The organism is Arenibaculum pallidiluteum, assembly GCF_017355985.1.
Taxonomy (GTDB): Bacteria; Pseudomonadota; Alphaproteobacteria; order Azospirillales; family Azospirillaceae; genus Arenibaculum; species Arenibaculum pallidiluteum.
In genome coordinates this window covers 1-53598 of record NZ_JAFIQU010000028.1, presented here as the reverse complement: position 1 = coordinate 53598, position 53598 = coordinate 1, and the positions used below count along the sequence as shown (strand labels likewise).

At 69.3% G+C, this 53598-nt stretch carries 57 protein-coding genes and 1 pseudogene (1 of these 58 only partly in view); 29 read left to right on the top strand and 29 right to left on the bottom strand.

Annotated elements, in window-relative coordinates; genetic code table 11:
- The 5 genes in view from soxX to JUB13_RS31705 are tightly spaced (at most 22 nt apart) and all read right to left on the bottom strand, a layout consistent with a single transcriptional unit that may run on beyond the window.
- On the bottom strand, nt 1–90 hold the 5' end (the start) of the coding sequence (gene soxX / locus JUB13_RS30085; RefSeq protein ID WP_207485952.1) for a sulfur oxidation c-type cytochrome SoxX. It extends 378 nt beyond the left edge of the window; 90 of the gene's 468 nt are visible here — the first part of the coding sequence; its start codon is at nt 88–90; its stop codon lies off the left edge, out of view.
- 7 nt (nt 91–97) lie between these two features.
- On the bottom strand, nt 98–1393 hold the full coding sequence (locus JUB13_RS30080) for an NAD(P)/FAD-dependent oxidoreductase (protein ID WP_207485951.1): 1296 nt from the start codon (nt 1391–1393) through the stop codon (nt 98–100).
- The gene (locus tag JUB13_RS30075) at nt 1390–1680 is read right to left on the bottom strand and encodes a c-type cytochrome (RefSeq protein WP_236025336.1); all 291 of its coding nucleotides are present in this window, start codon (nt 1678–1680) and stop codon (nt 1390–1392) included. Before JUB13_RS30075 ends, JUB13_RS30080 begins: the two co-directional genes overlap by 4 nt.
- A gap of 10 nt (nt 1681–1690) precedes the next feature.
- Nucleotides 1691–3895, bottom strand: a complete 2205-nt coding sequence (locus JUB13_RS30070) for a xanthine dehydrogenase family protein molybdopterin-binding subunit (protein ID WP_207485950.1) — start codon at nt 3893–3895, stop codon at nt 1691–1693.
- Nucleotides 3896–3917: 22 nt separating this feature from the next.
- Nucleotides 3918–4385 (bottom strand): (2Fe-2S)-binding protein, encoded by a 468-nt coding sequence (locus JUB13_RS31705; protein WP_207485949.1) that lies wholly within the window; start codon nt 4383–4385, stop codon nt 3918–3920.
- A gap of 248 nt (nt 4386–4633) precedes the next feature.
- Here JUB13_RS31705 and JUB13_RS30060 point away from each other — a divergent pair, with 248 nt between their 5' ends.
- The 3 genes from JUB13_RS30060 to JUB13_RS30050 all read left to right on the top strand — a co-directional run bounded on the left by JUB13_RS30060 (nt 4634) and on the right by JUB13_RS30050 (nt 6209).
- Entirely contained in the window at nt 4634–5437 is an 804-nt protein-coding gene (locus JUB13_RS30060) for a TSUP family transporter (RefSeq protein WP_207485948.1), read from the top strand.
- 198 nt (nt 5438–5635) lie between these two features.
- Nucleotides 5636–5962, top strand: a complete 327-nt coding sequence (locus tag JUB13_RS30055; protein ID WP_207485947.1) for a hypothetical protein — start codon at nt 5636–5638, stop codon at nt 5960–5962.
- 49 nt (nt 5963–6011) lie between these two features.
- On the top strand, nt 6012–6209 hold the full coding sequence (locus tag JUB13_RS30050; protein WP_207485946.1) for a hypothetical protein: 198 nt from the start codon (nt 6012–6014) through the stop codon (nt 6207–6209).
- Nucleotides 6210–6262: 53 nt separating this feature from the next.
- Here JUB13_RS30050 and JUB13_RS30045 read toward each other — a convergent pair whose 3' ends face one another.
- From JUB13_RS30045 to JUB13_RS30035, 3 genes are all read right to left on the bottom strand, one after another.
- The gene (locus JUB13_RS30045) at nt 6263–6889 is read right to left on the bottom strand and encodes an outer membrane protein (protein ID WP_207485945.1); all 627 of its coding nucleotides are present in this window, start codon (nt 6887–6889) and stop codon (nt 6263–6265) included.
- Nucleotides 6890–6970: 81 nt separating this feature from the next.
- Nucleotides 6971–7429, bottom strand: a complete 459-nt coding sequence (gene cueR / locus JUB13_RS30040; RefSeq protein ID WP_207485944.1) for a Cu(I)-responsive transcriptional regulator — start codon at nt 7427–7429, stop codon at nt 6971–6973.
- Complete coding sequence (locus JUB13_RS30035; RefSeq protein ID WP_211115684.1) at nt 7426–9924, bottom strand: heavy metal translocating P-type ATPase; 2499 nt, start codon at nt 9922–9924, stop codon at nt 7426–7428. The genes cueR and JUB13_RS30035 overlap by 4 nt, the downstream gene beginning before the upstream one ends.
- A gap of 575 nt (nt 9925–10499) precedes the next feature.
- Here JUB13_RS30035 and JUB13_RS30030 point away from each other — a divergent pair.
- The 3 genes from JUB13_RS30030 to JUB13_RS30020 all read left to right on the top strand — a co-directional run bounded on the left by JUB13_RS30030 (nt 10500) and on the right by JUB13_RS30020 (nt 15371).
- Nucleotides 10500–11477 (top strand): SDR family oxidoreductase, encoded by a 978-nt coding sequence (locus JUB13_RS30030; RefSeq protein WP_207485943.1) that lies wholly within the window; start codon nt 10500–10502, stop codon nt 11475–11477.
- 196 nt (nt 11478–11673) lie between these two features.
- Nucleotides 11674–14460, top strand: a complete 2787-nt coding sequence (cphA, locus tag JUB13_RS30025; RefSeq protein WP_207485942.1) for a cyanophycin synthetase — start codon at nt 11674–11676, stop codon at nt 14458–14460.
- On the top strand, nt 14457–15371 hold the full coding sequence (locus tag JUB13_RS30020; RefSeq protein WP_207485941.1) for a cyanophycinase: 915 nt from the start codon (nt 14457–14459) through the stop codon (nt 15369–15371). Before cphA ends, JUB13_RS30020 begins: the two co-directional genes overlap by 4 nt.
- 28 nt (nt 15372–15399) lie before the next feature.
- On the opposite strand, the gene JUB13_RS30015 is transcribed toward JUB13_RS30020, so the two are convergent.
- From JUB13_RS30015 to JUB13_RS30005, 3 genes are read right to left on the bottom strand one after another with little or no spacing between them, the layout of a single operon-like run.
- Nucleotides 15400–16521 (bottom strand): osmoprotectant NAGGN system M42 family peptidase, encoded by a 1122-nt coding sequence (locus JUB13_RS30015; protein ID WP_207485940.1) that lies wholly within the window; start codon nt 16519–16521, stop codon nt 15400–15402.
- 28 nt (nt 16522–16549) lie between these two features.
- Complete coding sequence (gene ngg, locus JUB13_RS30010) at nt 16550–18289, bottom strand: N-acetylglutaminylglutamine synthetase (RefSeq protein ID WP_207485939.1); 1740 nt, start codon at nt 18287–18289, stop codon at nt 16550–16552.
- Nucleotides 18290–18296: 7 nt separating this feature from the next.
- Nucleotides 18297–20072, bottom strand: coding sequence for an N-acetylglutaminylglutamine amidotransferase (locus JUB13_RS30005; protein ID WP_207485938.1), 1776 nt, complete (start codon nt 20070–20072; stop codon nt 18297–18299).
- Between the two features lie 251 nt (nt 20073–20323).
- Here JUB13_RS30005 and JUB13_RS30000 point away from each other — a divergent pair, with 251 nt between their 5' ends.
- The 5 genes from JUB13_RS30000 to JUB13_RS29980 all read left to right on the top strand — a co-directional run bounded on the left by JUB13_RS30000 (nt 20324) and on the right by JUB13_RS29980 (nt 27967).
- Nucleotides 20324–21088, top strand: coding sequence for a hypothetical protein (locus JUB13_RS30000; RefSeq protein WP_207485937.1), 765 nt, complete (start codon nt 20324–20326; stop codon nt 21086–21088).
- 157 nt (nt 21089–21245) lie between these two features.
- On the top strand, nt 21246–22643 hold the full coding sequence (locus JUB13_RS29995; RefSeq protein WP_207485936.1) for a lipopolysaccharide biosynthesis protein: 1398 nt from the start codon (nt 21246–21248) through the stop codon (nt 22641–22643).
- Nucleotides 22640–23872, top strand: coding sequence for an acyltransferase family protein (locus JUB13_RS29990; protein WP_207485935.1), 1233 nt, complete (start codon nt 22640–22642; stop codon nt 23870–23872). The genes JUB13_RS29995 and JUB13_RS29990 overlap by 4 nt, the downstream gene beginning before the upstream one ends.
- A 202-nt stretch (nt 23873–24074) precedes the next feature.
- On the top strand, nt 24075–25829 hold the full coding sequence (locus tag JUB13_RS29985) for a right-handed parallel beta-helix repeat-containing protein (protein ID WP_207485934.1): 1755 nt from the start codon (nt 24075–24077) through the stop codon (nt 25827–25829).
- A 416-nt stretch (nt 25830–26245) separates the two neighbouring features.
- On the top strand, nt 26246–27967 hold the full coding sequence (locus JUB13_RS29980) for a right-handed parallel beta-helix repeat-containing protein (RefSeq protein ID WP_207485933.1): 1722 nt from the start codon (nt 26246–26248) through the stop codon (nt 27965–27967).
- Between the two features lie 97 nt (nt 27968–28064).
- Here the strand turns inward: JUB13_RS29980 and JUB13_RS29975 are convergent, their stop codons facing one another.
- Nucleotides 28065–28361, bottom strand: coding sequence for a hypothetical protein (locus JUB13_RS29975; RefSeq protein WP_207485932.1), 297 nt, complete (start codon nt 28359–28361; stop codon nt 28065–28067).
- Nucleotides 28362–28594: 233 nt separating this feature from the next.
- Here JUB13_RS29975 and JUB13_RS29970 point away from each other — a divergent pair, with 233 nt between their 5' ends.
- Entirely contained in the window at nt 28595–28843 is a 249-nt protein-coding gene (locus JUB13_RS29970) for a cold-shock protein (RefSeq protein WP_236025339.1), read from the top strand.
- A gap of 90 nt (nt 28844–28933) precedes the next feature.
- On the opposite strand, the gene JUB13_RS29965 is transcribed toward JUB13_RS29970, so the two are convergent.
- Genes JUB13_RS29965 through JUB13_RS29950 form a run of 4 tightly spaced genes read right to left on the bottom strand, consistent with a single transcriptional unit; the run spans nt 28934 to nt 30104 of the window.
- Complete coding sequence (locus tag JUB13_RS29965; protein WP_207485930.1) at nt 28934–29152, bottom strand: hypothetical protein; 219 nt, start codon at nt 29150–29152, stop codon at nt 28934–28936.
- 33 nt (nt 29153–29185) lie between these two features.
- Complete coding sequence (locus JUB13_RS29960; RefSeq protein WP_207485929.1) at nt 29186–29461, bottom strand: DUF5985 family protein; 276 nt, start codon at nt 29459–29461, stop codon at nt 29186–29188.
- Nucleotides 29461–29730, bottom strand: coding sequence for a DUF5985 family protein (locus tag JUB13_RS29955; RefSeq protein ID WP_207485928.1), 270 nt, complete (start codon nt 29728–29730; stop codon nt 29461–29463). Before JUB13_RS29955 ends, JUB13_RS29960 begins: the two co-directional genes overlap by 1 nt.
- A gap of 2 nt (nt 29731–29732) precedes the next feature.
- Nucleotides 29733–30104 (bottom strand): hypothetical protein, encoded by a 372-nt coding sequence (locus JUB13_RS29950; RefSeq protein ID WP_207485927.1) that lies wholly within the window; start codon nt 30102–30104, stop codon nt 29733–29735.
- A gap of 371 nt (nt 30105–30475) precedes the next feature.
- On the opposite strand from JUB13_RS29950, the gene JUB13_RS29945 reads away from it, so the two are divergent.
- The 4 genes from JUB13_RS29945 to JUB13_RS29930 all read left to right on the top strand — a co-directional run bounded on the left by JUB13_RS29945 (nt 30476) and on the right by JUB13_RS29930 (nt 32405).
- Nucleotides 30476–30682, top strand: a complete 207-nt coding sequence (locus JUB13_RS29945) for a DUF3126 family protein (protein WP_207485926.1) — start codon at nt 30476–30478, stop codon at nt 30680–30682.
- Between the two features lie 230 nt (nt 30683–30912).
- A complete protein-coding gene (locus tag JUB13_RS29940; protein ID WP_207485925.1) occupies nt 30913–31392 on the top strand; it encodes a hypothetical protein in 480 nt (159 codons plus the stop codon).
- Nucleotides 31393–31535: 143 nt separating this feature from the next.
- The gene (locus tag JUB13_RS29935; protein WP_207485924.1) at nt 31536–31847 is read left to right on the top strand and encodes a hypothetical protein; all 312 of its coding nucleotides are present in this window, start codon (nt 31536–31538) and stop codon (nt 31845–31847) included.
- 108 nt (nt 31848–31955) lie between these two features.
- Nucleotides 31956–32405 (top strand): BLUF domain-containing protein, encoded by a 450-nt coding sequence (locus JUB13_RS29930; protein WP_207485923.1) that lies wholly within the window; start codon nt 31956–31958, stop codon nt 32403–32405.
- Here JUB13_RS29930 and JUB13_RS29925 read toward each other — a convergent pair.
- On the bottom strand, nt 32388–32597 hold the full coding sequence (locus JUB13_RS29925; RefSeq protein WP_207485922.1) for a hypothetical protein: 210 nt from the start codon (nt 32595–32597) through the stop codon (nt 32388–32390). The genes JUB13_RS29930 and JUB13_RS29925 overlap by 18 nt on opposite strands.
- 63 nt (nt 32598–32660) lie before the next feature.
- The gene (locus JUB13_RS29920; protein WP_207485921.1) at nt 32661–32948 is read right to left on the bottom strand and encodes a YciI family protein; all 288 of its coding nucleotides are present in this window, start codon (nt 32946–32948) and stop codon (nt 32661–32663) included.
- 355 nt (nt 32949–33303) lie between these two features.
- On the opposite strand from JUB13_RS29920, the gene JUB13_RS29915 reads away from it, so the two are divergent.
- From JUB13_RS29915 to JUB13_RS29905, 3 genes are all read left to right on the top strand, one after another.
- Complete coding sequence (locus JUB13_RS29915; protein WP_207485920.1) at nt 33304–33651, top strand: hypothetical protein; 348 nt, start codon at nt 33304–33306, stop codon at nt 33649–33651.
- Nucleotides 33652–33739: 88 nt separating this feature from the next.
- Nucleotides 33740–34081: a hypothetical protein gene (locus tag JUB13_RS29910; protein WP_207485919.1), complete on the top strand. Its 342-nt coding sequence runs from the start codon at nt 33740–33742 to the stop codon at nt 34079–34081.
- Nucleotides 34082–34339: 258 nt separating this feature from the next.
- The gene (locus JUB13_RS29905) at nt 34340–35242 is read left to right on the top strand and encodes a DMT family transporter (RefSeq protein WP_207485918.1); all 903 of its coding nucleotides are present in this window, start codon (nt 34340–34342) and stop codon (nt 35240–35242) included.
- A gap of 23 nt (nt 35243–35265) precedes the next feature.
- Here JUB13_RS29905 and JUB13_RS29900 read toward each other — a convergent pair whose 3' ends face one another.
- Nucleotides 35266–35676: a YkvA family protein gene (locus tag JUB13_RS29900; RefSeq protein ID WP_236025335.1), complete on the bottom strand. Its 411-nt coding sequence runs from the start codon at nt 35674–35676 to the stop codon at nt 35266–35268.
- 86 nt (nt 35677–35762) lie between these two features.
- Nucleotides 35763–36608, bottom strand: a complete 846-nt coding sequence (locus tag JUB13_RS29895) for an alpha/beta fold hydrolase (RefSeq protein WP_207485916.1) — start codon at nt 36606–36608, stop codon at nt 35763–35765.
- A gap of 215 nt (nt 36609–36823) precedes the next feature.
- On the opposite strand from JUB13_RS29895, the gene JUB13_RS29890 reads away from it, so the two are divergent.
- Entirely contained in the window at nt 36824–37585 is a 762-nt protein-coding gene (locus JUB13_RS29890) for an SDR family NAD(P)-dependent oxidoreductase (protein WP_207485915.1), read from the top strand.
- Nucleotides 37586–37665: 80 nt separating this feature from the next.
- Here the strand turns inward: JUB13_RS29890 and JUB13_RS29885 are convergent, their stop codons facing one another.
- Nucleotides 37666–37968: a 4a-hydroxytetrahydrobiopterin dehydratase gene (locus JUB13_RS29885; RefSeq protein WP_207485914.1), complete on the bottom strand. Its 303-nt coding sequence runs from the start codon at nt 37966–37968 to the stop codon at nt 37666–37668.
- An 81-nt stretch (nt 37969–38049) separates the two neighbouring features.
- Here JUB13_RS29885 and JUB13_RS29880 point away from each other — a divergent pair, with 81 nt between their 5' ends.
- The gene (locus JUB13_RS29880) at nt 38050–38457 is read left to right on the top strand and encodes a metallopeptidase family protein (RefSeq protein ID WP_207485913.1); all 408 of its coding nucleotides are present in this window, start codon (nt 38050–38052) and stop codon (nt 38455–38457) included.
- 72 nt (nt 38458–38529) lie between these two features.
- Here the strand turns inward: JUB13_RS29880 and aqpZ are convergent, their stop codons facing one another.
- Entirely contained in the window at nt 38530–39270 is a 741-nt protein-coding gene (gene aqpZ / locus JUB13_RS29875; protein ID WP_207485912.1) for an aquaporin Z, read from the bottom strand.
- 310 nt (nt 39271–39580) lie between these two features.
- The gene (locus JUB13_RS29870) at nt 39581–40627 is read right to left on the bottom strand and encodes an acyltransferase family protein (RefSeq protein ID WP_207485911.1); all 1047 of its coding nucleotides are present in this window, start codon (nt 40625–40627) and stop codon (nt 39581–39583) included.
- Nucleotides 40628–41318: 691 nt separating this feature from the next.
- Here JUB13_RS29870 and JUB13_RS29865 point away from each other — a divergent pair.
- Both JUB13_RS29865 and JUB13_RS29860 read left to right on the top strand, forming a co-directional pair.
- The gene (locus JUB13_RS29865) at nt 41319–42344 is read left to right on the top strand and encodes a LysR substrate-binding domain-containing protein (protein WP_207485910.1); all 1026 of its coding nucleotides are present in this window, start codon (nt 41319–41321) and stop codon (nt 42342–42344) included.
- A gap of 22 nt (nt 42345–42366) precedes the next feature.
- Nucleotides 42367–42921: an MOSC domain-containing protein gene (locus tag JUB13_RS29860; protein ID WP_207485909.1), complete on the top strand. Its 555-nt coding sequence runs from the start codon at nt 42367–42369 to the stop codon at nt 42919–42921.
- Between the two features lie 51 nt (nt 42922–42972).
- Here the strand turns inward: JUB13_RS29860 and cobB are convergent.
- Nucleotides 42973–43746, bottom strand: a pseudogene (cobB, locus tag JUB13_RS29855) (Sir2 family NAD+-dependent deacetylase); the annotation flags it as partial.
- A 41-nt stretch (nt 43747–43787) separates the two neighbouring features.
- Between cobB and JUB13_RS29850 the strand changes: the two are divergent.
- Entirely contained in the window at nt 43788–44207 is a 420-nt protein-coding gene (locus JUB13_RS29850) for a DUF6314 family protein (RefSeq protein WP_207485908.1), read from the top strand.
- Nucleotides 44208–44238: 31 nt separating this feature from the next.
- On the opposite strand, the gene JUB13_RS29845 is transcribed toward JUB13_RS29850, so the two are convergent.
- Nucleotides 44239–44712 carry an Lrp/AsnC family transcriptional regulator gene (locus JUB13_RS29845; protein WP_207485907.1) on the bottom strand — a complete coding sequence of 158 codons (474 nt, stop codon included), beginning with the start codon at nt 44710–44712 and terminating at the stop codon, nt 44239–44241.
- Nucleotides 44713–44854: 142 nt separating this feature from the next.
- Here JUB13_RS29845 and JUB13_RS29840 point away from each other — a divergent pair, with 142 nt between their 5' ends.
- Nucleotides 44855–45832, top strand: coding sequence for a DMT family transporter (locus tag JUB13_RS29840; protein WP_207485906.1), 978 nt, complete (start codon nt 44855–44857; stop codon nt 45830–45832).
- Here the strand turns inward: JUB13_RS29840 and JUB13_RS29835 are convergent.
- Both JUB13_RS29835 and JUB13_RS29830 read right to left on the bottom strand, forming a co-directional pair.
- Nucleotides 45768–46679, bottom strand: coding sequence for an EamA family transporter (locus JUB13_RS29835; RefSeq protein ID WP_207485905.1), 912 nt, complete (start codon nt 46677–46679; stop codon nt 45768–45770). The two genes, JUB13_RS29840 and JUB13_RS29835, sit on opposite strands and share 65 nt — an antisense overlap.
- Nucleotides 46680–46711: 32 nt before the next feature.
- Nucleotides 46712–47206, bottom strand: coding sequence for a cupin domain-containing protein (locus tag JUB13_RS29830; RefSeq protein ID WP_236025333.1), 495 nt, complete (start codon nt 47204–47206; stop codon nt 46712–46714).
- A gap of 285 nt (nt 47207–47491) precedes the next feature.
- Between JUB13_RS29830 and JUB13_RS29825 the strand changes: the two genes are divergently transcribed.
- Together JUB13_RS29825 and JUB13_RS29820 are read left to right on the top strand one after the other, a co-directional pair.
- The gene (locus JUB13_RS29825; protein ID WP_207485904.1) at nt 47492–47767 is read left to right on the top strand and encodes a hypothetical protein; all 276 of its coding nucleotides are present in this window, start codon (nt 47492–47494) and stop codon (nt 47765–47767) included.
- Between the two features lie 295 nt (nt 47768–48062).
- Nucleotides 48063–50576 carry a hypothetical protein gene (locus tag JUB13_RS29820; RefSeq protein WP_207485903.1) on the top strand — a complete coding sequence of 838 codons (2514 nt, stop codon included), beginning with the start codon at nt 48063–48065 and terminating at the stop codon, nt 50574–50576.
- Between the two features lie 138 nt (nt 50577–50714).
- Here JUB13_RS29820 and JUB13_RS29815 read toward each other — a convergent pair whose 3' ends face one another.
- Entirely contained in the window at nt 50715–51572 is an 858-nt protein-coding gene (locus JUB13_RS29815) for an alpha/beta fold hydrolase (RefSeq protein WP_207485902.1), read from the bottom strand.
- 169 nt (nt 51573–51741) lie between these two features.
- Between JUB13_RS29815 and JUB13_RS29810 the strand changes: the two genes are divergently transcribed.
- Complete coding sequence (locus JUB13_RS29810; protein WP_207485901.1) at nt 51742–52341, top strand: TetR/AcrR family transcriptional regulator; 600 nt, start codon at nt 51742–51744, stop codon at nt 52339–52341.
- A gap of 221 nt (nt 52342–52562) precedes the next feature.
- On the top strand, nt 52563–53231 hold the full coding sequence (locus tag JUB13_RS29805) for a regulator of G-protein signaling domain-containing protein (RefSeq protein ID WP_207485900.1): 669 nt from the start codon (nt 52563–52565) through the stop codon (nt 53229–53231).
- 175 nt (nt 53232–53406) lie between these two features.
- Here the strand turns inward: JUB13_RS29805 and JUB13_RS29800 are convergent.
- A partial coding sequence (locus JUB13_RS29800) for a methionine adenosyltransferase domain-containing protein (protein ID WP_207485899.1) occupies nt 53407–53598 on the bottom strand: 192 nt, incomplete at its 5' end.

Here is a 53598-nt window from a genome sequence, read left to right as displayed (position 1 = left end):
GCCCGCCGGGGCAGGCCCAGCCGCCCGCACCTGGGCCGGCATGGCGGACAGCGCCAGAGCGAGGACCAGCCCTGCGGCGGCGCCCGTCATGGCGCCCTCAGCCGAAGGTCTCGGCGGTGACGGTGTCGAACCAGGCCTGGGCATGGGCGGCCTCGCGGGTGCGGAAGGACGCCGGCGCCTCGGCAGGGCTGACACCGCCCGCCCCTTCCACGTCGGCCAGCAGCCCCTTGGCCGGGGCATAGACCCCGGCAACCGAGATCCCGTAGTCCGGCGCCACCAGGCTGTAGCACGTGTTGATCAGCTTCGGCGGGGCCGGCGCCTCGCCGCGCAGCAGCGTCTCCACGGCGGCGGCGCAGGCCTTCGCCTGGGCGTTGGCGGCGAAGGCCGACTTCGGCATGCCGCCGGCGATCGCCGCGTCGCCGATCACATGGATGTTCGGCTGCAGGCGCGATTCGAACGTCACGGGATCGATGGGGCACCAGCCGGTGCGGTCGGCGACGCCCGCCGCAATGGCGATGGACCCCGCGCGCTGCGGCGGGATCACGTTGGCAACGTCGGCACGGTGCTCGCCGAACTCGGTGACCAGCGTGCCGGTGCCCGGGTCCACCTCGGTCACCTTGCCGCCCTCGGAGAGCGGGATCCATTCGATCAGCCCGGGATAGAGGGCCTGCCAGGCGGCCTGGAACAGCCTCTGCTTCGAGAAGGCGTCCTTGGCGTCGAGAACCAGCAGCTTCGAGCGCGGCTTGCGGGTCTTCAGGTAGTGCGCGATCAGGCTCGCACGCTCGTAGGGGCCGGGCGGGCAGCGGTAGGGGTTGGCAGGGACCGCCATCACAAAGACGCCGCCATCCTCCATCGCCTCGAGCTTTCGGCGCAGCAGCAGCGTCTGCTCGCCGGCCTTCCAGGCATGGGGCATGGCCTCCGCCGCCGCGGCGTCGTAACCCGGCAGCGCATCGAAGCGCATGTCAATGCCGGGCGCCATGACGAGCCGGTCGTATTCCAGCGCCGAGCCGTCGTCCAGGATCACCCGCCGGTTCTCGGCGTCGACGCGGCTGGCGGCACGGTACGCCACGGCCACGCCGTCGCGCCGCACGCCATCGTAGCCGAACCGCTGGCCCTCGATCCCGCGCAGCCCGGCGATCACCGCATTGCTGAAGGGGCATGCGGTGAAGACGGGGCTAGGCTCGACCAGCGTCACCGCGACGCCGGACCGCGCCAGGGCGCGCGCGCAGGCGGTGCCGGCGAAGCCGCCGCCGACCACCACCACGCGGGCCGGACCCGCGGGGCCGCCCCGGGCCAGGGCCGGCCGCGCAAGCGCCGCTGCCGCGGCGCCCAGCGCAAGGGTCCTCAGAACGGTCCTGCGGCCGGGGACCGGCCTGCCCGTCTTGCCTTTCATCGTTGGCCGGCGATCCAGTCGGCGATGGCGCGGATCTCGGCTTCGTCGAAGCCCTTGGCGATCCGGTCCATCACCGTGGGGTCACCCTTTCCCGTGCGGAAGGCAAGCATGGCGGAGGTGATGTCGCCGGCGCTGCGGCCCGCCAGCGACGGGATGCTGCCCGCCGAGTTCTGGCCGGGCCGCACGGCATGGCAGCCGGTACAGGCCTCCGCCCCGGCGGGCGCGGGAGCGCCGGCGGCCGGCGCCCCCGCGAGCAGCACGAGGCCCATCGCGATCGCAGTCCGCATCCGTCCCGTCTCAGGCCCTGCGGAGGTCGGCCGTGGTCAGCGGAACCTTCCGGATCCGCTTGCCGGTCGCCGCGAAGATCGCGTTCAGCACCGCCGGGGCAGCCACGAAGATCGTGGGCTCGCCGACGCCGCCCCAGAACCCACCCGAGGGCATCACGATGGACTCCACCTTCGGCATCTCGTCCATCAGCATCACGGGATAGCTGTCGAAGTTCTCCTGCTCGACCCGCCCACCCTTCAGCGTGATCTCGCCATGGAGCAGCGCCGACAGCCCATAGGCGAAGGATCCCTCGATCTGGGCGGCGATCTGCTGCGGGTTCACGGCATGGCCGCAATCCGTCGCCGCCACGATCCGGTGGATCCTGAGCTTCCCCTCGTCGCTGACCGAGACCTCGGCGCAGGCCGCCACGTAGCTGCCATAGCCCATATGCTGCGCCAGGCCGCGGAAGACGCCCTCCGGAGCCGGCTTGCCCCAGCCCGCGCGCTCGGCGACGGCGTTCAGCACGGCCAGGTGCTTCGGGTGGTTCACCAGCAGCCTGCGCCGGAACTCCAGCGGATCCTGGCCGGCCGCATGGGCCATCTCGTCGATGAAGGATTCGAGGTAGAGGGCGTTCTGGTTGTTGTTCACCCCGCGCCAGAAGCCCGGCGGCACCGGCGGGTTCCGCATGGCGTGGTCGATCAGCAGGTTGGGGATGGAATAGCCGAGCACCCCCTCGGTTCCGCCGGGGTTCAGCCCCTGGAAGGTCGCGGGATCGCGTCCGCCCTGCAGCGCCTGCGGGTTCACCGCGGCGAGGATCGACTGGCCCGAGATGCGCATGTGCAGGCCGGTCACGTTGCCCTGGGCATCCAGCGCGCCCACCATCCGGCACTGGGTCACGGGGTGGTAGCGCCCGTGCAGCATGTCCTCCTCGCGCGACCAGATCAGCTTCACCGGCGTGCCAGGCATCTGCCTGGCGATCAGGACTGCCTGGCGCACGTAGTCGTGGCTGGTGGCGCGCCGGCCGAAGCCGCCGCCCAGGATCGTGCGGTGGACCTCGCATTGGGGGATCGGTAGCCCGGCGGCGTCCGCAGTGGTCGCGAGCGCGGCCTCGGCGTTCTGCGTCGAGGTCCAGACCTCGCACCGGTCGCCCGTGAACAGCGCCGTGGCGTTCATAGGCTCCATGGTCGCGTGGTGCTGGTAGGGATAGCCGTACTCGGCCTCCACCAGCTTCGCGGCCCCGGCGATGGCGGCGCGCACGTCGCCGGCTTGGTTGCCGACGAAGGCCTCCTTCGCGTCCAGCCCCTCGCGCAGCATCTCGGCGATGCTGGCGCTGGAGATGCCGGCGTTCGGCCCCTCGTCCCACTCGACGGATAGCGCGTCGAGCGCGCTCTTGGCGCGCCACCAGGTGTCCGCGACGACCGCGACCCCGGTCTCGCCCACCGCGACCACGCGCTGGACGCCCGGCATGCCCTGAACCTGGGCGGCATCGAAGCTCTTCACCTTGCCGCCGAAGACCGGGCAGTCCCGGATCGCCGCGTGGACCATGCCCGGCAGCTTCACGTCCATGGAGTAGACCTGCCTGCCGGTGGTCTTGTCCGCCGTGTCGAGCCGGGGCAGCGGCTTGCCGGCGATCTTCCAGTCCCTGGGGTCCTTGAGCTGGACCTCGGCTGGCGGCTGGAGCGTTGCCGCAGCGGCCGCGACCTTCCCGTAGGTCGTCGTGCGGCCGGACGGGCCGTGGGTTATCACGCCGGCCGAGGTCGAGCATTCCGCGGCTGGCACGCCCCATCCGTCCGCCGCCGCCTGGATCAGCATCTGGCGCGCGGCGCCGCCGCCCTTGCGCATGTAGTCCTGGGAGTCGCGGATGCCGCGGCTGCCCGCGGTCTGGAAATTCCCCCAGACGCGGTTGCGCGCGACGTTCTGGCCAGGCGTCGGGTATTCGGTGGTGACCCTGGCCCAGTCGCAGTCGAGCTCCTCGGCGACGAGCTGGGCGAGGCCGGTCAGCGTGCCCTGGCCCATCTCGACCCGGCCGATGCGGACCACCACCGTCTCGTCCGGGCGCACCACCACCCAGGCGTTGATCTCGGGGGCGCTGGCGGCTGACTGCGACGTGCCCGGCGCCGTCTGCGCCGCGGCGGATGCCGGGAACGGCACGTGGAAGCCCAGCGCCAAGCCGCCGGCCGCGGCGGCCGCGCCCGCAAGGAACCCGCGCCGCGATGGACCGTGTGCGATCTCCATCCCGTCCTCCCTCGATGCTGGCTCAGCCACGGCTGGTCTCCCCGCCCTCGGCGACGAGCCGGATGGCGGCCCGGATCCGGTTGTAGGTGCCGCACCGACAGATGTTCGCCATGCCGGCGTTGATGTCCTCGTCGCTGGGGCGCGGGTTGTCCTGGAGCAGGGCGACGGCGGCCATGATCTGGCCGGACTGGCAGTAGCCGCATTGCGGCACGTCGAGCGCCACCCACGCCTTCTGCACGGGGTGGCTGCCATCCGGGGACAGCCCCTCGATGGTGACGATCTTCTGGCCGGGCTCGACCGCGCTGACCGGCAGGGTGCAGGACCGCACGGCGGCGCCGTCCACATGGACCGTGCAGGCTCCGCACTGCCCGACGCCGCAGCCGTACTTGGTGCCGGTCAGGCCTGCTTGCTCGCGGATCGCCCAGAGCAGCGGCGTGTCGGGCTCCACGTCGAAGTCGTGGGCGGTTCCGTTGATTATGAGACTGACCACGGGATGCCTCCTGTCTCGACGGGGAGCGGGGTCCCAATCCCCCTTGTGATCGGGGGTGGGACTGATTGTTACTTTTTCAATGATAGACCCTATCCCCGTCGAGGCCGGATGGGCAATCCCACCTTCGGTCGAGCGCTCGGACCGGTCGGGTGCAAACCCGCTATTCCATGCGTGCCACAGGACCGTGCTGGCGCAGGCGTGCGCGGCGGGCTACATCCACGCCCGAGATTCGGTGGGGCGGGGACGGCATGGCGGGGGGCGTGGAGTTCGAGGTCATCGCGGCGCTCTTCGCCGTCGCCGCGGTGGCCGGATGCTTCGACGCCATTGCGGGGGGCGGCGGGCTGCTGACGGTTCCGGCGCTGCTGATCGCGGGACTCGACCCTGTGGCGGCGATCGCGACCAACAAGTTGCAGGGTTCGGCCGGGACGCTCTCGGCGACCGTGGCCTTCGCCCGGCGGGGGCTGATCGGCTGGCGCTCGGCCCTGCCCTTCGCGGCGGTCGCGGCGCTCGCCTCGGTCGCGGGGGCCCTTTCGGCGAGCTCGCTGCCCGCGCCGGTGCTCGCCGCCATGGTGCCGGTCCTGCTGATCGGGATCGCGGTCTATTTCGCGACCGCGCGGCGCATGGGCGATGCCGATGCCCATGCCCGGATCCCGGCCCTGGCCTTCGGCGCGACCGTCGTGCCGGCGGTCGGCTTCTACGACGGCATCTTCGGGCCCGGGGCGGGGTCCTTCTACATGGTTGGCTTCGTGACCCTGCTGGGCTACGGCGTGGTGCGCGCGACCGCCCATACCAAGCTCGCGAATGCAGCCAGCAATGTGGGGAGCCTCGCCCTGTTCGCGGCGACCGGCGCCGTGGTCTGGCCCGTCGGGCTTACCATGGCGGCGGGGGCCGTGCTGGGCGCCCAGATCGGCTCCCGCCTCGCGATCCGGCTGGGCGCCCGGCTGATCCGGCCGCTGCTGGTCGTCATCTCCTGCCTGATGGCCGTGCGGCTCCTGGCGGATCCCGCCAATCCGCTGCGCCAGGCCGCAGCGGCGCTGCTCTCCGCCGGCTGATCATCCCGGGGCATTGGCGGGATGGCTAGGTCGGCACAGCCCTTCGGACGATCGGAACCTGCGGCTTCAGGGCGTATGCTCGCTGCGCGCCGGGCTGTGCCCCGGCCCCTGCCGTCCCGGCACGGGTTTTCGCGCGGCCGGCATTTGAACTCGCCGGCAAGCGCATCATGTAGTGTACGAACCTCCGAGAGGATTCCAGTGAGCAAGTACGAGGAACGGGTCTACATCTCCTCCGGCAACGCGAAGAAGAGCATCGCGGCCATGCGCAACCAGCTCGCGATGCTGAAGCGGGACGTGGAGCAGTACTCCGCGCGCAAGCCGGGCGGCCCCATGGTGATGGCCCTCAAGGAGCAGATCCGCAAGCTCGAGGGCGAGATCGCGGATGCCGAGGCCAACAAGAAGCGCGAGCGCGAGGCCCGCGCGGCGCAGGATTCCGAGATTGGCGGAACGGGCGAGGACGGGCAGTCCCGGGGCGGCCTCCGCTCGACCTCCAGCCGCTTCCCGCCGCGCCGCCGCGGCCCCTGACACGGTCCCGGGCAGCGTGTCGGCCGGGGGAAAGCCGAGGGAACGCCCGATGGACGAGGATCCGCGGGACCGCCGCATCCGCCGCCTTTCCGAGGCGTTGCGGGCCGCCGGGCAAGAGGCGGCGGCGGCGCGTGCGGCCCTGTGCGAGAACGAGCTGGTGATCCGGCTGGATACCATCCAGGACCTTGCGCGCAAGGCGCTGGACGAGGAGGACGGCCAAGCCGGCCGAGCGGGCGTCATGGAGTGACGCGGATCCCCCGCCGTTGCAGGTGGGAGATCCGCCTCGCGAGCGCAGCCGGCTCAGAAGCCGACGCGGACGCCGATCTTGAAGAGGTGGGCGGTGTCGTCGTCGATACCGTTCCCGCCATTGTTGATCCAGACGAAGCGATACGCGGGGACCACCGAGACGTTGGGGGCCACGGCGTAGCTGAGGCCGGCCTCGGCCTGGAGCAGCAGGTCGGTCGAGCTGTCGCCGTCGAAGGTCTCGCTCTGGCCGCCGAAGCTCACCGTGACGTCGTCGATGCTGGAGTGGGCGAGCCCGATGCCGGCGCCGAGATAGGGCGTGAACGCCGTGCCCGTCTGGATGTCGTAGTAGCCGTTGACCGACGCGGTGAAGATGTCGATGTCGGCATCGGCGCCTAACTCGAGGCCGCCGCCCGTGACCGTGTCCACGCCCGAGCGGGCGTATCCGAGCTCCAGCTCGCCGCGGAAGGGGCCGGACTTGTAGCCGACGGCGCCGGTGATGGCGTATCCGGCGTCATATTCGAGCTCGCCCGAGACGCCCTCGGCGGTGCCCTCGCGGTCGCGGAGCTGGAGATAGCCCGCGCTCAGGCTGCCGTAGAAGCCGTCCTTCTGCACGACTTGGGCGAAAGCCGGGGCGGACGACAGCAGGGAGGCCGCAAAGGCGAAACATAAAGTCTTTTTCATGATTGTTTTTGATCCCAAGAGCGGCACGTTTATGTGCCGGCCGGGAAGCTATGCAGCGGCCGCGCCCGGTGCAACGAGACGTTACGGACGGATGGCATGTTCGCCAGCCGCGGTGGCGTCCGTGCAACACGCAGCTGCGGCGCTGCCGGAACCGGGGCTTTCAAGGTCCCGCAGGATCGGGCAGTCAGGCCGGTCGTCGCCGTGGCAGGCGTTGGCGAGGTCCTGCAGCGTGTCGCTCATGGCGCGCAGCTCGGCGATCTTGGCCTCCAGCTCACGGACATGCTCCAGCGCGATGCGCTTGACCTCGGCGCTGGCCCGGTTCCGGTCGCGCCAGAGACCGACCAGATGCCTGATGCGCTCGATCCCGAAGCCCAGCGTCCTGGCCCTTCTCACGAAGCGCAGGATGTTCACGTCCTGGGGCGTGTAGACCCGGTAGCCCGAGGCGGTCCGCCCCGCCTCGGGGATCAGGCCGATACCCTCGTAGTAGCGGATCAGCTTGGCGCTGACCCCGCTCGCCTTCGACGCCTGGCCGATGTTCATGCCGTCCTCCCTTCGCCCCGCACGTCCTGCGTGCCGGAACGCGTGTCGGGGCGCCAGCCCCGGAGCGTCAGCGCGTTCAGCACGACGCTGACCGAGCTCAGCGCCATGGCCGCGCCGGCCAGTACCGGGCTCAGATACCCCGCAGCGGCCAGCGGGATACCGACCACGTTGTAGGCGAAGGCCCAGAACAGGCCTTGCCGGATCTTGGCGTAGGTGCGGCGGGACACGTCGATGGCGGCGCCCACCAGCGCGGGATCCCCGCGCATCAGGGTGATGCCCGCCGTGTGCATCGCGACGTCCGTCCCCGTCGCCATGGCGATGCCGACATCGGCGGCGGCCAGGGCCGGGGCATCGTTGATGCCGTCGCCCACCATGGCGACGACCTTGCCGTCGTCCCGCAGGATCTCGACGATACCGGCCTTGTCGCCGGGCAGCACCTCCGCGAAGACGCGGTGGATGCCGAGCGCCGCCGCCACCATCCCAGCTGCGCCGCGGTTGTCGCCGGTCACCAGCGCCGTCGCGACTCCGCGGGCATGCAGGGTGCGCACCGCCTCGGCGGCGCCGGGCTTGACCCGGTCCCCGAACGAGACGAGGCCCAGGACACGCCCGGCCGGCGCCGTCTCGGCGAGCCAGGACACGGTGCGCCCCTCCGCCTCGATCGCGGCCGCTCGCAGCGCCAGGTCCGCATCGGCGAGGCCGGCTTCGGCGATCAGCCGCGCCGCGCCCAGCGCGAGCGCGCGGCCCTCCACCGTGCCGGACACGCCATGGCCCGCCAGCGCCCTGAATTCGGCCAGCCCCGCCGCCCCGAGGCCCTCTGCCGCCGCGCGGCTCCGGACGGCCCGGGCCAGCGGATGCTCGCTGCCCTGCTGGAGGGACGCGGCCAGGCGCAGCACCTCCGCCGCGTCCGTGCCGGGGGCCGGAACGACGTCCACGACCTCGGGCCGGCCTTCGGTCAGCGTCCCGGTCTTGTCGAAGGCCACGGTGGTGACGGCGTGCGCACGCTCCAGCGCCTCGGCGTCCTTGATCAGGATGCCGTGGCGCGCCGCGGCGCCGGTGCCGACCATCACGGCGGTCGGCGTCGCAAGGCCCAGCGCGCAGGGACAGGCGATCACCAGCACGGAGACGGCCGCGATGATGGCGGCCTCGGCATCGCCGGCCAGGACCCACCAGGCCGCGAAGGTCGCGGCGGCGACCGCCAGAACGACCGGTACGAAGACGGCGCTGACGCGGTCCACCGTGCGCTGGATCGGCGCCTTGGATGCCTGGGCCCCCTCCACCAGCCGCACGATCCTGGCGAGCGCCGTCTCGGCTCCGACCGCCGTGGTCTCGACCAGCAGTAGCCCGTCCAGGTTGATGGACCCGCCGGTCACCCGGTCGCCGGCGGCCTTCTCCACGGGGATCGGCTCGCCGGTCAGCATGGACTCGTCGACGCCGCCGCCGCCCTCGACGATGCGGCCGTCCACGGGAACGCGCTCGCCCGGGCGGATCACGACCAGGTCGCCGGGCCGGACATGCCCGATCGGCACCTCGACCTCGGCGCCGCCTCGGCGCAGCCGGGCCCTGTCGGGCCGCAGGCCCATCAGCGCGCGGATCGCCGCGGCGGTCTGGCCCTTGGCCCGGGTCTCCAGCCACTTGCCCAGGAGCACGAAGGTGATCAGGACCGCCGAGCCCTCGAAATAGAGATGCGGGTCATGGCCGGGATGGGCGGTCGCCAGCATGTAGGTGCTGAGCCCCCAGGCCGCCGTGGTGCCGATGGCGACCAGCAGGTCCATGTTGCCGGCACGGGCGCGCACCGCCTTCCAGGCTGCCCGGTAGAAGCGCGCGCCGAGCCAGAACTGCACGGGCGTTGCCAGCAGGAGCTGGACCCAGCCCGGCGGCATCACGCCGATCCCCAGGAGCTCGCCGGCCATGCCCACGACCAGCGGCGCCGAAAGGGCGGCCGCGATCAGGACGTGGCCGAGCTCGCGGCGGCTGCGCGCATGCGCCGCGTCCGCGGCTCCCCCCGCCGCCTCGTCCGCATCGGGGGTGATGGGGCGGGCATGATAGCCGGCCTTCTCGACCGCGGCGACCAGGGCGGCGGGATCCAGGGCATGGCCGGTCACGCGCGCACGCTCGGTCGCGAGGTTCACCGAGGCCGCGGCGACCCCGGGCACCCTGGCCAGCGCACGCTCGACGCGCCCGACGCACGATGCGCAGGTCATGCCCTCCAGCTCGAGGTCCAGCTCGGCCGGCACGGGCTCGTATCCCGCCTTCTGGACAGCCTGCACAACGGCGGCCGTGTCCGGGACGGACCCCGCGAAGGCGACATGCGCGCGCTCGGTCGCGAGGTTCACGGCGACGTCTGCGACGCCGGGCACCTTGCGGATCGCCCGCTCGACGCGCCCGACGCAGGACGCGCAGGTCATCCCGCCGATCCCGAGATCGATCTCCGCGGCGGCATCGATCTCCGGGGCGGGGGGCCGGGTCTCCGGCGCCCGTTGGGCTGCATGGGCCATGGTCGGCTCCTGTGGTTCTCCTGCCGCCATCACAGATGGACCTTCCAAAGATGGGAAGGTCAAGGGGGCCTTTCATCCGCCGCTGCGAGGCCCGTGAATTTCCTGCGCCGGACGATTATTCCCCTTGCTGCAGTGCGGCCGCCGGACCATATGGTTCGTACTGTCGCAACAACAGAAAGGAGGTGATCCTGTGTCTCATTGTCTTATGCCGCATCCGCGGGTCATGGCAGCCAGGATCGTCGCCTCCAGCAAGATCTTTGCTTGAGCTGACGCTTACTGGTCCAACCGCTATTGCGGTTTGACAATGGAAAGGCCGCCCGAAAGGGCGGCCTTTCTTGTTTGGGCAAATGATATGCTTTCCTGGGTCTTGATGGACTGCATCGGTTCTGTCTGGCCCATCCCCAATTGCATATGCCTTCTCATATCCCTGCGTCCCCCGCGGTCTGCCGGGTTCGGAGGTATCCCGGCCGGGAACCCCCGGAACCCCCGGCTGTTCTGAAATCTTTCCGCAGTGCAGCAAAGGCGCAGCTGCGGATCGACGCTCATCACCGAAAACTCACCAGGGGAGAGGGCCCATGCCCCTTTCAGCCGGCAGATCCGTGGTCGTGATCACGGGCGCTTCCAGCGGCATCGGCCGCGCAACGGCCCATGCCTTCGCCATGCGCGGAGCCAGCCTCGTCCTCGCCGCACGGCGCGCCGACATGCTGCAGGACGTGGCGCGCGAGTGCCGCGCGCTTGGGGGCGCGGCGCTCGCCGTGCCCACCGACGTAACCGACGAGGATCAGGTGCAGGAGCTGGCACTGCGCGCACTCGAGCGCTTCGGCAGGATCGATGTCTGGTTCAACAATGCCGGCGTCGGCGTCTTCGGACGCTTCAAGGACATCCCGTCGGATGTCTGGCGGCGGGTGATCGAGACCAACCTCTTCGGCTACGTCCACGGCGCGCGGGCCGTGATGCCGGTGTTCCGCCGGCAGGGCCGCGGAATACTGATCAACAACGCCTCCATCGTCGGGCGTCTGGCCAAGCCGGACTCCACGGCCTATGCGACGAGCAAGTTCGCGGTCCGCGGCTTTGCCGAGGCCCTCCGCCAGGAGGTGCTCGACCAGCCCGGCATTCATGTCTGCACGATCCTGCCCGCAGTGATCGACACGCCGTTCTTCCACCACGCCGCAAACTTCAGCCACCACCGCGTGCGTGCGGCACCCCCGGTCTACACGCCCGAGAAGGTCGCCGAAACCGTCGTGGCGCTGGCCGGCCGCCCCCGCGCCGAGGTTGTGATCGGCGGGGCGGGAAAGGTGGCTGTCACCCTGAAGCGGATCGCCCCGGGCGTCATGACGCGGATCAACGGCCGTGCGCTGAACTACGGCTTCCTGGCCTCGGACCCGTCCCCGGAGACGAAGGGAACCCTGTTCGAGCCCATGCGCGACGGGCGGCCGGTCCGTGGCGGCTGGCGGAAGGGGCCGAACGATGGCGGGGTGCCGCTGCTTGCCACGGCGCTAGTGGCGGTGCCGCTCGGCATGCTCGCGCTGAACCGGTGGCGCAGGTCGGCGTGATCGCCGGCCGCACGCAGCCCAGGCGCGCTCTACGAAAGGAATAGCTCTCCCAGCTTTGCGGGCGCCGGCTCTCAAGGATTGTTTGCCTAACTGGATGGTCCCCGCTCCCATCCGGGAGGGTTGGGACTGCTACGGAAGGCGAAGAGGCCAAAGGCGTGATGAAGCTGGGACGGATCGGCGCGGCCGGGGGGCATCGATGACGGAGGGGGCTGCCAGCAAGGAGGGGATCCGCGTCATCGCGAGCAAGGTCTATCGCGGGCCGAATCTTTTCGGCGATATCCCCATGGTCCACATCCAGGTGGATCTGCGGGCGCTGGAGGCATGGCCCACGGACCGGCTGCCGGGGTTCTCGGACAGCCTGCTCGCTCTGCTGCCGGGGCTGCGCAGGCACGGCTGCAGCTACCAGGAGCCCGGCGGATTCGTGCGCAGGCTGGAGGAGGGCACCTGGCTCGGCCATGTGGCCGAGCATGTCGCCCTGGAGCTGCAGACCAGCGCCGGCTCGCCGGCGACGCGGGGCAAAACACGCTCGGTCAAGGGCCGGCCTGGCGTCTACGACATCCTGTTCCAGTACCGCGAGGCAAAGGTGGGGTTGCTTGCCGGGCGCTTGGCCCTGCAGCTCGTCGATTCCCTGCTGCCCGAGGATCTCCACGGGGTCGAGGGGCTGGACCTGGCCTACCGCGACGACCAGGAGCCGGTCCTGTCCGGCGCCTTCGACCTTTCGGCCGCGCTGGATCTGCTTCGGCGTATGAACCGCAAGGTGGCATTCGGGCCGACGACAGGCGCCATCGTGGCCGAGGCCGTACGCCGCGGCATTCCCGTCCTGCGGCTCGACGACCTCAGCCTCGTCCAGCTCGGCCACGGCAGGCAGCAGCAGCGGCTGCGCGCCAGCATCTCCGGGATGACCTCGTACATCGCGACCGAGACCGCGAGCGACAAGAACCTGACGAAGCTGATCCTGACCGAGGCGGGCGTGCCGGTCCCCAAGGGCGTGGTCGTGCGCGGGGCCGAGGAGGCCGCCGTGCAGGCGGCCCGGCTCGGCCATCCCGTCGTCACCAAGCCGCTGGACGGGAATCACGGGCGCGGCGTCAGCCTCGGGCTCGTCACTGCGGACGAGGTGCGCTGGGGCTACGAGCAGGCCGCGCGGCACGGGCGCCGCGTGATCGTCGAGCAGCATTTCCAGGGTCGCGACTACCGCGTCCTGGTCGTCGGCGGCGAAGTGGTCGCGGTCGCCGAGCGCGTGCCGGCCCATGTGGTCGGCGACGGCGCCGGCACCGTCGCCGCCTTGATCGAGGAGGTGAACCGCGATCCCCGGCGCGGCGAGGGGCACGAATCCGTGATGACCCGGATCACCGTCGACGACCATGTCCTGGCCCTGCTGGAGCGGGCCGGCCTGGGCCTCGACAGCGTGCCCGAGGCCGGCCAGGTCGTCTGGCTGCGCGACACCGCCAATCTTTCGACGGGCGGCACGGCCATCGACCGGACCGACGAGATCCACCCGGAGAATGCCGTCATCGCGCGCCGCGCGGCGCAGGCCATAGGACTCGACATCGCGGGGATCGACCTGATCGCCCCCGACATCGCGCGCTCGGTGCGCGACACCGGCGGCGGAGTCGTCGAGGTGAATGCCGCGCCCGGCTTCCGCATGCACCTGGAGCCCTCGGCCGGGCGCCCGCGCAACGTGGCGCGCCCGGTGGTCGAGATGATGTTCCCCCGCGGCACCGCCGGCCGGATCCCCATCTTCGCCATCACGGGCACCAACGGCAAGTCGACCACCGTACGAATGCTGGCGCACATCCTGCGTCACCACGGCCTTTGCGTCGGCTTCACCACGACGACCGGCGTCTACGTGGACGGCGAGCGGATCGCCGACTGGGACGCCAGCGGCCCGCGCAGCGCCCGCATGGTTCTGCGCGACCCCACGGTGGACGCCGCCGTGCTGGAGACCGCCCGCGGCGGCATCCTGCGAGAGGGGCTGGGCTTCGACCGCTGCGACGTGGGCGCCGTCCTGAACGTCGAGGAGGACCATCTGGGGCTGAAGGGTGTCGAGACCATCGAGGACCTGGCCTGGGTGAAGTCCGTGGTCGTCGAGGCGGTGCACCGGGACGGCCACAGCGTGCTGAACGCCGACGACCCGCTGACGGCGCGCATGGCCCGCCGCGCCGGGGGCCGGACGGTTTACTTCTCCATGCGCGGCGGCGACGACATGCCGGAACTCCTGCGCCGGCATGTCGGGCGCGGCGGCCTCGCCGTCCTGCGGGAGCACGGCGCGCGGGGCGGCGAGATCGTGATCCACGAGGACGGCGAGCGCCTGTCCCTGATGTGCGCGGCCGAGATTCCGGCGACCTTCGGCGGGCTGGCCGAGTTCAACATCCAGAACGCCCTGGCCGCCGTCGCGATGGCCCATGCCCATGGGGTGCCGCTGAAGACCATCCGGGGCGCGCTTGCGGCCTTCTCGACCTCCTTCGAGCAGTCGCCGGGCCGGCTCAACGTCTATGACGGCCACGGCTTCCGCGTGCTGCTGGACTATGCCCATAACCCTGCCGGAATGCGGGCACTGGGCGGGCTGGTCAAGGGGCTGCGCAGCCAGCACCGCCGGGTGATCGGTATGGTGAACATTCCGGGCGACCGGCGGGACGACGACATCCGCCAGATGGGGGAGATCGCGGCGGGCATCTTCGACGAGATCGTGTTCCGCGAGGATCCCGCGCGCCGCGGCCGCAAGCCCGGCGAGATCGTCGACCTGCTGGCCGAGGGAGCGTTCTGGGCCGGGTTCCCGCGCGAGCGGACCCACTGCATCCTCGACGAGCAGCAGGCGGCCAATGTCTGCCTGTCGCTGGCCCAGCCCGGCGACCTGGTCGTGCTGACGCCGACCGAAGTGGAGGACATGTGGAAGCAGGTCCTGACCTTCGACCCCGCGCGCGCGGTACGGCCCGGAGAGGACGGGCAGCATGACGACCGGAACCGGCTGAGGGGCGTTGCATGAAGAGGGACGGATCCGGGGGCGACCAGTCAGGAGGCGCCGGCAATTCCGGTGGCGCTGCAGGGCCCGAGGGCAGGCCCGGGCGCGGACCGCTCGTGATCATCGGCGGCGGCGAGGACAAGGAGGGGGAGCGCACGATCCTGCGCGAGGTCGCGCGCCGTCTCGGCGGCGGCAAGCTGGTGGTCGCGACCGTCGCCTCGCACGCGCCCGAGGGATACTTCGATGCCTACCGCCGCGCCTTCCAGGACCTCGGGGTCACGGAGATGGAGGAGCTCTACGTCAACGAGCGGTCCGAGACCGCGGACGAGGCGAAGCTGCGGATGTTCGACGGCGCCGCCGGCGTGTTCTTCTCGGGCGGCGATCAGCTGCGCATCAGCAGCCAGATCGGCGACACGCCGGTGGAGCTCCGGGTCCGCGAGATCTTCGAGGCCGGCGGAGTCGTCGCCGGCACCTCGGCCGGCGCGTCAGTGATGAGCGACACCATGCTGGTGAAGGGGCCGAACCGGGAATCGTACCGGATCGGCGATCTTCACATGGCCCCGGGACTGGGCCTGATCCGCGACGTGATCATCGACCAGCACTTCGCGGAGCGCGGCAGGATCGGACGGCTGCTCGGGGCCGTCGCCCACAACCCGCGGGGCCTCGGGATCGGCATTGACGAGGACACGGCCGTCGTGGTCGAGGGGAACCGTTTCCGCGTGATCGGCAACGGCGCGGTCTACGTCGTCGACGGCCACGGCGTCACGCATTCGAACATCGCCGAGGCCGAGCCGGAGCGCGCCCTGTCGATTCACGACGTGCGCCTGCACGTCCTCAGCACTGGCGATTCCTTCAACCTGGCCGAGCGTCGGCCGATCTTCCTGGACGAGACGAGGAAGTCGAGCCAGGCGCGGACGCGGGCGGCGGCCTCCTGACCGCCGTGTGCAGGCCGCCGCGCTCCGGTCAGGTCAGCACCAGCCCTTCGCCGAGGTCCTGGAGGGTGGAGGCCGTTCCGGTCTGCACATAGACCGCGATCAGCTCGGCCAGCGCACGCAGCGAGGACAGGTGCGTGCGCTCGTAGCCGTGCGAGCTGTCGGCGCCGAAGCAGGCCAGCGCCGTTCGCAGGTCGTAGCCGGCCTCGATCACGCCCGCGGCGTCGCTGCGGTAGAAGCGGAACACGTCGCGCTGGTGCGGGATGTCGTGGGTCCGGCACAGGCCCAGCAGCTTCTGGGTGAGCTGCCGGTCGAAGGGGCCGGAGCTGTCGGCCATGGCGATGGTCACGCCGGTCTCGCGGCTGTTCTGCCCGGGGGCCGGCGTCGCGATGTCGATGGCCAGCACCTCGGCCACGTCGCGGTCCAGCACGGCGCGGGCGCCCGTGCCGATCTCCTCGGATACCGTCAGGACGAGATGGCAGTCGACCGGCAGGGTGATGCCAGCGTCCAGGATCGCCTTGGCCGCGCCCAGCATCGCGGCGACGCCGGCCTTGTCGTCGAGATGGCGCGCGTTGACGAACCCGCCCGGGTCGAACTCGGGCTGGGAGTCGATCGCGACGAAATCCCCGACATTGATGCCATGGGCGAGGAGATCGATCTCGCTCGCGCACTGCGCATCGACCCGCAGCTCGACATTGGTCCAGCCCACCGGCTGCTCGTCCACGCCCGTGTTGAAGGCGTGGCCCGATGCCTTGAGCGGCAGGATCGTCCCGCGGTAGCTGCCCGTATCCGTGAACAGCGTGCAGCGCGCGCCCTCGGCGAAGCGGGCCGACCAGGTGCCGATCTGGACGAGCTCCAGCCGACCGTTGGGCTTCAGCGCCTTCACCATGGCGCCAAGCGTGTCGACATGCGCGACCACGGCGCGGTCGTTGCGGCTGTGCTTGCCCACGAGGTCCGCGCGGATGGCGCCCCGGCGGGTCAACTGGAACGGGATGCCGAGGCTGCGCAGCTCCTCGCAGCAGAAGTCCGTGATCTGATCGGTGAAGCCCGTCGGGCTGGGGATCTCGAGAAGGCGGCGGAGCAGGCCAGTCACATAGTCCATGTCGATGGCCGGCCGTTCGATGACCGGTGTCGGCGTGAAAGCCTGATCCATACCTTCTCCAGTTGCGCGTTCGGCGGTCCTAAGGCGCAGAATAGGGGAACAGCAGATCGACGAAGCGTTCCGCAGTCGGCTGGGGCTCGTGGTTGGCGAGCCCGGGCCGCTCGTTGGCCTCGATGATCACATAATCCGGCCCCGAAACGTCCTTGACTAGAAGGTCGAGCCCGACCACCGGGATGTCAAGAGCGCGCGCTGCCTCGATCGACGCATCTACCAGACGTCTGTGCAGCCGGTCTGTGACATCATGCAGCGTGCCGCCGGTATGGAGATTGGCGGTCTTGCGCACCGCCAGGATCTGGCCGTCGGGCAGCACGTCGGTCATGGCGTAGCCGGCGTCGCGCACGCAGCGCTCGGTCTCGCTGTCCATGGGGATCCGGCTCTCGCCGCCGGTGGCGGCGGCTCTGCGGCGGCTCTGCACCTCGATCAGCTCGGCGATGGTGTGCTCGCCGGTGCCCACGATCTCGGCCGGGCGGCGGATCGCCGCCGCCACGACCCGGTAGTCGATGACCAGGACCCGCAGGTCCATGCCGCTGACGAACTGTTCCAGCAGCACGGTGCTGCAGAAGGCCTTGGCCCGCTCGATGGCGCTGGCCAGCGTGCCGGGATCGCGCACGTCGACCGTGATGCCCTGGCCCTGTTCCCCGCGCGCCGGCTTCACCACCACGCTGCCGTGGCGTTCCAGGAAATCGCCGTCCGCCTCCGGCCCCGCGGACACCGTCTGGTCGGGAACCAAGAGCCCCGCCTTGGCCAGCACCCGCCGCGTCACCGCCTTGTCGTCGCAGCGGCTCATGGCGATCGCGGAGGTCAGCTCGGTCAGGCTCTCGCGGCAAATCACGCTGCGGCCGCCATAGGTCAGGCGGAAATAACCGGCCTCGCAATCGAGGACCTCGACCGCGATGCCGCGGCGGCGGGCCTCGTTGATGATGATCATCGCATAGGGGTTCAGCCGCGCGTCCGTGGTCGGGCCGGCAAACAGCTTTTCGTTGATCGAGTTCTTCGTCTTCACGGCGAACACCGGCACACGTTGGAATCCCAGCTTGTCGTAGAGCGCGATGGCGTTCTTGTTGTCGTGCATCACCGACAGGTCCATGAAGGCCCGGCCGCGCCGCTTGTAGTGCTCGGCCAGGGCGCGGACCAGCGCCTCGCCGATCCCGGGATGGGCCGCCTGCGGATCGACGGCGAGGCACCACAGCGAGGAGCCCCGCTCGGGATCGTCGAAGGCCAGGACGTGGTCGACGCCGATCACGGATCCGACCACGGCGCCGGTGCCCTTGTCGATCGCCACCAGCGGCGTCAGCACGCGGCTGTCGCGGGAGGACCAGTAGAACTCCTTGTCGACCTGGACCATGCCGCGCGCCGCCAGCACCCGGTTGACCTCGTCCACGTCCTCGCGGCGGCGCATGCGCATGATCTCGATGCCCAGGGCGCGCCGCCGGCCCGCCCGGTACCGGGACAGGTGCAGGCGGTAGGTGTGCGAGGGGTCCAGGAACAGCTCGGTATGGGCCTGGGACAGGACCACGTGCGGATCGTTCAGGTAGATCGCGATGTCGCGCTGCCCAGACCGTTCCTCGCGCATGGTCCGGATCAGGTCCTGGGTCTCGGCGAAGGTATGGGCGAAGATCAGCCGGCCCCAGCCGCATTCCACGATCGCGCGCTCGGCAGGGGCCGAGGCAGGCGGCTCTTCCCCGGCCCAGCCGGTGTTCGCCATGCCGTCGAGCCACAGGGGGGGAGGGGTCAGCCTGAACTGGTGATTGTGGGGCATCTTCGTCTCAGAGGCCGTGGATCTGCAGCCAGGATTCGAGCAGGGCGACCTGCCAGAGCTTCGAGCCCCGCAGCGGCGTGATGTGCGCCTCCGGGTCGGCCAGGAGCCGCTCGACATAGGCCGGGTTGAAGAGCCGCCGCTCGCGCGCGGCCGGTTGGTTCAGCACGTCGCGGACCATGTCCAGATAGGGGCCGCGGAGGTATTTCAGGGCGGGCACCGGGAAATAGCCCTTGGGCCGGTCGATGACCTCGGCTGGCACGACGCGCCGCGCCGCCTCCTTGAGGACCCATTTGCCGCCGTCTCGGACCTTCAGCCGGCCCGGGACCCGGGCCGCCAGCTCGACCAGCTCGTGGTCGAGGAAGGGTACGCGCCCTTCGAGCCCCCAAGCCATGGTCATGTTGTCGACCCGCTTCACGGGGTCCTCGACCAGCATCACGGTGGTGTCCAGGCGCAGCGCCTTCTCCAGCGGGCCGGGTGCACCCGGCCGGGCGAAATGCCCTTCCACGAAGGCGCGGCTGGCGTCGTGGTCGGCGAGCCAGGCGGGGTCGAGCGCCTCGGCCATCTCCCGGTGGTCGCGGTCGAAGAAGACGCCGGCATAGGCGCCGACGGGATCGGCGGCATCCATCATGGGCGGGTACCAGTGGTAGCCCGCGAAGATCTCGTCGGCTCCCTGGCCGCTCTGCACGACCTTCACGTGCCTGGCGACCTCCTGCGAGAGCAGGAAGAAGCCGATCGCGTCGTGGCTGACCATGGGCTCGGACATGGCGCCAATGCAGTCGGCCAGCGCTGGCAGCGCGCGGCTGCTGTCGATGAAGAGCTTGTTGTGGTCGGTCTCGAAGCGCTGGGCGATCAGGTCGGAGTACTGGAACTCGTCCCCGCGCTCCGTGCCCACGGTCTCGAAGCCGATCGAGAACGTCTTCAGCCCGGTCTGGCCGGCCTCGGCCAGCAGTGCGACGATCACCGAGCTGTCGAGGCCGCCGGACAGCAGAACCCCGACCGGCACGTCGGAGACCAGCCGTCGCTCGACCGCCTTGCGCAGGCTCGCCAGGACGGCGTCCTGCCAGTCGCGCTCCGAGAGCTCGGCATCACCGGGGCGTGGCTCGAAGGACAGCGTCCAGTAGGTCTCCTCGGTACGCGCGCCGTCGGGCTCGATGGTCAGGAGCGTCGCCGGCGGCAGCTTCCGCACGCCCTTCAGGATCGTGCGTGGCGCCGGCACCACCGCGTGGAAGCTCATGTAGTGGTGCAGGCCGACGGGATCGATGGCCGTGTCGATCCCGCCAGCCGCGAGCAGCGCGGGCAGGGAGGACGCGAACCGCAGGCCGCCCCCGATCTCGGCAAGGTAGAGCGGCTTGATGCCGAGCCTGTCACGGCCGAGCGTGACCCGCCCGCTGTCGCGCTCCCAGATCGCGAAGGCGAACATGCCGTAAAGCCGCTCGACGAAGCGGCGGCCCCAGGCATGGTAGGCCTTGAGCATCACCTCGGTATCGCCGTGCGAGAAGAACCGGTAGCCCTTCGCCTGCAACTCGGCGCGCAGCTCCGGATAGTTGTAGATGCAGCCGTTGAAGACGATGCCGAGCCCCAGCTCCGCATCCACCATCGGCTGCTGGGCCGCCGAGGACAGGTCGATGACGCTGAGCCGGCGGTGTCCGAAGGCGAGCCGCCCCTGCGCGAAGATGCCGGCCGCATCGGGCCCGCGGCGGACGAGGACCTCGGCCATGGCCTCGACAGCCGATAGGGCGGCAGGACGTCCGTCGAACCGGATCTCACCACTGATGCCGCACATACGACCCCTTCCCTTAAGTACGGGGTCGCCCGGTCAACGACGCTTCGACCCCTGCCCTGTTGTTCTTGACGGGTGGGCAACACGGGCCGATGGAGAAATGTTGCCGAGTCCAGACCGAAGACGTACTTCCGACGATCAGCGCGGCAAGGCCGCCGGGCCTGCCGGCCGCATGGGGTGCAGCCGGAAAGGTCCGCGCAACCGCCCCGCCTGCGCGGATGTTGAGGCCGCGGGCATACAGGACGGAGGCGGCCATGGCGCGGGCATCGGCGATCGCGGCGGCGACGGTTGCGGCAGCTCTCTGGCTCGGCGCGCCAGGGGTACGGGCGGAGCCGCCAGTGGATCCCTCGGGCGGCCTGCCGATCACGATCGATGCCGCGTCCCGGATCGACGCCGGCGAGCGGGAGCTGAAGCTCCGATTCGGTTTCGAGCGCACGGACGGCGGGCGCAATGCCATCGTCGCGGATCCCGAGGTCGAGCTATCCCTGGCGCGCGGGCTCTCGGTCTCGGTCGCGCCTTCCTACACCTTCGGCAGCGCAGAGGACGCGGATCGGGGCGATGTGGGCTTCCAGCTCGAATACAACCTGGTGGAACCCCGCGATGGCGGGTTCGGCCTGACCATCCAGCCCGAGATCACGCTTCCCTACGGCTCCGGAGACGAGGCCGCGCAGTTCGAGCTGATGCTTCTCGCCAGCCGCGGACTTGGCACGGGGAAGGATGCGCCCCGGCTGCACGTGAACCTGGCGTGGCGCCACCTCGTGGACGCGGACCCCGACGAGCGCGCGGACCGCACGTTCGCGGCAGTCGGCGCCAGCCTGCCGGTGGGCGGGGCGACGGCGCTGGTCCTCGACCTCGTGCGGGAACCCGCCCGCGGCCGGGACGAAGTCGACAAGTTGGTCGAGGCGGGATTGCGCCATTCCATCGCGGAGGGCTTCGTGCTTGCCGGCGGCGCGGGCGTTGGCCTCGGCCCGGATTCGCCCGACTTCCGTCTGCTTTTGGGACTGCAGCGCGCGTTCTAGGTGCCCCCGACCCGGGGCGGGGATGTGCATTCGCGCGCGCGTGGTACTCCGATCCCTGTGCTGAACGCCGGCCGGCGGGAGGGTTTCATAGGGGTGCTTGTGGCCGCCCCCGCGGCCAGGGCATCGGCCGCGGGTTCGGCGGCGAGAGGATGGGACGATGAGCCTTCGGCGGGGTGGTGGCCAGGACGAGGGTCGCCGGCGCTCCTCCATCGTGGCGCGATTTGCCGCGATTCCAGCCTTACGCGGCGTGGCCGGCATCGCCTCCGGGACGGCTCTCGGGCAGGTCCTGACGATCCTTGCCTATCCCATCCTCATGAGGCTTTTCGACCCCGCGGATTTCGGGCATTTCGCGCTGTTCGGCGCTATCGTGATGACCGCGGTCGTGGTGGCCAGCGGCCGCTACGAGCTGGCCGTGGTCCTCGAGCGCGAGGATTCCGGAGCGGCGAACGTGCTCGCCCTCGCCCTGGGCCTTGTCCTGGCGACATCGGCGGCGACCGGGTTCTTCCTGGCCGTGGCAGGCGTGCCGCTGATGCGCGTCCTGGAGATCGAGAACCTCGTCCCGCTGCTGCCGCTGTTGCCGCTCTCGGTGCTCGTCCATGCGGGCTACCAGGTACTGTCCTACTGGCCGACCCGGCGAAAGGAGTTCTCGCGCCTGGGCGCAGCGCAGCTCTCGCGCTCCTTCGGCGTATCGGCGTTCCAGCTCTCGATGGGCTTCGCGCATACCGGCGCCTTCGGGCTCGTGCTCGGGCAGATCCTGGGCCAGGGCGTCGCGATGCTCGTGCTCGCGCGGCAGGTCTTCGCGCGCGGCTGGCGCGACCTCTGGAAGTCGGTGGACCGCGATGGCATCCTCCGGGCCGCGCGGGAGCACCGGCATTTCGCGTTCTACAACGCCCCCATGTCGCTGCTGTACTCCACCGTGGTGACGGCGCCGGCGATCCTGCTGACGCCGTTCTTCGGTCCCGTCGCGGCCGGGCTCTACTGGTTCGCCTACCGGCTCCTGGAGCTGCCGGTCACGATGCTGGGCGACGCCGCCTGCCGCGTCTTCTATCAGCGCGCGGCCGAGCTGCACCGCACCGGGCGGCCCATCGGCGGCGCCTTCCTGCGGGCCAGCGGTGGCCTGGGCCTGGTGGCGCTCGGGCCGGCGCTGGTGCTGGTGCTGGCAGGGCCATGGCTCTTCGAGTTCGCCTTCGGCGCCGAATGGCGCGAGGCCGGTTCCTACATCCGCTGGATGGCCGCGTGGTGGCTGGTGCGGTTCGTCTCGCTGCCCTCCTTCATGCTGATGCCCGTGCTGGGCCTGCAGCGGCGCTTTCTGGCCCTCGAGCTGGCCGTGCTGGTGCCGCGGCTGGGCGTGATCCCGCTGGCCGCCATGCATTCCGACATCTACGGAGCAGTGATCGGCTATTCGCTGGTGGGCCTGCTGCACCATCTCGCCGCCACGCTCATCGTCCTCCACCGGGTCCGGCGGCACGACCTCCAGCTCGCCGCCGAGCCCCCGGCGCTCCGCCCGGGACCGCCCGGCCGGGAGCCCGCCGCAGCCGTCGGAGCCGCGTCATGAGCCAGAAGCCGCGCCTGCACCATCTGGACGCCGCGCGTAGCTTCCTGATGCTGTTCGGCATTCCCTACCATACGGCGCTGATCTATGCGCCGGACGCCCATTGGCGCGTCGCCTCGCCCGACGTCAACGGGGCGCTGGGGCTTCTGGCCGAGCTGCTCCACGCCTTCCGCATGCCCTGCTTCTTCATCCTGGCAGGCCTGCTGGTGCCCGCCGTGCTGTCGCGAATCGGGGCCGGGCGCTTCGTCGCCACGCGGGCGCGGCGCCTCCTGCTGCCCCTGGCGACGGCGGCGCTGACGGTCGGGATCCTGCAGGTCTATCTGGTCTACGGGCTGGCGGCGGGCGAGGCGAACTTTCTGCGCTTCGCGGCCTCGGACGCCTTCGTCACCGCGTGGCGCTCGGGCGCCTGGGTCCTTCACCTGTGGTTCCTAATCGACCTCTTTCTCTACTGCGCCATCGCGGCGGCGGGGTTCGCCCTCCTGCAGGCGCTGGGCGTGCACGGCTTGGCCGAGCGGGTGGCCGGCGCCGTGCCCGATACGCTGCGCAGCCCGCTGCCGCTGCTGGCCCTGGCGGCCGCCTATTCCGTGGGGGTCTCGGGGCTCAGCCGCGCCGTGCCCGCCCTGGACGGCTACATGCTGTTCGGCACAGTCGAGATCCAGCGGTTCCTGTTCAACCTGCCCTTTTTCCTCGGGGGCCTGCTGCTGGGCCGCCTGCCCAAGGCCTTCGACCGCCTGTCCGGGCCGAGTCCGCTCTCCGTGCTGGCCGCCGCGGCGGCGATCGCCGCATTCCTGCTGCTACCCGACACCACTTCGGTGGCCGGAAAGTTCGCGCACCACGCCCTGCGGGGCATCGCCGCCTGGATGGGCTGCCATCTGGTCCTGTCCTTCGCGCGCTCGGTCTTCGCTGCGCCGAATGCCACGGTGCAGCGCTTCACCGCGGCCGCCTTCACGGTCTACCTGCTGCACCATCCCATCGTGCTTGCGGGTGGCCTCCTGATGCTGGGAATCGGACTTCCGCCGCTCGCGGAGTTCGCAGCGATCGCGCTCGTTGCCGTCGCCGTGCCCTTCGCCATCCACTTCCTGCTGATCGAGCGGTATGCGCTGCTGCGCCTGCTCTTCAACGGTGCCGACGGGCCGCGCCGCGGCGCGCCCGCTGGTGCGGCTACGGCATCCACGGCCGCCGCCGCATCGCCGGCAGCCTCCCCGGATCCGGTCGTCACGCGGGCGAGCTGAGCCCGGATCCAAGCTTTGTCGCAAAAAGGGCCGATAATTCGCCCCTCTGTCGCGGCATTGTCACCCCGATGACAAGGTTAATTATCTCTTAATTCGGGCCTCTGGCCGACCTGGGCGGCAGCGGCGGGCGCAAGCCCCCGCCGTACCGTCCTCGGCTCGACCGGCGTGCGACCTTCCGCCGCCAACCGACGAGGAGGCACACATGGCTTACAATCCCCTGTCCATTTCGCCACTGGCCGACGGCTACGTTCCCTGGGACGGCGCCAAGCCCACGAAGTATCTCTGGGTTTCGCCCAAGGGCAGCAATTCCAACAGCGGGTCCGAGGGATCGCCGCTGAAGACGATCCAGGCCGCCGTGGAGAAGGCGGCGCCTGGCACGGCCATCATGGTGAAGGCCGGGACCTACAACGAGTCCGTGCAGCTCACCAAGGACGGCTCGTCCAGCAAGCCGATCTGGCTGACCTCAGCCGACGGCGAAGGCGCCGCGAAGATTGTTTCGTCCTCGGGCTCGAAGGGGCCGATCTACGCCCATGGCGAGGACAACTGGGTCATCAAGGGCTTCGCGATCCAGGGCGGCAAGAACGGCATCCAGTTCTCGATGTCCGGCAACAACCTCAACAGCATGGGCAGCCAGGGCCTGGCCAAGAACGTGGTGATCCAGGACAACGTCATCACGAGCGCCAAGGAGGACGGCATCAAGCTGTCGCAGGCCCAGAACTTCGTTGTAGTCGGCAATACCGTCAAGAACGGAGCCAGCCAGGAAGGGCTCGACAACGTCTACACGACCAATTCGGTCTTCGCTTACAACACCTTCAAGGACTTGAAGGGCCTTTCCGCGATCACCGTGAAGGGGGCGTCCTCGGACATCGACGTCCACCACAACTTCATCGACGGCATCAAGGCCGACGGGATCGTGGTCGGCGGCTGGTCGACCAACGCAGGAACGCTGTTCCCGAAGAGCGGCTACGAGGCCCGGGACATCGACGTCCACAACAACGCGATCCAGGATGTCGGCAAGCGCGCGGTAACCGTGCTGTCCGGCTGGGACTCGGAGGTTCGCGACAACAAGTTCGACCCGCAGGGCGACTACATGACGGTCGCCCATGTGGACAAGGACAACCTGGGCTGGATCTCCAAGAACGTCCACTTCGCCGACAACATCACCAGCAGGAGCGACTGGCTGTCGATCGGCGGCGGCTCGAAGAACGTCACCCAGTCCGGCAACGACGCCGATGGTTCCTGGTCCGTGAGGGCCGGAGCGGACCACCCCCCTGGCGGGGGCGGCGCGAGCGCTTCGACTGCCGAGGTCCTGTCGGCCGAACTCGAGCCCGCGGCTGCGCCGGCCGAAGCGGAGGAGGAGAGCGCCCCGCAGAATGACGCTCCTCAGAATGACGCTACGCAGGGGAGCTGGAAGGACAGCGCCGCCTGGACCAGCACGCTCCATGGCGCCAGCTCCCAGGGCAAGGTGGACACGCTGAACGGCACGGGCGCGCACGAACTGCTCGACGGGCGGTCCGGGGCCGACAGAATGATCGGCGGCGGCGGGGACGACACCTATGTGGTGGGCCATCCGCTCGACGCCGTGATCGAGAAGGCCGGCGGCGGTACCGACACCGTCCTGATCCATACGCCCGGCTGGACCCTGCCGGCCCAGGTGGAGAACATCGAGATCCGGCTGGCCGGCGGCACGGCGGCCGTGACGGACAACACCCTCGACAATGTCCTGGTCGCCCAGGACAGGTCGCAGGACCTCTTCCACTTCGTCGAAGACAACGGCCACGACCGGGTGGACGGGTTCGAGGTCGGTCAGGACCGCATCGAGCTCGACGGCATCACGCAGTCCGAAATCACTGTGCAGCACCGGGATGGGAACCTGATCCTCGACCTTCCCGGCGACAACTCCATCACATTGACCGGTCTGGGCAGCTCCGTCGGGCTGCTCGACATCCTGAACTGATCCCTCACTGATCCCTCACTGATCCCTCCGGGATGATCCTCTCCAGGGAGGGTTGTCCAAGGCCGGCCAACTCCATTCCGGCCTTCTTTCAAGACACGCACGACGGTTACGGGGCGGCGCAGGCTCAGGCGCGGTCACCGGCACGGCAAGCTGGACGGAACCCGCCAGGGGTGGGAGCGTCCCGGTTTTGTCTCCGGAATGACCTCGGATCGTCTTTGCCTGTCGCCGCCTTGTCACGCCTGAAAGGGGTACCACCAACGTAAGTATGTGCCACCGAACGTTGGGAAACGGGCAGTGCCACAGCCAAAGGTGTGCCGCGCCCTCCCGACCCATGAGTTTGGAACGGGCCCAGGGGCGTGCATGCCCCGGACGTTCCGGGGCGCGGGATCTCCCGGCCCGAAGTATCAGGAGGCACAATGGCTTACGATCCCCTTTCCATCAGCCCGGTGGCGAATGCCTACATCCCGTTCGAGAATGCGAAGCCCACCAAGTATCTTTGGGTCTCGCCGAATGGCAGCAACAGCAACTCCGGCAGCCAGGGATCGCCGCTGAAGACCATCCAGGCGGCAGTGAACAAGGCAACCCCCGGGACGGCCATCATGGTCAAGGCGGGGACCTACAAGGAGTCGGTGCAGCTCACCAAGGACGGCACCACCGACAAGCCGATCTGGCTGACCTCGGCCGACGGCATCGGTGCCGCCAAGATCGTCTCGTCCTCGACCTCGAACGGGCCGATCTACGCCCATGGCGAGGACAACTGGATCATCAAGGGCTTCGAGACCCAGGGCGGCAAGAACGGCATCCAGTTCTCGATGTCGGGTTCCGACATCCGGAAGATGGGCGCCCAAGGCATGACGAAGAACGTCGTGATCCAGGACAACATCATCAAGAACGTGAAGATCGACGACGGCATCAAGCTGTCGCAGGCCCAGAACTTCGTCGTTGTCGGCAACACCATCGAGGGTGGCGTCGGCGAGGAGGGCCTGGACAACGTCTACACGACCAACTCGGTCTTCGCCTACAACACCTTCAAGAACCTGAATGGTCTCTCTGCCATCACGGTGAAGGGTGCATCCGAGAACATCTCGATCCACCACAACTACATCAAGGGCATGAAGACCGACGGGATCCTGATCGGCGGCTGGTCCACCAACACCGGGGCGCTGTTCCCGAAGACCGGGTTCGAGGCCAAGAACATCAAGGTCGAGAGCAACGAGATCCTGGATGTCGGGAAGCGGGCGATCAACGTGCTGTCCGGCTGGGATTCCCAGGTCAAGAACAACTACCTGAACCCGAAGGGCAGCTACGAATCGCATGCCCATGTCGACAAGGACAACAGCGGCTGGATCTCCAAGAACGTCCATTTCTCCGGCAACATCACCGGCGGGGGCGACTGGCTGACCATCGCGGGCGGTTCCAAGAACATCACCCAGTCCGGCAACAGCGCGAGCGGTTCCTGGTCCGTGAAGACCGGCGCCGCGAACCAGCCCGGCAAGGCCTCGCCCGCCGCGGCGCCGTCCGAGGCAATGCCCACTGAGGCGAAGCCGTCCGAGGCTCCGTCGTCCGAGGCGCCGGTCTCTGGCTCCTGGAAGGCCAGCGCCGCCTGGACCAAGACCCTCTACGGCTCGAACACCCAGGGCAAGGCGGACACGCTGACCGGCACCAGCGCCAAGGAGTATCTGGATGGCCGCTCGGGCAACGACACGATGACCGGCGGCGGGGGTGACGACACCTACGCGATCGGCGCTCCTGGCGACAAGGTCGTCGAGAAGGCCGGTGGCGGGACCGACACCGCGCTGCTCTGGGGCAACAGCTGGAAGATGGCCTCCCACGTGGAGAATCTGGAGATCCGCCAGACCTCCGGGAAGCCGGTCGTCACCGACAACGACCTCGACAACCTGCTGACGGCGCAGGCCAGGACGGCCGACCTCTTCAAGTTCGTCAAGGAGAACGGCCACGACCTGATCAAGGGCTTCGTGGTCGGTCAGGACCACATCGACCTCGATGCGAGCGTGGCGTCCTCGGCCGTGAAGGTGTTCTTCAAGGACGGGTCGATGGTCCTGGACTTGCCCGGCGACAACTCGATCACTCTGGCCGGCGTCGGCAACGGCGTCACGCTGGACGACGTCCTGGCCTGACCTTCGAAGTCACGGCTGCATTCGGCTGCATCCTGCGGGGGCCGGCGGATTTCCGCCGGCCCTTCGCGCATGCATGCCCCGGTGCGGCAGGACGGGATCAGCAGCCGAAGAGCGGGGGAACGGAGGCCGGCGGCCGCTTGCGGCGGGGCACGTCTTCGAAACGCCCGCGCGCGGAGTCGAACACCCGCTCGAACTCGCGTTCGGAGACCAACCAGCCGCGCGGGCGGTTCGGGTCCGCCGGCGGCAGGTCGTCGTCATCGGCATCGGTCTCGTCGTCGAGATCGAGCACCGGCTCCTCGACCGTTTCCCGGGGCTGCAGCGCCTGGACGGGACGGACGGGAAGGAGCGGCTCGAAGACGAAGACGCCGTTGTAGGGACGGAGTCCGACATTCATGGTTTCACCCGATTCCTGTTCCGCGAACCTCACGCCGGACGAACGCGCGGCGCGATCGAAAGGGGCAAATTTCCTGTAGGGCTAGCCAATCGGCCGGACCCAAGATCATCCATGCGAGTCCCGTCGGGCGGATGGACGGGTTGCGGAACGCCTTCGCCGGGTACACGTTTCAGGGGTGCGCGCCGGAATGCGGCGCGGTTTTCCCAGCAATCCCGAGAAGGTATCGACCCGTGATGGCTTCGGCGCACGACGACATCGAGGCGATGGTGAAGTTCTTCGACCGTGAAAAGGGCTACGGTTTCGTGAGGGTCTCGGACGGGTCCCCGGACGCGTATCTGCCGGCCGCCGTGATCGAGCGGTCGGGGCAGGGCAATCTCGAGGCGGGCACCGTGATCTTCTGCGAGATCATCCCCGGCCAGCGCGGCCCCGAGGTGAGCGCGATCCACTACGTCGACCGGCCCCTGAGCCGCCTGCCGCATTGACGCCAGCGCGGGCGCGACGGCCCGCTGCGGCCCGGACCCGCGCCCGCACGCTCCCGCCGCACGCCCCTGCTCGGGTGCCCCGCACGTGCCTCAGTTCATCCTGTGGGGCGGCTCCTGAGTCTCGAGGGCGCCGAGCAGCGCCTCCACCTGGCCCTGCAGGAGCTCGAGGCGCCCTTCCTGCGCGGCCGCCTGCTCGGCGAGCTTGGCGATGGCAAGCTGCATGGTCCTGAGCGTCTCGACCTGCTCGACCTGCAGCCTGACGACCAGGTCCCGGAGGGCGACGAAGGCATCCAGCATCTCGTCGTTCATGGCGGTGCCTTTCCGAGGGGCGGCCGGTCGGCGCTAGCGCCGCGACCGGCTCATGTTCTTGCGGATAATCGCGACGATGATCAGGGTGAAGCCTGCCAGGCGCAGGAGATAGATCCAGCTCTGCTCCTCGCGCACGATGTTGCCGAGGGCCAGCACCGCCTGGTTCAGCGCCAGCAGCAGGAAGGCCGCCGAGAAGATCACGAACAGCGAATCCCGCGTGCGGTGCCAGAATTTCAGGAAGAAGATCCCGGCAATCACATAGCCCATGGTGATCATGCCGGACAGGAAGGTGTATGCCGTGGCGTCCATCAGTCCGCGTCCCAGATGAAGCCGTAGAGAAGGATGCCGAGACCTGCCAGGACCGAGATATTGCGGAAGGGCAGGAGGTTGATCTCGGTCGGAAAGACGACGACGTCGAGGAACAGCATGACGTTGTTCATGGCCAGCAGGATGAAGCAGAGCACGGCCCACAGGAGCAGCCTGCTCCGTGTCCGCAGGTAACTTCGGGCCAGCAGAAACGTGCAGAAGACCGCTGTTGCGAAGCACAGGAAATAGACGGTGGACTTCAGCGCTTCCATAGTCATTCCTTCCCACGGAGGCGAAACGCGTCCGCGAAGATCTGCACCTTGCTGTCGGGGGCGGAGAAGATTTCCCGGATGACGACGGACGGTTTCTGGGCGTAGGCCATCTCGATCTCGGCGACCCAGTCGTCCAGCATCGGCGCCGCCGGCTGGTAGCGGAAAAGCCCCGGCGTCTCCTCGACGAGCAGGCCGGCCTGCTTGAGATTGCCTAGCCCCTCGCGGACCACCAGATCGCTGCTCCGGGTCTCCTGGATCAGCTCCTCGGCCGACCAGGAGCGGTCGGCGCAGCGTCGCATCAGGAGCAGCAGCTCCAGCGCCCAGACGGATTTCGTCGTGCCCTGCAGGAAGCGCCGGGCATCCTCACCGATCATACCGCTCCCTCGTGCCGGCCCGGCGCCCACGTCTTGGCGGTGTTTGGGCGGTTCCAGGCCCGCGGGGCCGGCGTTGCTGCCGATGGCCGGTTCGGAATCCGCCGTGTCTCAGGGGGACGCTCATGGTGGAACGATTTCGTAACTGTGCCTGGAGGAGCTACCATGGCTGCGCCGGAAATCGCAAAAAGCAAATCGCCAGCAGGACTTTCTGCATATCCGACGAAGGGCCTATGGCGGAGGCGAAGGGCAGGCGCCTTCGGTCCCGCCGATCAGCACATGTCCATCAGCCCCAATGGCGGCGATCACGATGGACGTGGATCCACCGATTGCCTATATGGCCCCGTCACCACGACCGACATTCGGACAGAGACATGAACGCCAAGGAAGTGGAAAAACTGCAGGCCTTCCTCCAGCGGACCTTCGGCAACCGCACGATCCGGGTCGCCCCGGCCAAGGGGAAGGGCCCGTCGGAGGTCTATGTCGGCGACGAGTTCATCGCGACGCTGGACCGCGACGAGGAGGACGGCGAGGTCTCCTACACGCTGACCATGGCGATCCTGTCCGAAGACCTGGCCTGACCCAGGGTCCTGGCGGAGGGACCCGACCTCGGCCCCACCCTCGGCCCCGCCCGCGCGGCCTGGTGCGCCGAGGGGAGGGGATCGCGGGGCGCGCCTGTCATTGCTGCGCGGATGCGCGGGAGCGCTGAGCAGGGGCATGGTCGCCGCGTCCGGGTCGCTTCGGCGATCCGCTGGTCGCCGCGACGCAAAAAGGCTATGTTGTCCCAACCTGACGTCGCAGGGAGCCTGCCGTGCTTCGCATCGCTTTCGCTGCGGCCCTCGCCGTCCTGGCGAGCGGTGCCGCCCATGCCGACTGGCAGTACACGCGCTGGGGCATGACCCCCACCGACGTGCTGAAGGCTTCCAAGGGCGCCACCAGGATCGTGGTCGAGGTCAAGCCCGCGCCGGGCGTCGAGTATCCCGGGCTGAAGGGGCATCACCACACCGACCTGCTGGCCTACGAGACGCGCTTCTTCTTCAACGACAACCAGCTCGCGCGCATCGACCTGCTGCCGGCGACGCAGACGCTGGACACGGCCGATCTGGTGGAGACGAAGCTGCGCACCCGTCTCGGCGATCCGGTCTCGGAGACGGTCGCGGGCGCCGGGCGGGTTCTCGAATGGCGCGACGAGCCCCGAAAGAACCGGATCATCCTGCAGGTCGGAAAGGACGGGGATACCGATCCGCTGGCCGTCCTGAGCTTTACGGTCCTGACGGACGAGCAGGGCTGACGCGTCCGCTGCGGCGTCTGTTTCGATATTTTCTTGCTTTTTAAAGACTGATCGCTTTGCTCGTATTGCTGGCAAGACGGCCGGCCTGACGCTACCGTGATCACTGCCGTGCCGTGAGCGCGGAGAGACGCGCGAGGCCGAGCATGGGTTCCGTGATTCCCTTCCCGCTGGCCAGGGTGGTCACGGGGCCCGACGCGGCGAACGCCCTGACGAACCGCCTCGTCGGCCGGATCCATGGCGAGTTCGCGGCAATCGCGGATGCCGTGGGTGCGAGTTCGCGCGCGCTGGAGGAGGGCCTTCGCAGATTCGGCGACGGGCTGGGTCAGGCCCAGGAGAAGATACGCCGCAACGCCGGGTTCCTGCGCGAGATCCAGGATGCGACCGAGCTGGCCGAGCGCGACCCCGAGGCCGCCGCCCTCCTGCTGGCAGAGCTGCGCGGCCGCGCCGAGGCCTGAGCCTGCCCCTGGAGTCCTGTGGCCGAGATCCGTGTTCCGCCTGTCGCGGCAAGGCGATAAGCTGCTGCCAATGTGCGGGATGCGGCCACAGGGGATGACGCCGGGCCTATGGAGATGTGCCTTGTCTATGTCAGCGCCGCGACGCGGCCGATGGGCGAGGACGACCTCCTCGCGCTTCTGCGGCAGAGCCGGCGCAACAACGAGCGCACGGGGGTTACGGGCCTGCTCCTCTACATGGAGGGGCGGTTCATGCAGGCCCTCGAGGGCGAGCAGGATACGGTCCTTGCCCTCTACCGGCGGATCGCCATGGATGCGCGCCACAGGGGCGTGACGACCCTGATCAAGTTCGCTATCCCGGCCCGCAGCTTTCCCGACTGGTCCATGGGATTCGCCGATATCGACGGGATCCAGGCAGAGGACCGGGCGGGGTTCAGCCCGTTCCTCCTGCCCTCGTTCGACGACCGCGCCTATGCGGACTCGCCGCACCAGGCGATCCGGCTGCTTCAGCGGTTCCGGGACCGCCTGGGTCCCGGCGGCGGCTCAGCCGGGCTTTCCTGACCGTACCTCCGTGCCCTCGATCGGGTTGGTGGGCTTGGTCGCGTTGTGGGCGTCGCTGGCCTTGCCGGGCTTGGCATGGCGCGGCTCGTCCGCGTTGCGGTCGGTCGGCGGCCCTTGTGTGCCGTGCGGCTGGTCGGCCTGTCCGCCGATCCTGTGCAGGTCCTTGTCCTGGCCGTCCTGCGCCTTTGCCATGGGATCCTCCAGTTCGGTGCCGGTCAGGTGCCAACCCCGTCGGCGCGAACTGGTTCCGGCGCTTCAGCGTGGGGCGCAGCGGAAAGGCATCACCTGGATGTCGCGCCAGACCCCGCCCGTCACGTAGGGGTCACCGGCCAGCCACGCGTCCAGCGCGACGCGGTCCGGGAGCTCGGCGATCACGGCGGACCCGACCATGCGGCCGTCCTCGTCCAGGATGGCTCCGCCCTCGATCAGGCGTCCGTCCGCGAACATGGGCCTGACATTGGCGAGATGAGCCTCGCGCGCCGCCATGCGCCTTGCCGGCGCCCCCTCGTCCTGGCCGTCGCGGGCAATGATCAGGAACTGCATCACGTCTCTCCGTAACCGGGGGCCGTATGGGGACCCCGGTCCAACGCGGATGGGGCCGCCCCCGTGAGGATAGCGCGGAACTCCCGGCGCGGGAGAGGTCCGTGTTCCGGGGCGCGGGCGCCCGCAGATCGGGGTGCGGCTGGCATGACCGGCGCATGTCACCCGGCAACTGTCTCCGCCCGGACAGATCGCGCGCGAAAAAGTCGCAAACGCTTTACCTGCACACCTGCATTGCAGGATTATATATCGCGCACGATCTGATCGTATGAGATGGTCCTCCCACCCCAGCACGGGACACCAACACACACCCAAGCGACACCAACCCAACCACCCAAACAGCAAAGGAACCCACGCCATGAAGACCCTGACCCTCGCCGCCGCCCTGATCGGCATCCTCGCCGCCGCCCCCGCCATGGCCAATGGCGAAGGCAGCGCCGGCACCAACCAGTTCCACGGCTCCAGCACTCTCGTCTCCTACGGCGCCCAGCCGAGCGCCCGGGCCGAGACCGGCTCCGTCGCCGTCCGCCAGGACGCCGCCACGCCCGGCCTGGCCGACAAGGCCCTGGTCTGGGGCGAGGCCGCGGTCGACCCGCTCTACGACAACCTCTCGGCCCAGAGCCTGGTCATCGCCACCGCCGGGCAGCCCGCCGCCACCGCGATGGCTTCCAGCGAGACCGACTTCAGCCGCGCCTACGCCAACTGACCGCCGGCCCTGCCGAGCATCCAGCCAGCCGAACCCGCCTTCAAACCCCCGACCACCCAACCAGCCAGACCTGAAAGGACCCCCGACCATGAAGACGCTGTCCATCGCTGCCGCCCTGATCGGCATCCTGTCCGCCGCCCCGGCCTTCGCCGGCGAAGGCAACCCCGGCGTGAACCAGTTCCACGGCGCCTCCGACCTCGTCTCCTTCGGCGCCCAGCCGAACCTGCAGGGCCCGGCGCCGGTCGCGGTGCGCCAGGAGGCCGTCCGGAGCGCGCAGGGCTTCCGTTCGCTGGTTTCCGGCGAAGCCGCGGTCGACCCCATCTACGGCAACCTCTCGGGCCAGGACTGGGTCCAGATCGCCGGCGGGCAGCCCGCCGCCTCCGAGATGGCCTTCGGCGAGACCGACTTCAGCCGCGCCTACGCCAACTGACGGGTGCGCCCGATGCCCGAGGTCCAGCGCCCCTTCCCAGGCCGAATGGTCCGGGAGGGGCGAATCCTCTCGGGTGCCGGCTTTCCCGGGCTGATGGCCTGGTCGACACGCCGGAGTGGGCCGGTGCGATGCGTGCCCGCTGCCGGTATCCCGCTGCAAAAATGCTAACAGGCGCCTCTGCGCCGGTGCCGTCCGCCGCAATCCTGCCCCGTGCAACCGGCAGGGCGTCGCGCCGCCCCCCTGAAGCATAGTGCACTCATGCCCAGCCCGCTCTCGACGGTTCGAAGCGCCGCGGCCACGGCGCCCGTCGCGGCAGCCCTGTGGATGGTGCTCGCGACCAGCGCCTTCTCGGTCGTCAACCTGCTGATCCAGGTCGCCGCGCGCGACCTCCACCCCTTCCAGATCGCGTTCTTCCGGAGCGCCTTCGGCTTGGCCGTGATGCTGCCCTGGGTGTGGCGCATGGGCATCTCCGGCCTGCGAACCGAGAAGCTCGGCCTTTACGCCACGCGGTCGCTGACCGGCGTGGCTGCAATGCTGAGCTCGTTCCTGGCGGTCAGCCTGCTTCCCCTGGCCGAAGCGGTTGCCCTGGGCTTTACCCAGCCGCTGTTCACGACGATCGGGGCTGCGCTGGTGCTGGGCGAGGTCGTGCGGGCGCGCCGCTGGACCGCCGTAGCGGTCGGCTTCGTGGGCGTGCTGGTAATCCTGCGGCCGAGCACCGACGCGATCTCCTGGCCGGCCCTGATCATGCTGGTCTCGGCCGGCTTCGCGGCGGCCTCGGCGCTTCAGGTGAAGGCGCTCTCGCGCACCGAACCGGCGGTCGCCATGGTGACCTATATGAGCCTCCTGATGACACCCATGACCCTGGCGCCAGCGCTCTTCGTCTGGCAATGGCCGGAGCCCGGCACATGGGCGGTCGTGGTCGTGCTGGGCGCGATCGCCTCGCTGGGCCAGATCGGGATCAGCCGCGCCATGGCCCTTGGCGAGGCCTCGCAGGTGATGCCCATCGATTATCTAAAGCTTCCGATTTCCGCCCTGCTGGGCTGGCTCGCCTTCGGCCAGGTGGTGGACGCGTGGAGCTGGCTGGGCGCGGCGGTGATCGCCGGCTCGACCCTTTACGTCCTGCACCGCGAGGCGCTGGTGGCGCGCCGCGCCCGGCGCTGATCGAGCTGCCCGACAGACGGCGCTTAGGCGCCCGCCTGCCCCGCGGTACCGCCGCGCGGCTCCGCTCCCTCGGTGCCGCCGCGCGCCAGGGCCGCTGCGGCCCGCTCGCGGTGGGACGGCAGGATGGCGCTGCGCACGGCCTGGACGGCCGCCGCCAGAACCGCGGCATCGTCGGTGAAGCCGAGTCCCGCGATCACGTCGGGCACCATGTCGGCGGGCATGATGAAATAGGCCAGCGCCCCCAGGAGCGTCGCCTTCACCCGCCACGGCGTCACGGGGTCTAGCGCGGCGTAGTAGGCCGCGAGCAGGTCGGCCGCGAAGGGAATCCGCTCCATCGAGGCGGCGAGCTTGCGCCAGAAGCGCCGGCGCACCAGGCGCTCGTCGCTCTCGACCTTGCGGGGATCGGGGCTTTCGGCGGAGGTTCCGGCATCCATCATGCCTCCTGATATGGGCGCGCCGCCGCGTCCCCGCAATTCCGCCGGAATGGGCAGCCCCCAGGAGCGGCGGGCGCTGCCGCATGCTACGGGGAGCCCGGATGGACCCTCGACAGGAAGTCCCGCGTCAGCGCTACGGCTTCGTCGAGATTCGTCTCCAGCAGCCAGTGGCCGCCGTCGAGGAGGTGCAGCTCTGCATCCGGCAGGTCGCGCAGATAGGCACGTGCGGATCCCTCGGGCATGTATCCGTCCTGCGGGCCCCAGACGATCAGCGTCGGCGGCCTGTGTTCGCGCAGATAGGCCTGGTAGCGGGGGAACCATGCGAGGTTTTCCTTGAGCCCTGCGATCACGCCGATGGCGATCTCGCGTCTGCGCGGCGTCATCAGCGACCAGTGAAGCCGCCAGAGGTCCGGCGGGATTCGCTCGGCGAGCGCGGGACGGACGTCGTTCAGGAACTCGTCCCGGAAACCCTCCTCGCTCACGGCTTCTCCGAGCGCAGCGCGGCGCTCGGGCGTCGGGTCCCTGAAATACGCCTTAAGGGGCGCGTATTTCGGGCCGAGCTCGTCCTCGTAGATGTCGCCGTTCTGGATGATGAGCGCGGCGATGCGCTCGGGGCGCCTCATGGCAAGGCGCAATCCGATCTGCGATCCGAAGTCGTGCAGGTAGATCGCAAAGCGTCCCAGCCCGAGCCGCATCGTGAACCGATCCAGGAAGTCGGCATAGCCGTCGAAGCCGTAGGCGAAATCCTCGGGCGTGTCGCTGTACCCGCATCCTGGGAAGTCCGGCGCCACCAGCCTCCAGCGGTCCGCAAGGCGCGGCATGTAGTTGCGGAACTCGTAGGACGAGCAGGGATAGCCATGCGGGAGGAGAATCGCCGGCGCGTCCTCCGGTCCGGCTTCCCTGTAGAAGACGCCGAGCCCGTCCAGGTCCATTCGGCGGTGTCGTACCGCCTCGCCACCGCGCGTCATCGCCTTCGCCCCTTGCTGTCCTCCGGTCCGGCCGCCGTCAGCTGCGGCGGGCACGCCTTCGAGAACAGCGCAGCGGCCAGGGGCTCACGCCTGGGGGATTCCGTTCCTTAGGTCTATGCTCCAGGGGGCGTCCCGGGACCTGCATCCCGTGGACAGGGCGAAGGCCGAAGGGAGGAAACATGCAGATCCAGGGTCACTCGGCGATCGTGACGGGCGGCGGCTCCGGCATGGGGGCGGCGACGGCGCGGATGCTGGCAGGCTGCGGCGCCCGGGTGGCGCTGCTGGACGTGAACCGCGGCGCGGCCGCCACCGTGGCGCAGGAGATCGGCGGCATAGCCATCGGCTGCGACGTCTCTGACGCCGGCAGCGTCGAATCCGCCCTTGCCGAGGCGCGGGCGCAGCACGGCGCCGCCCGCATCGCGGTGAACTGCGCCGGCGTCGCGACGGCCGGGCGCATCGTCGGGCGGGATGGGCCGCTGGACCTTGCGGCGTTCAAGCGCGTCATCGACGTGAACCTGGTGGGCACCTTCAACGTGCTGCGCCTCGCCGCATTCGGCATGTCGGCGCTGGATCCGCTCGAAGGCGGCGAGCGCGGCGTGATCGTGAACACGGCCTCGGTCGCGGCCTTCGAGGGGCAGATCGGCCAGGCCGCCTATGCGGCCTCGAAGGGCGGCGTCGTCAGCCTCGCCCTGCCCGCCGCGCGCGAGTTCGCGCGCTTCGGCGTGCGGGTGATGACTATCGCGCCGGGCCTGATCGCGACGCCGATGCTGCTGGGCATGCCACAGGAGGTGCAGGACAGCCTCTCCGCCTCGGTGCCCTTTCCGAACCGCCTCGGGGATCCGTCGGAGTATGCGCTGCTGGTCCGGCACATCGTCGAGAACGCGATGCTGAACGGCGAGGTGATCCGTCTGGACGGGGCGATCCGCATGCAGCCGAGATGACCGCCCGGCGCGGGTTGCGCGACGCGGCGGGAAGGGGCGGCCGGTCGCCCCGGCGGCACGCGCCGCCGGGCGCCGGGGATTCAGCGGTCGTGGGCGAGGGCGATGCCGTCCATGAAGCGGGCGAGCTCGATGTCCTTGTCCGTGACGCCGCCGGCGTCGTGGGTGGTCAGCACGACCTCGACCCGGTCGGCGACGTTGAACCATTCCGGGTGGTGGTCCATGCTTTCCGCCTTGAGGGCCACGCGGCTCAGGAAACCCCAGGCCTCGTTGAAGTTCGGGAAATGGTAGGTCTTCCGAATCGCGTCGCGGTCCACCACCTCGACCCAGCCATGCAGTTCGGCAAGCGCCGCCTGCCTGTGCGCGCCCAGCAGCCTGTCCGCCATGGAATCGTCTCCTCCGTCTCGTCGCCTGGATGATCCCGGCGCCGGGCGGCGCGACGGTCAAGCCGGCCTAGGAATCCGACCATGACCACCTTCACCACGGCGCCGAGCCTCGACGACATAGAACAGCTCGCGACCGAAGCGTTGCGCACGATCCCTTCGGAATTGGCGCGCCAAGTGCAGAACGTTGTGATCCGGGTGGAGGAATTCCCCGACACCGAAACCGAGCAGGAGATGGAGCTGGAGAGCCCCTTCGATCTCCTGGGGCTGTACCGCGGCGTCGACCTGACCCGTCGCAGCGTGTCGGACCCGCCGCTCGGGCCCGACATGATCTTCCTCTACCGTCGGCCGCTGCTGGATTACTGGTGTGAGACCGGGGAGGACCTCGGCCATCTCGTCCGCCACGTGCTGATCCACGAGATCGGCCACCATTTCGGCCTTTCGGACGCGGACATGGAGGCGCTGGAGGCCGCCGTGGACGAGGAGGGCTGACGGAGGGTCCGCGAGCCCGGGACGCGGCTGCCTCCCGCCCGCCGCCTGCGCGGACGAGACGATCCGGGGAGGTCAGGTCGATGGCTTCGCCTCGCCCGTGATTGCAGGCCTCGGCGGCGCCTCCTCGGCCAGCACCTTGTAGGCGAGTCCCCCGGCGACGCCCCCGAGCAGCGGCGCGACCCAGAACAGCCAGAGCTGCTGCAGCGCCCATCCGCCGACCACCAGGGCGGGGCCGGTGCTGCGCGCGGGGTTCACGGAGGTGTTGGTGATGGGGATGCTGATCAAGTGGATGAGGGTGAGGGCTAGGCCGATGGCGATGGGCGCGAAGCCCGCGGGCGCGCGGCGGTCGGTCGAGCCGAGGATGACGAGGACGAAGAAGAACGTCAGCACGGCCTCCGCGACGAGGCCCGACACCATCGCGTACTGGCCCGGCGAGTTCACGCCGTAGCCGTTGGCCGCGAGGCCGTTCGTCGCCAGGCTGTAGTCGAACTTGCCGGTGGCGATGGCGTAGAGGCAGATGGCGGCGGCGAGGGCGCCGACGACCTGGGCCAGGGCGTAGGGCAGGATGTCCCTGGCAGGGAAGCGTCCACCCGCCCACAGGCCCAGCGTCACTGCCGGGTTCAAATGGCAGCCCGAGATGTGTCCGATCGAATAGGCCATGGTCAACACGGTCAGGCCGAAGGCCAGGGACACGCCCAGCAGCCCGATCCCGCCTTGCGGAAAGGCTGCCGCGAAGACGGCGCTGCCGCAGCCGCCGAAGACCAGCCAGAACGTTCCCAGGAACTCGGCCGACGTCCGCCTGACCATCGTCATGTGATCCTCCCCGTTCCGGTGGCTTTCGCAGGACTCGCGCAGATCCGTCACGAAGGCGCGGCAAGCCGCCTTCCGTCGCATGCCGCATGCGGATTGCCCTCCGTGCGGCGCCAGGTGCAGCCGGGGTTCATTTTTTGTCCAATTACATGGATCTTACATTGGGGTCGCTGTGCAATCCCCGTCTCGGAAGCAATAGGCTCGTCGGCTTATGGGAGCGCTAAGTAAAGATCATGTCTTTGCCAAAGCACCGCAGGGCGTGCGCCGGCCGCAGCCGTCCCCGCAACTGCGGGCGGCGGGCCGGCGCGAAGGCTCAGCGCTTTCCTGTCGCCGCGGCGGGGGCCGGCTGGCTGTCACCGGCCGCCCGGCGGCGATGCATTCGAGGAAAGGAGAAGAGCGCGTCCAGCGCGGGGATGCGGCGGACCAGCTCCACCATGGCGATGGATGCCCCCATCCCGAGGCCGAAGATCAGGACGGTCAGAGCGGCCGCCGTGATGCCGGGGACCAGCCTGACGACCAGGATCGTGGCGGACGAGACCACGATCCAGTGGAAGACGTAGATCGTCAGCGAGTTCCGCCCCATGTAGCGCAGCGGCGCCGAGGCGGGCGTGCGGCACAGGACGCGCGCCACCAGCATCAGGGCCCCGATGCCGGCCAGGGTCAGCGGCACCCCGCGCCAGTCGTAGCGGATGTTCCCGTAATAGGCCGCGACCGGCACCAGCAGCGCGGCCAGAACCACCACCGCGACCCCGGCCGAGGGGGTGCGGAGCATGGTGTCCAGCCGGACCGGCGCTGCCGAGAACCAGCCGCCCAGCAGGAAGAATGCCGCAAGGAAGAAGAGGCGCTGCACCGATTCGAGCCCCGCGGCCTGCGCCAGCGCGCAGGCCAGGACCGAGGCGGCGGCGAAGCCCAGCATCAGCGCCGTGCGCCCCGCCGGCCTGCGGGCGGCGGGCAGGGCGTGGATCGCGAGCCCCAGCAGATAGAAGACGAAGAGATCCCGCAGGTACCAGAGATGGCCCGGCGGGTCCCAGAGCACGGCGGCCATCTCGACATAGGAATGCGGCGTCCCAGTGATGGGCATCGCTGCGATCCAGGCCGTGATGTAGAGGAACGACCAGACCAGGAACGGCCAAAGCACGTTGCGGACCTTGCCCCAGACATAGGCACCCGGACCCTTGGCCAGGGACGGGGCGAGCAGAAGGCCGGACAGGAAGGCCATGGCCGGCATCCGGACCGGGTTCAGCGTGTCGCTGAGCGGATCAATGACGGCAATGAACGCCTGCTCGAGTTCGATATGAACGAACCGCGTCGAATGCTCGAACACGACGAGCATGATCGCGATGCCTCTCAGCGCGTCCATCCAGTCGATACGCCGCTTTTCCGGTTTCGTTTCCGGAGTGATCCTCATTGTGGTCCTCGAAGCCCTGCGGGCGGCGCGCGCCCGTGGCGCGGCCGTTCGGATGCCCCCTGCGGGAGGCGCGGTCCTGGGGACGGCGGAAGCCGTCGCCCGTCAGGGCGGGGAAGGAACGCGGCGCTGGCCACGCACCGCAAGCAGCGTGCGCGGATTCGTCCGCCGAAGGCCCGGCAGCGTCAGGCGGGCCCAGCGGGATCCTTTACGGCCCCAGGGGCCGGCCGGAATGCCGATGCGCGTCCAGACGGTCATGCGCGTGCCTCGCGGTCGCGTACGGAGCCAGGGCGGAAGCCGATCGGACGACGGCGGGGAGCCAACCCTGGGTCGGACACAGGGAACAGGCCGGACGATCGACGCTCGTGCCCCGCCGTGCGGTCCCGTTCCAGGTCCTCGTATCAGACAACAGGGAAGGGGCGCCGCAGGTTGCCTCGGCGGTGGCGGTAGGCCGGACGGCGGAGACGGGGCCGCCGTTCGTGTTCGCATCGGCGGAGCGCCGCGGGAGCCGCTTTTTCGCCCGTCTCGCCCCTATCCGTGCGAGAATTCCCGCCGGTTCCGGACGTCCGCGGCGCGGACGTCCGGAACCGGCCCGGCCGAATGCCGGCGCACAAGAAAAGCCCGCCAGGGCTGTGGGGAGGGACCGATGCCCAAGGGAAAGGACGGCCGCGCCACCGGTCGGGCGGACGGGGCGCGATCGCGGCCGGAGGCCGCCGGGGCGGCGGCGCCGTCAAGGCCTGGCCATTTGCGGCTCCGCCAGATGGAGGTCTTCCGTGCCGTGATGCTGACCGGCACGGTCAGCGAGGCGTCGCGGCTGCTGAACGTCTCGCAGCCGGCCGTCACGAAGGTGCTTCACCATGCCGAGGACCAGCTCGGCCTCAAGCTGTTCCAGCGCATCAGGGGCAGACTGCACAGCACGCCGGAGGCCCGCGTGCTCCATGGCGAGATCGAGAAGATCTTCGCGGGGATCGAGAACCTGCGGAGCCTGGCCGGCAATCTGAGGGCCGGACATGGCGGACGCATCCGCGTGGCTTCGGCCCCCGCGTTGGCCACCGATGTCCTGCCGCTGGCGATCGGCCGCTTCCGCGCCAAGTACCCGGATGTCAACTTCCGGGTCGAGACGCATCACTACGGGGACCTGCTCGACGCCGTGCTGGTTCAGGACACGGACCTGGGATTCACCTTCAACGCGCGGCCGGCGCCCGGGCTGGACCTGGTGAAGCTGGCCGCGGGCGAGCTGGTGGCCATCTTCCCGGCCGCGCAGGCGCCGGCCCTACCATCGACCGCGACGCTCGGCACCTTCGCGGGCTCGTCCTATGTCGGCCTCTACACCGACGACCCGATCGGGGCCGTGATCCGCGCCGCCGCCCTGGAGGCCGGCATCGACCTGCAGCCGAGCATCGAGGTGAAGACGAACCGGATCGCCATGTCGCTGGTCGCGCATGGAGGTGGCGGCGCCATCGTGGACCCGTACACCGCCGCCTCGGCCAACCCGGCCCAGGTGGCGGTCCGGCCGCTGACCCCGGCGCTGTCCTATGACATGAACCTGGTCGTGAACGCGCGCCGCCCGCTGTCCGGGATCGAGGAGCGCTTCGTGGAGGAGGTCCGCGCGGCCGAGCGCAGCGTCGCGGAGGCGTGCCTGAGCCGCCGGCCGCAGCCGGAGGCGGTCTGACCATGGAGGGATCGCAGGCATCATGATCGCCACCCCCGCCAGCGTCGTCACGGCCGTCAGCGCCGCCGCAGGGCACGCCTTCAGCAAGCAGAACCTGCTTCAGATCCGGCTGATCGCCGGGCATGGCGTTGCGGGCGATGCCCATGGCGGACGGACGGTGAAGCACCGCTCGCGCGTCACCCGCGATCCGGCGCAGCCGAACCAGCGCCAGGTGCACCTGATCCATGCCGAGCTGCTCGACGCGCTCTGCGCCGCCGGCTTCCCGGTCTCCGCCGGGCAGATGGGGGAGAACGTCACGACCCGCGGCCTCGACCTGCTGGGGCTTTCGGCCGGCACGCTGCTCCATCTCGGCGCCTCGGCCGTGGTGCAGGTCACCGGGCTGCGGAATCCCTGCATCCAGATGGACCGCTTCCTGCCGGGGCTGATGAGGGCCTGCCTGGGGCGGGATGCGCGGGGCGGCCTGGTCCGCAAGGCCGGCATCATGGGCATCGTGCTGGCCGGCGGCGACGTCTGGCCCGGTGATCCCATACGCACCGAGCCGCCCGCCGGACCGCACCGCCCGCTGGAGGTCGTCTGATACGCAAGGCGCTTGATGGAAGCCACCAAGCGCTTTGCGTATGACCGCCCGTCAGCCCCGCCCCAGCAGCCCCGCGACGAAGGCGGGCACCGTCTCGGTGGCCGGTCCGTACACCGCGTCCTCGAACAGGGGCGCCCCGTCCGACGGGTCCAGGTTCAGCTCGAGCGTGCGTGCGCCGGCGGAGCGCGCCTCGCGCACGAAGCCCGCGGCCGGATAGACCTGGCCCGAGGTGCCGATGGACACGAACAGGCCGCAGCCCGCCAGCGCCGCGTAGATCCGGTCCATCTCCAGGGGCATCTCGCCGAACCACACCACATGGGGGCGCAGGGTGCCGCGCGCCGCGCAGGCCGGGCAGGCCGCCTCGCGCGGCATGTCGGTCAGCCAGGGGCTCACGGCGCCGCAGCTGGTGCAGCGCGCCTTCAGCAGCTCGCCATGCATGTGGATCAGGTTGCCCTGGCCCGCGCGGTCGTGCAGGTCGTCGATGTTCTGGGTGACGACGAGCACCTCGGCCGGCCAGCGGCGCTCGAGCTCGACCAGGGCGCGGTGTGCGGCGTTGGGCTCCACGCCCTGCTCCAGCAGCCCGCGCCGGCGCGCGTCGTAGAAACCGAGGACACGGGCGGGATCCCTGGCGTAAGCCTCGGGCGTTGCCACGTCCTCGATGCGGACCTTTGACCAGAGGCCGCCCGCGCACCGGAAGGTGTCCAGGCCGGACTCCTTGGAAATACCGGCACCGGTCAGGATGACGATCCGTTCGTCCGGTTCTATGTCTATGGCCTTCATAAATCTTAACGGGCGCCGTGTTCTGATGCGGGCTCGGGACCATCTTAGGGGCTGACGTGGCGGACGGGAACGCGAGACTCTGGCCGGTGCCCGATCTGCGCAGCTATCTCCAGGGCGTCTGGAGGCTCGAGCGCATGCTGGTCGACGGTCGGATCGGGCAGGGCGGCAGCATGGCGGGCACGGCGCTGTTCGCGCCGTCCGGCCGGGACCGGCTGCTCTACAGCGAAAGCGGGATCCTGCGCTTCGGCGCTTATGAGGGCACCGCCGAGCAGAGCTATTTCTACGACTTCGACGCGCCGTCCCACGCCTCGATCAGCCGCCACGACGGCCAGTTCTTCCACGAGCTCGACCTGTCGCGCGGCCGTGCCGCCGTCAGCCATGTCTGCGGCGACGACCAGTACCGCGGCGTCTACGGCGCCGCGGACGCCGATGAATGGTGGGTCGAATGGCAGGTCGCCGGCCCGCGCAAGGACCAGCGCATCACCACCCGTTACCGCCGGCTCTGACGCCGGCGCTGGACCGCGGCGCCGGGCCTGCTCAGGCCGGCAGGGCGAGCGGGCCCGCGATCTTGATGGTCCGCAACGCGAAGTTCGATCGGATGTCCGCCACCATGGGCAGGGTCAGCAGGCGCTCGGTCAGCAGACGCTCGTAGGACGCGAGGTCGGGGACCACCACTTCGGCCAGGAAGTCGGCGCCTCCCGAGACCATGAAGCACGAGACCACCTCCGGCATGTGGCGTAAGGCCGCCGTCAGGGCATCGGCATTGCGACGCGAATGCCGCGCGACCTTGATCTCCACGAAGACCGTCAATCCCAAACCGACGCTTGTCCGGTCGATGTCGGCGCGGTAACCGCGGATCACCCCTTCCTCCTCGAGGCGCTTCGTCCGACGCAGGCAGGGTGACGGCGACAGGTTCACCCGCTCGGCGAGGTCGACATTCGCGAGCCGCCCGTCCTCCTGTAGGGCTCGCAGGATTTTCAGGTCCGTGTTGTCGAGCACGTGGTTTGGCATGCTCTGCCTCCTTTACCCAGGATGTTGCGTAGATATTGCGGTGAGCATCGTCAGGGATAGAAAAGATGGCAAGGACATGCCGGGTCTGGCTGCGGAATCCTGGGGCTGCGGGGATGTCGTTCCCCGCGGCAGGGAGGTCACGATGGCTCATGCGGTCAAGGATGCTGCGCCGGTTCCGCGGGGCAGGCTCGGGGGCATTGTGGCGGCGCTGGTCACCGTCTCGATTTGGGCGGGGTGGATCGTTGCGACGCGCCATGCCGCGGTGTCGAGCCTGGGGCTCGTCGATGTCGGACTTCTGCGCTATGGCGTGCCGGCGCTTGTGCTCGTCCCGGTCTGGCTCAGGACCGGGCTGCTGCCCCGCGGCGTGCCCCTGGCCATGCTGGCGCTGATGGTCGTGGGGTCGGGCGCGCCCTTTTTCCTGATCGCCTCGGCCGGCATGCGCTTCGCCCCCGCAGCCCATGTCGGGGCGCTGCTGCCGGGCACCATGCCGCTCTGGGCGGCGCTGATCTCGCTGGTGCTCCTGCGCGAGCGGCTCGCGGGGGCGCGGTCGTTTGGATATGCGCTGATCGCCGCGGCGGTGGCCGTCGTGGTCGGGGCCGACCTCATGGGGTCCGGCGGGGCCTGGCAGGGGCATCTCCTGCTTCTCACGGCCTCGGCGCTCTGGGCGGTGTATACGCATGCGTTCCGGCGCAGCGGCCTGTCGGCTCTGCAGGCGGCTGCGCTGGTGGCTGCCTGGTCCGCGGCAATCCTTGCGGTGCCGGCGCTCGTCCTCGGAACCGCCCTGTCCTCGGTGCCCCCGGCGGAGCTCGCGCTCCAGGCGTCGGCCCAGGGGATCCTGTCGGGATTGGCGGCGATCGTCGCCTACGGCATCTCCGTGCGGCGGCTCGGCGCCGTTCGGGCCTCCGCCTTCAGCGCGCTTGCCCCTGCGCTCGCCGCGCTGGGCGGCCTGGTCCTGCTGGGGGAGGCGCTGGGTCTGGTCGAGCTGGTCTCCGTCGCCTGCGCCGGCGCTGGGGTGGCGCTTGCCGTTGGGCCTGCCGGCGGCAGATCCCGGAACGTCACGATCCGCCCGGCACCCGACCGAATGCCAGCCGGTTCCGCCAGCGGGGGTACAGGATGTTGAGGGCAAGGCCCCCCAGGACCAGCGCAGCCGCGGCGAGCTTCCACGGCGGCAGCGGCTCCGCCAGCCACCAGGCGGAGGCCCCCATCCCGAAAACCGGGACCAGCAGCGCCATGGGGCTGATCGTGGCAGCCGGGTAGCGTGCCAGCAGCCAGGCCCAGGCGGCGTATCCGAACAGCGTGTTGCCCACCGACTGCCAGAGGACGGCGGCCCAGGTCGCCGCGCCGGCATGGCGCAGGCTTCCGAGGATCGTCGGCCAGCCCTCGACCAGCAGGGAGAGGACCAGCAGCGGCGGCACGGAGAACAGGCTGGCCCAGACGACATAGGCCAGCATGTTGGCCCGGCCGCTGGCCTTTGCGACCAGGTTGCCCCCGGCCCAGCTCAGCGCGGCCATCAGCACCAGCGCGAGGCCGAGCGGCGTGGTCGTGGAATCGGTGTTGGACGCGATCACCGCGATCCCGGCGGTGCCCAGCGCCAGCGCGACCCACTGGAAGCCCATCACCCGCTCGCCGGCCAGGCGGACCGACAGGCCGATGGTGAAGAACACCTGCATCTGCACGATCAGCGAGGCGAGGCCCGGCGAGATGTGCCCGCGCATCGCGATATAGAGCAGGCCGAACTGCCCCGCGCCGATCAGCAGGCCGTAGGCCGCGAGGTGCCGCCACGGCACTGCCGGGCGCTTCAGGAACATGGCGGCCGGCAGCAGGGCGAAGACGAAGCGCAGCGTCGCAAAGAGCAGCGGCGGCATCTCGTGCAGGGCGATGCTGATGATCACGAAGTTGGTGCCCCACACCGCGACCACGGCGAGCGCCAGCAGCGCATGGGGTAGGGACAGGCCGGAGGGCGTCATCCTTGGTCCTTTTCGGGGGCGCGGCCCCTCCGTCAGTACGGCGTTCCGTCCTTGCGCGCGAACCGCCAGGTACCGTCGGGGTGGAGGACGGCCTGGAGGTCGTCGGCGGGATAGCCCACCTCGTCCCCCGCCGAGCGGTCGCCGATCTCGAGATACACGACATCCCCGGCGGAGCGGTTGACGAGCTGGTGCGCGGCCCCGCCCGCGGGGAACCCCGCGCACATGCCGGGCCGCAGGACCGTCTCCACGCCGTCCGTGACCAGGGTCGGAGTGCCTTCGAGGACGTAGATGAACTCGTCCTGGCGCGAGTGCCGGTGCAGCAGGGCCGAGACGCTGCCCGGTGGAAGCCGGGTCAGGTTGACCCCGAAATTCCCGAGGCCGAACAGGTCGCCCAGCGGCCGCTTCTGCCGGCCCTCCATGCGCGTGGCGAAGGGCTCGGGATAGTTGGACCGTCTGGTGCGCAGCGGCGCCTCGGCCGCGATCACCGCGACGGGGTGCGTCACGACGCGTTCCCCAGTTTCCGACATCCCGTCCCCCCTCCGCCCGCACGGCTGCAGTCGGCACGCCACCCTATCCGGCGCCTCGCACATGCTCAATCCGGCCTGCGCCTGCCGTCCATGCCGGGCCGGGAACCCTGATGCTCCTGGCCGGCATGGGTACTGCAGCGCGACGTCCGCCCGGAGTCATCAGACCTTCACTGTCCCCCTGCGGCCGGCTGCGGTAGCGTCCCGGCGGTCCTGTGAGGAGGGCCCGATACGACCCCCTTGCCCCGCCGGCCCCGCGCCGGCGGGACCTTTCTCCAAGGAGCCGGCATGGAACGGGTCACCGCAATCGATGCGGCCCAGGCGGCGACGGGCCAACCGCAGCTCCGGCGGCCACGGCGGGCAGGGCTCGTCCCGTTGGACGCGATGCGGCATGTGGGTCCGGTCCTCGCCGGACGGATCGAGTGGATCGCCTATCCCGGCGGAACCTGGCGCTACGGCATCCAGGCCGGCCGGCGGCGCTTCGTCGTGGACGACCCCGGCTGCTTCGCCGTCGGAGAGAAGGTCGGCGTCGTCTTTGCCCGCCCGGTCAGCGCCGGGAGTTGACCCGCCCGCCCGGAATGCCGGCGGGATCCCACCCTTTCCCTGCCCCGACAGCCGGGACGGAAACCGCTGCATGCCGCAGCAGGAACAATCGCCTGCGGGTCCGGACCGCGACGGCAGCGTTCTTGTGAGAAAATCGAAGCAAAACAATATTTAACGCTGTGTCACATCTTTGCACCGCTCATTGTCACTAGAGCGCCTTGGCCAATCCGATCAGATTACCACTATCGATATATACCAGCCGTCAGGCGCGCCAACTGGTGCGCGGGGTGGTGCACGGAAAAAGGATTTTCAAGGAATGGCCATCGTTGATCCCTTCGCCGGCTTCGAGCCGACCCGGACCATCTGGGTTTCGCCGACCGGCAGCAACACCAACAGCGGTTCCGAAGGCTCGCCGCTGAAAAGCATTCAGGCGGCCATCAACAAGGCCAAGGGCAGCCCCGGCACCGCCATCATGGTGAAGGGTGGCACCTACAACGAGAACATCAAGCTGGACGGCCTGCACGGCACCGATGACAAGCCGATCATGCTGGTCTCGGCCGACGGACCCCAGGCCGCGAAGATCGTCGGCGGGCCGAGCGCCGCGACGGTTTCCGGCTGGGGCCTCAGCAACCTGATCATCAAGGATTTCCACGTCGTCTCGAATTCCACCGAGGGCGACATCGGCGGCTTCAAGCTCGCGGGCTCGTGGGATAACCCGGCCAAGAACCTCGTGATCGCGGGAAACCTGATCACGGGCAAGGGCCAGGACGGCTTCAAGCTGTTCAACGGCGCCAAGGACTGCCTGATCGTCGGCAACACCATCAACGGCACCTGGCGGCAGGAAGCGATCGACAACGTGTCGGTCGAGGACACCACCTACGCGTACAACACCATCAAGGGTACCTTCGGCTACACCGGCCTGACGGTGAAGACGGGCTCGCGCGACATTGAGATCGTCGGCAACGAGTTCGTCGGCACGGGCGGCACGGCCCTGTTCGTCGGCGGCTTCGGAAACTCGCACGTCACCGGCGAGCGGTCCTTCGACGGCGAGGAGTGGGGCGGCTACGACGCCGCGCGCGTGAATGTCCACGGCAACGTCTTCGGCTCCGGCCACTCGACCAGCGTCAATTTCATCGGCGCCAAGGACTCCATCCTTCAGGAAAACTACATCGGCGGCATCGTCCAGTCGGTGAACCACCTGGAGGAAAGCAAGGGCCTGTTCAACTACCACTCCTATAATAACAAGATTATCAATAACACGACCGCGAGGAGCGATTTCTTCAAGCCCGAGGCCGGCGAGTCCAAGGGCTACGTGGTGACCGGCAACAAGGTCGGCCCGAACACGCTGCAGGCCGGTGCGACCCTCGGGGACATCAAGGACTTCATCGAGGGCATCGGCAGCGCCGATGATGTTGTCCCCGTTCCCATCCCGGTGCCGGCCGAGCCGCCGGTCGTTCCCGGCCCGATCGTGGTCCCGGCCGAGCCGTCCACGCCCGTCCCGGCCCCTGTCGAGCCGGCCAAGTGGGTCGAAAGCAAGGCCTGGACCAAGAGCCTCTACGGCTCGACCACCTCGGGCAAGACCGACTCCCTGACGGGCACCATCGCCAACGAGTATCTCGACGGCCGTTCCGGCGCCGACACGATGACCGGCGGCAAGGGCGACGACACCTACGCGATCGGCCATCCGGACGACAAGATCGTCGAGAAGGCCGGCGAAGGCGTCGACACTGCGCTGGTGTGGACCGGCAGCTACGCCATGGCCGACCATGTCGAGAACCTGGAGATCCGGCTGAACACGGGCGCCAGCGTCGTCGGCAATGCGCTCGACAACCTGATCAAGGGCGGAATCGGGGCCGACCGGATCAACGGCGGCGCCGGCAGCGACAAGCTGACCGGTGGCGCGGGGGCCGACACCTTCGTGGTCACGGCCGGCAACGGCAGCGACGTGATCACGGATTTCGGGAATGGCGCCGACAAGGTCATCCTGGACAAGACCCCCTTCGCCACGACGGCCCAGGTGCTGGCCGCGCTGAAGCAGGTCGGAAGCGACGTGGTCCTGTCGCTCGGCAATGGCGAGACGCTGACCTTCCTCGGCAAGACGCTCTCGAGCTTCTCGGCCGGGCAGTTCCAGCTCACGGGCTCGACGGCTCCTGCGCCGGCACCCGCTCCTGCCCCGGCACCCGCGCCCTCGACCGGGATCCCCTCGGTGGGCGAGCTCACGGGCACGACGGTGCAGAAGGGCGCCAGCACGACGCTCTCGTCCAGCCAGACGAACCTGGTCCTGACGGGGACGGGCGACTGGAACGGCACCGGCAATGCCAAGGACAACACGCTGATCGGCAACGGCGGCGCCAACACCTTGAGCGGTGGCGACGGCAACGACTCCCTCTATGGCGCGAACGGCGCCGACAAGCTGCTGGGCGGCAACGGCAACGACCGCCTGTACGGCGGTGCCGGCAACGACGAACTGACCGGCAACTGGGGCAAGGATGTCCTGGTGGGCGGGCAGGGCGCCGACCGCTTCATCTACCAGAAGATCGAGCACAGCCGGGCGGGATCGGAGAACCGGGACGTGATCCAGGACTTCTCCCGTGCCGAGGGCGACAAGATCGTCCTCTCCGAGATCGACGCCAGCACGAAGTCGTCGGGCAACCAGGCCTTCACCTTCTTGGGCTCGGGCGCTTTCTCGGGCAAGGCCGGGCAGATCCACGTCGTCGCGGGCTCCGGCCATGTGCTGGTCGAGGGCGACGTGAACGGCGACAAGGTCGCGGACTTCCAGATCGAGGTCCATGGCGTGACCTCGCTGGCCGCGTCCGACTTCGCTCTCTGATCCCACTGCGCAGGCCGGCGGTAGCCGGTCCCTCCCGACGGACCGCCCGTCGGGAGGGGCGGCCAGCCGCCTCGAACGGAGCCGTCGCCGGCTCCGTTCGCATTTCCGCATCGGTCCCGTGCCGGGAGCCGCGCGCCCTCAGAGGTGCTGGCCGAGGAAGCTGCGGATGATCCCGGCGATCTCGCTCGCATGCGTTTCGAGCGCGAAATGCCCGGTGTCGAGCAGATGCACGTGGCCTCTGGGCAGGTCGCGCTTGTAGGCTTCCGCCCCGGCAGGGAGAAACGCCGGATCGTGCCGTCCCCAGACGGCAAGGAACGGCGGCTGATGCTTGCGGAAATAGGCCTGGAACTCGGGATAGCGATCGATATTGCTGGAGTAGTCCCGGATGAGGTCCAGCTGGATCTCCTCGGCGCCGGGCCGGGACATCAGGGCGATATCGAGCATATAGCCGTCGGGGCCGAGCCGGCTCGGATCCGCGCCTGTCCGGTATTGCCAGTTCTCGATCGCGTCGGCGGAAAGCGATACGCGGCAGGCCTCGCGGTTCGCGGGGCTCGGATCCCGCCAGTAGGCCTGCCAGGCTCCCCATTCGTCGCTGAAGCCCTCCATGTAGGCGTTGCCGTTCTGGCTTATCAGCGCGGTCACGCGCTCGGGATGCGCGCTCGCCAGCCTCAGCCCGACCGGCGCCCCGTAATCGAATACGTAAAGCGCGTAGCGCTCGAGCTCCATGGCCAGGGTGAAGCCGTCGATCACCTTCGCCAGGGTGTCGAAGGTGTAGGTGAACTCCCCGCGCGGCGGCGCCTTGGTATAGCCGAAGCCGGGAAGATCCGGTGCGATCACGCGGTAGCGGTCCGCAAGCCGCGGAATAAGTTCGCGGAACATGTGGCTCGACGTCGGGAAGCCGTGCAGCAGCAGCACGACCGGGGCGTCCTTCGCGCCCGCTTCCCTGTAGAACACCTCCACATCCCCGACCTTCCGTGTTCTGTAGCTCACCGTCATCGAAACCTCCGACCGGCTTGGCGGCCATTCGGGCTCGGACGGCACATCCGCCTGCCCTGGCCGTCCTTCCAAAATACTACCGATCGGTCGGTTGTAAAGGGGGGTGGATTCTGCTAGGGATCACCACGGCCTCCGGCGAACGCCGCCGGAGGCCTCGGAAGGGGGGAGCATGAAGGTCGCGAAGGAAGAGATCGTCGTTGCCGCACGCGAGCTGTTCCGCGAACGGGGATACGCCGGCGCGTCCATGCAGGATCTCGCCGATCGCGTCGGCCTGAGAAAGGCATCACTTTACATGCGCTTTCCGAACAAGGAGGCGCTGGTTCCCGAAGTTCTCGATCTCACGCTTCGGGAAACCCTTTCTCGGCCCGACATGGACGACCGTCCCTGGAACGTCGCCTATGAAGCCCTGGTCAGGGCCATCGCCGCCGACCTGTCCGACCGCAAGCGTTGCGTCGGTTTGCATCTGGCCTATGGCGTGGGCGACGACACGCCCGTTGCCAAGGAAGCGGTCCGGGCCTTCTTCCAGTCACTTCGGGACCGCCTGGGCGGGATCCTGGCTCGGGCGATGCCCCGGGAAAGGGCGGAGACGGTCGCGTCCGACGCCCTCATCAGGCTGGAGGGGGCAACGCTGCTGACGGCCGTGTTCGATGACACGGAGGCAATGGAGCGCGTCGTCCGCACGGTCGTCTTCGATGCGGCAGAGGCGGCGCGCCGTGCGATGCGTCGGGCCAGTGACGGAAAGCCGTCAAAATCCCGGCCGACCGCTTGAACCGGCTCATGCTCTTCGCTTGCAGACCTCAAATCTGCAAGGCCGGGAAGGCATCGAGCATTCTCGCAATCACCTGTTAGCCGCCCCTGGACACGCGTTTCCCGAAACGTTTAATTAAACTTCGGGAACGAGTTTGGTCCTTCGTATTGCGGCTGCCGGCTTCGGCTCGCCCGATTGTCAAAGGGTGTAAACGACAAAGTTTGTTGTGGGAGGGTGCAGGATTGAGTGGCTCTGAGACTTGGAAGCGCAAGAAGGATGAATTCACGGCCGCGACGGGGAAGAGTAAACCGAAAACGAAAGTGTTTGGCATCGCCGTGAAATCGAGCGGCCTTGACAAGGCGTTCAAGGCCGTCGAGTTGATGCCCACTTACCAGCTGAAGGTTAAAGCCCTGCATGTGCTCGCCGCACAGGCCGCCGCCTACATGAAGACCTTGAAGAAGGAAGCCGAGGCCGTTTCGAAGAAATCCGATCCGGACTACGTGGCCGCCGTCGTCGCCCTTTCCAAAGGACTCGCCGAGGCCGTTGGCGACGCCAAGCGAGACACGCAGGTTCACCTTTTCGAGCAGATCAAGCGCTTGAAAACGCGGAAATTCAGCGAATTCCGCAAATACTGCGACCAGGAATTCTCGACGGTGAACCTCGACATTATGGTCGCTCTCAAAAAAGTGAAGAAGCAGTCGGATCTGAAAAGCCTCTATGAAAAGTACCTTGAGGGTGAGGCGAATCTTCCGAAAGCGACGTTGAAGCTGTGCCAGGAGGCGTTGCAGGACGAGGCGAAGCTGGGGAAGGCCGTGGAACGCATCGACGCCGAGATCATGGCAAACCTCTCGGACACCTATTCCCGGTTCATCAGCACGCTGAAGCTGCCGGGCGTCGTGTCGCCGCTCTGAGGGAGCGGGGCGCGACCTGCGCGTTCAGGCCGCCCCCTCTCCTGGCACCGTCACGCGGGCTCCGGGCACGCGAAGATCGGCCGCCCGATAGGGTCATCGATCATGCCGCCGCCGTCGCCACCTGCTGCTGTGCGGCAGGACAGGTCGGCAGGTAGGGCGGTTCGCACAGCCGCCTTCAACGCGGCCGAGCGCCGAAGGCGGACCTGAGCTGGTCGACGAGGTCGAGGCGTTCCCAGGAGAAGCCGCCGTCGATCTCGGGAGCGCGGCCGAAATGGCCATAGGCGGCGGTGCGGGCATAGATCGGCTTGTTCAGGCCGAGATGCTCGCGGATGCCGCGCGGGCTCAGGTTCACGAGCTCCTGCAGCAC

What these genes read in the sequence shown, in the direction of transcription:
- JUB13_RS30080 (WP_207485951.1), bottom strand. Translation starts at nt 1,393, where the DNA reads ATGAAAGGCAAGACGGGCAGGCCGGTCCCCGGCCGCAGGACCGTTCTG.
- JUB13_RS30075 (WP_236025336.1), bottom strand. Translation starts at nt 1,680, where the DNA reads ATGCGGACTGCGATCGCGATGGGCCTCGTGCTGCTCGCGGGGGCGCCG.
- JUB13_RS30070 (WP_207485950.1), bottom strand. Translation starts at nt 3,895, where the DNA reads ATGGAGATCGCACACGGTCCATCGCGGCGCGGGTTCCTTGCGGGCGCG.
- JUB13_RS30060 (WP_207485948.1), top strand. Translation starts at nt 4,634, where the DNA reads ATGGCGGGGGGCGTGGAGTTCGAGGTCATCGCGGCGCTCTTCGCCGTC.
- JUB13_RS30050 (WP_207485946.1), top strand. Translation starts at nt 6,012, where the DNA reads ATGGACGAGGATCCGCGGGACCGCCGCATCCGCCGCCTTTCCGAGGCG.
- JUB13_RS30045 (WP_207485945.1), bottom strand. Translation starts at nt 6,889, where the DNA reads ATGAAAAAGACTTTATGTTTCGCCTTTGCGGCCTCCCTGCTGTCGTCC.
- cueR (WP_207485944.1), bottom strand. Translation starts at nt 7,429, where the DNA reads ATGAACATCGGCCAGGCGTCGAAGGCGAGCGGGGTCAGCGCCAAGCTG.
- JUB13_RS30035 (WP_211115684.1), bottom strand. Translation starts at nt 9,924, where the DNA reads ATGGCCCATGCAGCCCAACGGGCGCCGGAGACCCGGCCCCCCGCCCCG.
- JUB13_RS30030 (WP_207485943.1), top strand. Translation starts at nt 10,500, where the DNA reads ATGCCCCTTTCAGCCGGCAGATCCGTGGTCGTGATCACGGGCGCTTCC.
- cphA (WP_207485942.1), top strand. Translation starts at nt 11,674, where the DNA reads ATGACGGAGGGGGCTGCCAGCAAGGAGGGGATCCGCGTCATCGCGAGC.
- JUB13_RS30020 (WP_207485941.1), top strand. Translation starts at nt 14,457, where the DNA reads ATGAAGAGGGACGGATCCGGGGGCGACCAGTCAGGAGGCGCCGGCAAT.
- JUB13_RS30015 (WP_207485940.1), bottom strand. Translation starts at nt 16,521, where the DNA reads ATGGATCAGGCTTTCACGCCGACACCGGTCATCGAACGGCCGGCCATC.
- ngg (WP_207485939.1), bottom strand. Translation starts at nt 18,289, where the DNA reads ATGCCCCACAATCACCAGTTCAGGCTGACCCCTCCCCCCCTGTGGCTC.
- JUB13_RS30005 (WP_207485938.1), bottom strand. Translation starts at nt 20,072, where the DNA reads ATGTGCGGCATCAGTGGTGAGATCCGGTTCGACGGACGTCCTGCCGCC.
- JUB13_RS30000 (WP_207485937.1), top strand. Translation starts at nt 20,324, where the DNA reads ATGGCGCGGGCATCGGCGATCGCGGCGGCGACGGTTGCGGCAGCTCTC.
- JUB13_RS29995 (WP_207485936.1), top strand. Translation starts at nt 21,246, where the DNA reads ATGAGCCTTCGGCGGGGTGGTGGCCAGGACGAGGGTCGCCGGCGCTCC.
- JUB13_RS29990 (WP_207485935.1), top strand. Translation starts at nt 22,640, where the DNA reads ATGAGCCAGAAGCCGCGCCTGCACCATCTGGACGCCGCGCGTAGCTTC.
- JUB13_RS29985 (WP_207485934.1), top strand. Translation starts at nt 24,075, where the DNA reads ATGGCTTACAATCCCCTGTCCATTTCGCCACTGGCCGACGGCTACGTT.
- JUB13_RS29980 (WP_207485933.1), top strand. Translation starts at nt 26,246, where the DNA reads ATGGCTTACGATCCCCTTTCCATCAGCCCGGTGGCGAATGCCTACATC.
- JUB13_RS29975 (WP_207485932.1), bottom strand. Translation starts at nt 28,361, where the DNA reads ATGAATGTCGGACTCCGTCCCTACAACGGCGTCTTCGTCTTCGAGCCG.
- JUB13_RS29970 (WP_236025339.1), top strand. Translation starts at nt 28,595, where the DNA reads ATGGCTTCGGCGCACGACGACATCGAGGCGATGGTGAAGTTCTTCGAC.
- JUB13_RS29965 (WP_207485930.1), bottom strand. Translation starts at nt 29,152, where the DNA reads ATGAACGACGAGATGCTGGATGCCTTCGTCGCCCTCCGGGACCTGGTC.
- JUB13_RS29960 (WP_207485929.1), bottom strand. Translation starts at nt 29,461, where the DNA reads ATGGACGCCACGGCATACACCTTCCTGTCCGGCATGATCACCATGGGC.
- JUB13_RS29955 (WP_207485928.1), bottom strand. Translation starts at nt 29,730, where the DNA reads ATGGAAGCGCTGAAGTCCACCGTCTATTTCCTGTGCTTCGCAACAGCG.
- JUB13_RS29950 (WP_207485927.1), bottom strand. Translation starts at nt 30,104, where the DNA reads ATGATCGGTGAGGATGCCCGGCGCTTCCTGCAGGGCACGACGAAATCC.
- JUB13_RS29945 (WP_207485926.1), top strand. Translation starts at nt 30,476, where the DNA reads ATGAACGCCAAGGAAGTGGAAAAACTGCAGGCCTTCCTCCAGCGGACC.
- JUB13_RS29935 (WP_207485924.1), top strand. Translation starts at nt 31,536, where the DNA reads ATGGGTTCCGTGATTCCCTTCCCGCTGGCCAGGGTGGTCACGGGGCCC.
- JUB13_RS29930 (WP_207485923.1), top strand. Translation starts at nt 31,956, where the DNA reads ATGGAGATGTGCCTTGTCTATGTCAGCGCCGCGACGCGGCCGATGGGC.
- JUB13_RS29925 (WP_207485922.1), bottom strand. Translation starts at nt 32,597, where the DNA reads ATGGCAAAGGCGCAGGACGGCCAGGACAAGGACCTGCACAGGATCGGC.
- JUB13_RS29920 (WP_207485921.1), bottom strand. Translation starts at nt 32,948, where the DNA reads ATGCAGTTCCTGATCATTGCCCGCGACGGCCAGGACGAGGGGGCGCCG.
- JUB13_RS29915 (WP_207485920.1), top strand. Translation starts at nt 33,304, where the DNA reads ATGAAGACCCTGACCCTCGCCGCCGCCCTGATCGGCATCCTCGCCGCC.
- JUB13_RS29910 (WP_207485919.1), top strand. Translation starts at nt 33,740, where the DNA reads ATGAAGACGCTGTCCATCGCTGCCGCCCTGATCGGCATCCTGTCCGCC.
- JUB13_RS29905 (WP_207485918.1), top strand. Translation starts at nt 34,340, where the DNA reads ATGCCCAGCCCGCTCTCGACGGTTCGAAGCGCCGCGGCCACGGCGCCC.
- JUB13_RS29900 (WP_236025335.1), bottom strand. Translation starts at nt 35,676, where the DNA reads ATGGATGCCGGAACCTCCGCCGAAAGCCCCGATCCCCGCAAGGTCGAG.
- JUB13_RS29895 (WP_207485916.1), bottom strand. Translation starts at nt 36,608, where the DNA reads ATGGACCTGGACGGGCTCGGCGTCTTCTACAGGGAAGCCGGACCGGAG.
- JUB13_RS29890 (WP_207485915.1), top strand. Translation starts at nt 36,824, where the DNA reads ATGCAGATCCAGGGTCACTCGGCGATCGTGACGGGCGGCGGCTCCGGC.
- JUB13_RS29885 (WP_207485914.1), bottom strand. Translation starts at nt 37,968, where the DNA reads ATGGCGGACAGGCTGCTGGGCGCGCACAGGCAGGCGGCGCTTGCCGAA.
- JUB13_RS29880 (WP_207485913.1), top strand. Translation starts at nt 38,050, where the DNA reads ATGACCACCTTCACCACGGCGCCGAGCCTCGACGACATAGAACAGCTC.
- aqpZ (WP_207485912.1), bottom strand. Translation starts at nt 39,270, where the DNA reads ATGACGATGGTCAGGCGGACGTCGGCCGAGTTCCTGGGAACGTTCTGG.
- JUB13_RS29870 (WP_207485911.1), bottom strand. Translation starts at nt 40,627, where the DNA reads ATGGACGCGCTGAGAGGCATCGCGATCATGCTCGTCGTGTTCGAGCAT.
- JUB13_RS29865 (WP_207485910.1), top strand. Translation starts at nt 41,319, where the DNA reads ATGCCCAAGGGAAAGGACGGCCGCGCCACCGGTCGGGCGGACGGGGCG.
- JUB13_RS29860 (WP_207485909.1), top strand. Translation starts at nt 42,367, where the DNA reads ATGATCGCCACCCCCGCCAGCGTCGTCACGGCCGTCAGCGCCGCCGCA.
- JUB13_RS29845 (WP_207485907.1), bottom strand. Translation starts at nt 44,712, where the DNA reads ATGCCAAACCACGTGCTCGACAACACGGACCTGAAAATCCTGCGAGCC.
- JUB13_RS29840 (WP_207485906.1), top strand. Translation starts at nt 44,855, where the DNA reads ATGGCTCATGCGGTCAAGGATGCTGCGCCGGTTCCGCGGGGCAGGCTC.
- JUB13_RS29835 (WP_207485905.1), bottom strand. Translation starts at nt 46,679, where the DNA reads ATGACGCCCTCCGGCCTGTCCCTACCCCATGCGCTGCTGGCGCTCGCC.
- JUB13_RS29830 (WP_236025333.1), bottom strand. Translation starts at nt 47,206, where the DNA reads ATGTCGGAAACTGGGGAACGCGTCGTGACGCACCCCGTCGCGGTGATC.
- JUB13_RS29825 (WP_207485904.1), top strand. Translation starts at nt 47,492, where the DNA reads ATGGAACGGGTCACCGCAATCGATGCGGCCCAGGCGGCGACGGGCCAA.
- JUB13_RS29820 (WP_207485903.1), top strand. Translation starts at nt 48,063, where the DNA reads ATGGCCATCGTTGATCCCTTCGCCGGCTTCGAGCCGACCCGGACCATC.
- JUB13_RS29815 (WP_207485902.1), bottom strand. Translation starts at nt 51,572, where the DNA reads ATGACGGTGAGCTACAGAACACGGAAGGTCGGGGATGTGGAGGTGTTC.
- JUB13_RS29810 (WP_207485901.1), top strand. Translation starts at nt 51,742, where the DNA reads ATGAAGGTCGCGAAGGAAGAGATCGTCGTTGCCGCACGCGAGCTGTTC.